A 46375-nucleotide genomic window follows, 5' to 3' on the forward strand; every position below is an offset into this window, starting at 1 on the left:
AATTTGGCTCAATTAGGGGCGCTTTGCATTTCAAATCTTTGTGCAACAAAGCCTTGAGAAATTAGAGATGAGAATAGTTATTATTAGAGCAGATGCTTGACGCTTTGGTCTTTTCCCTAGAGTAGGTCAGAAATTAAGACAACACATCCTGAAATGGCCCGTGCCTAACAGCCTGAGAATAATGTTATTTAGTGTTAAAGGGTGATAAGTGAATTATTTTAACTAACCTCTAGCACAGTCAACCCCAGGGATTCAGCAATTTTGAGCAACAACAATCTGTTCAAAAGTATTTCAATCTGCCTTCCCTACACCTCCAGATTTTTTACAGCAGAAATACAAAGCCTTAACCGTATTCCCTCTACAATCAATTGGAAGGAAATGTCCCTGACATCTCCATACAAAGCAGACATACTAAAAAACTGACCAATAGACCTAGCAAAAAGCAGTTACAGTTGTCTTTATGCCAGTCGATCACATTCATTGATGGAATAATTATGCAATGTCCTAAATGCGGCTCAACAGAAGTTAAACCACGTAATCATGAACAAAACCTGAAAAAAATCGGTGGCATTTTAATGACCTCTGCCGGAGCGACAGCGGGTACTGTCGGTGGTGCCGCTTCAGGCGCTTCAATCGGTGCTGCCATTGGAACCGTTGCAGGCCCACTGGGAGTGATTGTAGGTGGAACTGTAGGAACTTTTGTTGGTGCCATTAGTGTCGGGATTACTGGCGGTGTGATTGGTAACTTTTTAGGAAAAAAAGCAGGTATAACTGTCGACCGTAACCTGTTTCTTGATTATCAGTGTTTAAAGTGCAAACACCGTTTTAATGTCAAAGCCTCAGAAATTTCAGCGTCTCCAGAAGATCAAGTAAGCAATAAGAAAGCTAATGACCAGGACAATAAAGCCTGATTGCTTTATTGTCTCCCATTATCTGTGTTTAAGCTTGACTTAGCTTCAAAGCTACTTCTGCTAAACGTTTACCTTGTGCTTCACACAGAATTTTTTCATCCTGACTAAGTGGCTGGTCATGACGTGCACCACTGACATGACTGGCACCATACGGCGTACCACCAGTTTTGGTGTTTGATAATGCCGGTGCTGCATTACTCAAGCCCATAATCATCATGCCATGATGGAACAATGGCGGCAGCATCGTCAGCAAGGTACTTTCCTGTCCACCATGCATCGAACCTGAAGCCGTAAAGACACAAGCCGGTTTGCCATGCAGAGCACCATTCAGCCACAGACTGGTGGTTTGATCCCAGAAGTATTTCATTTCCGAAGCCATATTACCGAAACGGGTCGGTGAACCTAGAGCCAATGCCGAACAGTTGGCCAGCTCATCTAAGGTACAGTAAATATCACCTTCCGCCGGTATGCTCGGTTCCGCTTCAGTCACCACGGTAGAAATATTCGGCACGGTTCTGATTTTGACTGCCATTCCTGCAGCTTCAACCCCATTGGCAATCAGGTGCGCCATTTCTTTCGTTGAACCATATTTGCTGTAATATAAAACAAGAACATAAGGTTGCATAATGAGGGTGTTCAATATTAAAAAAGAAAACTATACGGTATTTTTCAGTTTTTTTGGCTAAGCTGAAGCAGAAAATTCATGATGAATAAGAAAATAGAGACAACAAGCGCATGATGGTTAAATATTTAAAGAAATTACCTTTTTACGAGAAACACTGGTTTCAGTTTATCTTGTTTGTTCTCAGGCGCTTTGAAGCAGATCGTTGTCGCGAGCAGGCCGGCTCACTGACCTATACCACTCTGTTTGCCGTGGTACCGATGCTGACCGTTTTCTTGGTGATTATCTCATCGATTAAGGCATTAGAACCGGCACGCCAGCAACTGCAGTCTATGATCTATGCCAATTTTTTACCGAAAACCAGTATTGCTTTTGACAAGGCACTGAGTGCATTTACTGACAAATCCAGTAATTTAACCATTATCGGGATTCTATTTTTATTCATCACTACCGTATTGATGCTGTCCAGTATTGAAACCGTGTTTAACCGGATCTGGAGGGTCACTGAAACCCGTGGTGGTATTATTGGCTTTATGCGCTACTGGACGATTATTTCACTCGGCCCGATTTTACTGGGTAGTGCCTTTGCTATTTCTTCAACTGTCGCTTCCATGAGTGTCCTCAGCAATAACTTTGCTGGCTATGAACTCAATGGCGCCTTTATTCTCTGGTTAATTTCTTTTTCGCTGACTATTCTCGGTTTTTTTATTCTAAACTGGACCATTCCAAATCGTACCGTACCGATTAAATCAGCCCTGATTGGCGGGGTTTTTAGTGCCGTGGTATTTGAGTTACTGAAAAATCTGTTTGGTTTTATCATGACCAATTTCACCAGTTATGAAATTGTCTATGGTGCCTTTGCTGCAGTACCGATTTTCCTGCTGTGGATTTATCTGTCCTGGAATATTGTCTTGCTTGGTGTGGAAATCAGTTATGCTATGACGGCGTTTGAATCCGCTCAAGATCAAAAACGGCATCCGATTATTATGCTGCTGGATCTACTAGAACTGTTCTACCGGAAGCAGAAAACTGGAGAAAGCGTCAGCGAGTCACAGGCACTAGAAGTACTGGGACGAGATGAAATTGGCCGTCTACCGAGCTATATCCTGATGTTTGAAAAACAGAATTTGATCAAGCGTACCGATGACAATGAATATGTCCTGGTACGTGACCTGGATCAGGTCAATTTCTGGGATTTTTATCTGAAGCTACCATATGCCCTGCCACATGCCAAAGACACTGAAAATGTGCACTGTGATGATCTGTGGATGCAGCGTCTGGCACCGAAGATTATCGATGCAGACCAGTATCTGGCAGAGAATTTGAGTATTCCTTTGTCGGATCTATTTAAAGATCAAAAAGGACTGAAACCTACAGCTTAATTCTATAATCCATCCTGAGGGTAATCAGGATGGGTTTATATTTTCAGTTTCATAATAAATAAATTTCTCTACTTAAATTTAGACATTCATAGCAATTTTCTGGGCAATCCAGTGGTGCAAACTCACTGTCATCACGCCCAGCATGACCAGCGCAGTACCCAAAATAAAATTCAGCTCAATATGTTCATTCAAAAACACAACACCAAAGATCATACCGAAAATCGGAGTTAGAAATGAGAATACTCCTATCCCATTAGCGAGATAATTTCGCAGTAACCAAAACCACATTATCAGGCTAAATACACACATAAGGAATACATGAAAGAGCATGCTTCCAATGGCTATAGCGCTCCAATGAATCTCAGCTTGCCCAGTAAGTATTGCCACTGGCATTAACCAGATAAAAAAGGAGCTTTTCGCTCCTTTCTCTACCCATCTGGAATTATTTTACAAAGGTCGTCCAGACATATTCCTGAGTTTTGCCTTGTAAGGTCATTTTCAGCTGCTCACCAGATTGAAGTGCAGCCACACCTGCAGGCGTACCTGTCATCACTACGTCACCTTCTTCTAGCGTAAACACTTGACTGATGTCCGCCAGCAAGGTACCAATATCAAAAATCAGTAAAGCCGTGTCACCCTTCTGACGTAGTTTATCATTGATATGCAAGGTGTAATGCACATCTTTCCAGTCATTCACCACATCAGCCACTGGTACCCAGTCAGCTAACAGGCAAGCACCATCAAAAGCTTTAGCACGTTCCCATGGCTGACCTTTTTTCTTTAAGTCATCCTGAAGGTCACGCAAAGTCAGATCCAGACCTAAAGTCACTGCACCTACTGCTTGCAAAGCTTTGGCGGGATCAGTTTCATTTTTCAGGGTACGGTCGATACGCAGACTGAGTTCGCACTCATAATGACAACTGCCCAGGTCACGGTTCCAGTCAATTCCTGCCTCTAAAGTTCCCAATGCACTTGGCGGCTTAATAAACAGCACTGGACGATCAGGAATGGCATTGCCGAGTTCTTTGGCATGATCGGCATAACTACGACCGACACAGACAATCTTGGAAGGACGGGTACTCATGATGGGAATTTCCTTATCTGGATAGATTTATTTCTTAAAGGTATTTTCAAAAATACTTTGTTCAGCAGCATCGGCAAAGACACGTTTGGGCACAATAATCACGGTGCGGTTCTTCAGTTCCAGCATATAAGTCAGCTTGCCTTTAGCAAAGTTCTGAACTTCACTGTAGTGCACCACTTTACTATGACCATTATGGTAAATTTCGGCATGATCCTGATACAGGTCGATACCCTGCTCGCTTTTACCAAACTGGTATTTCACAAACTGACGCTTGAACATCATCGGCAGGAACCAGTAACGCATGATGCCCTGCATAATCAGGAAAAAGGCACCCAGTGCCACGTAATAACGCCCGACACCACTGAAGCCCATAGAAAAGCCCCAGATGATGATTCCGATACTCACCAGCGGGGTCAGAAAACGGCTAATCTGTTTCTTGCCAAAGGTTGCAAGCGCAAAACCATCCTGCGATTCTTCCAAGGTCAGAAAATAGCGGGTCGATAAAGTTGGTGCTGACTCAGCCATAGCATCACATCAAAACATAAAGATCATTGTGTCATACTATATCAAATTCGCTGTTAACCCCATTCATAAAATGCATTCAAAAATGAATTACATATCTCTGCTTTCGCTTGCGGGAAAAATCATTTTTAATCTAGCACTATCAAAAGAATAAAATGCACAACAGGATGTTGTATGAATCCCCTAAAATCAGTTCTGCTACTGGCCATTTTTACTGCCACGATTCCCGCAAGCTGGGCAAAGATTATTACCTGGACACCATCCTTACCCAGCAGTGTTGATGTCTTTACCAGCCCACAGCAATTGGCAGATCTGGCGGGTGATCGCTTACTGATTTATGCCCATCCTAAACAATCGGTACAGTTACCCACCTTGAAAAAAGCCTCGACACAAAAAGCCCAGTTTTATAGCAGTGCGGTGGTCTTGCCTGTTCCAGAAGCACAGGTAAAAAAGCTGTTGCTAAATTATCAGGGCTATGTGGGCCTGTTCCCTGCGCTAAAAAATGCCAAAGTGCTCGAAGCTCAGGGGAATATTCAGCAGGTTCGTTATCAGGTGCATATTCCCACCCCTATTCCGGTGCTGAATTTTAAGGAAAATGTAGTGATGCAGCATCAGGTCGGTGATCATCATATTGATACCCTGATTATTGATGCACCAATTCCTTATGGGGCTGGTCGGCTGGAATGGTTTGCACTTGGACCGAATAAAACCCTGGTCACCGTCACCCAATGGGGTGACCTGGATCAGCCCAAAGGTTTTCTGTTTAGCAAAATCCTGAATGCCTTACCTGAAGCTAAATTGGGTATTCCTGCCGGTACCAATGCCTTCCTCATGGAAGCGTTACAGCAACGTTTTAAACCACAAAACAGCGCCGTATTGCCTACAGGTCAAATTCCGCAAGTACAATTGAATACCAGTCAGATTCAGAAAATTAGCCAGCTCAGCCAGCAATCTGGTCAACCGGTCAGTTTTATTCTGCCTGCTTATCAAGTGAAATTTGGACAGTCACTAGAAAATATGCGTTTTAGCAGCAGTTTTCATTACTACCCGCAACCAGCACAAAAACTACAACCTTGGCTGGCCGCTGATGCCAGTCAGCAACTGTTCCCACGACAGATCCGTAAAGTTGAATTAAAGCCGGTGAATAGCCAGCAACTAGATGCAAACTATAAGGTATCTGTTGGACTCGGTGTGATTCAAATTCCCTTTGATTTCAAGCTGCGCTATCAACAGCCAAATCCCTTACAGAGCCAGTTTGATGCGGTCGGTGGAGATTTAAAATTTGTCAAAGCCGGGATGAAGCTGCTGCCACAAGGACAAGGCACTTTATTCCAGATGATCAGCAGCATGAAGATTCATGATCAGGCCCCGTTTTTATTACGTGCCATGCGCAGCCTACCCTATCACGATGTTTTACCAGCCGTTGGTGCAAATACGGTGTATGCACTAAAAGTTCAGAAGAAGCTGAAATAAAAAAAAATAGCAGTTATTGTTTTTTTATATCTCTATCCAAAAATTCCAGGCGTAAAAAAACCGCATCAATGTGCGGTTTTTTCAGAATTCTTTATCAAGATTGGTGCGCTCAGAGAGATTCGAACTCCCGACCCCTTAGTTCGTAGCCAAGTGCTCTATCCAGCTGAGCTATGAGCGCGACGTCTTGATGGGGTGCATTATACGTGTTTTTTACCAGTTGTTAAGTGCTTTTTAATAAAATCACAACCAAACGTACAGGAAATAAACGATATCGCCAATTTTCAGCTTTCTTGAGGAAAAATTCCGTAAATTTAGAGTTAAAAACAATTAATCATTTCAAACCAAAGTGTCGAAATTCTAAAGTATAAGTCTCTCAATCTTCAAATGTGCCCGTTTGCACTTCACCGACTTTCTGATAATGGCTAAACAATACACCATTTGCAGCCACCGCATGATCGACTAGCTGAAAAGATTTCGGCACTGATCTTTCATTAAACAGACGTTTGCCTTTACCCAAGACAACAGGAAAAGTCAGCAGATAAAGTTCATCGACCAGATCATGCTGGAAAAGGGTCTGTACCAGCGTGGCACTACCATGCACTCGGATATCCCCACCCTCTGCTGCTTTTAGATTAATGACATCATTGATGCTATTTAAAAAGACCGTATTTTGCCAATCGGAATGATTCAGACTGGTAGACAGAACATATTTATTGACCTCATTGATGCCCGCCCAATCATCCGCATGTTGCGGCCAGTAAGGTTCAAAAATCTGGAAGGTATTTTTACCCAGCAGAATATCGGTAGACCGCATCCATTTTTCCATGATGGCGTCAAAGGCAGCGTCAGTTCCAGCAGAGAAATACGGCACGCCCCAGCCGCCATATTCAAAGCCACCGGAAGTATCTTCTTCCTGACCGCCGGGCGCCTGCATCACGCCATCTATTGTGATCATTTCCTGGACAATTATTTTTCTCATTGCACATGCCTTTATTCTTATTTACTCACCTGAGCATTATTTTTAGCATGGCTTTTATTGGGATGGGGATTTTGTAAATTTTAGGCACAAAAAAACCGCATCAATGTGCGGTTCATTGTTCAAGTTGGTGCGCTCAGAGAGATTCGAACTCCCGACCCCTTAGTTCGTAGCCAAGTGCTCTATCCAGCTGAGCTATGAGCGCGTAACTTGTGTCGTCTTAATAGACTTACGTTTTTTCCGGTTTACTTATTGGTGCGCTCAGAGAGATTCGAACTCCCGACCCCTTAGTTCGTAGCCAAGTGCTCTATCCAGCTGAGCTATGAGCGCGACATAAGTAAAGTGGCGGTGAGAGAGGGATTCGAACCCTCGATACAGTTGCCCGTATGCGTCCTTAGCAGGGACGTGGTTTCAGCCACTCACCCATCTCACCGTAACGTGCCGCCATAATACAAATTTCGGCATAGCACTGCAAGCACAGCTTTAAAAAAAAGTGCAGTTTTTTGCTCGTTTAAATACTTTTTAAGCAATTTCTCTATTTTCACCGACTTATCTACAGAAAAGTTCGCCTATTCTTGACCTAGTCGAAAATTATCCGAAAAACGGAAACTTAAACAGATTATTGCAATCATTTACGTGCAGTCTGTGCGTACATGACTTATGCTTATTATATCTCCTAGGACATTTGAAAAAACATGATGAAAAATTGGGTCGATCCTGAAGCAAAAGCTGAAGCTGAACGTTACGAAAACCCTATCCCAAGTCGCACGCTGATTTTAGAAACTATTGAAAAGAATAATGCCCAGTCGCATGCCGACCTGGTGGAATATTTTGAAATTAAAGATCAAAAAAGTATTGATGCCCTGAACCACCGCCTGATTGCCATGGTGCGTGATGGCCAGCTGATGAAAGATGGCTTTAAATTCCAGATCGCAGCTGAACAGCCAGAATACGAAGCGACGGTCTATATCAATTCCAAGGGTTTGGGGACGGCCAGTATTGCCGGACAGGATGACCTGTTACTGCCAGAGCGTGAACTGCGCCAGGTGTTTAATGGTGACCGCGTTAAAGTACGCCAGACTTCAGTTGACCGTAAAGGCAAAGCTTGGGGCTTTATTACCGAAGTCGTACAGCACCGCGTCAAACAGATTATTGGCAAGTTGTGTGAATATGAAGGTGAATACTTTGTGCAGCCAGCCAGCCCGAATTCACATCAGCCGATTACACTAGAAAAAGAACTGATTGACCATGCACAGGTGAAGGTTGGCGATTTTATCCGTGTTGCGATTGATATCTATCCGACCAAGGATGAATTTTCTGCCGGCCATATTGTGCAGTCCATGGCAGATAAAGCCGATACCGAAATCATCATTCCACAAACCATTCTGGAATATGGCCTGCCATATGAATTCCCGGAAGAAGTATTACAAGAAGCAGAAAGCTTTAAAGAACCGGATGAAAAAGACCGTGAAGGCCGCATTGATCTGCGTGACCTGGCTTTGGTCACCATTGATGGTGAAGATGCCCGCGACTTTGACGATGCCGTATATGCAGAAAAACGCCCAGGTGGTGGTTACCGTGTAGTAGTCGCAATCGCCGATGTCAGCCACTATGTCCGTGTAGGTCGTCCGCTAGATGATGAAGCACAGGAACGTGGTACTTCGGTGTATTTCCCGCACTTTGTTTTACCAATGCTGCCTGAAGCGCTATCCAATGGTCTGTGTTCATTGAATCCACATGTCGACCGTCTGTGTATGGTCTGTGACCTGAAACTGTCGCGTGCTGGCCGCGTGACCGGCTTCGAGTTCTACCCTTCTGTCATGCACTCCAAAGCACGCCTGACTTATGATCAGGTGGCCAAGTACTTTGAAGGCGACAGTGATGCGATTATAGAAGATCGTGCAGTCCGTAAATCCCTGAATACCCTGTTCCAGCTATATCAGGTACTGAAGGGTCTACGCGCTGATCGTCATGCTATGGAATTCGAAACTGTTGAAACTTATATGACTTTCGACGAGTTAGGCGGTATTAAGGAGATTCTGCCACGTACCCGTAATGATGCACACAAGTTGATTGAAGAATGTATGTTACTGGCCAACGTGGCTGCGGCAGAATATGCTCTGGAAAATGACATTCCAATGCTGTACCGCGTGCATCAGCCACCTGAATTCTCACGTATCCAGAAAGTCCGTGACTTCGTAAAACAGTTGGGTCTGACCTTCCCGGAACAGCCGACTCAGAAAGATTATCAGGAAGTCATTGAAGCAACCAAAGACCGGATCGATGCGCCAAGCATTCACGCGGTACTATTACGCTCCATGATGCAGGCTTACTATGGTGCGAAGAATGACGGTCACTATGGTCTGGCTTATGATGCTTATACGCACTTTACTTCGCCAATCCGTCGTTATCCGGATCTGTTGTTGCACCGTGCGATCAAGGCTCACTTAAGCAAAAAACCATATCCGATTTCTGGTGCTTCACTGGATGATGCCGGTGATCACTTCTCGGCAACTGAACGTCGTGCTGATGAAGCTTCTCGTTCAGTGACTGGTTGGCTCAAAGCACACTATATGCAACAGCATATTGGAGATGAATTTGTCGGCCTTATTAGTGCCACAGCCGAGTTTGGTCTATTCGTGACATTAAAAGATCTGTATGTCGATGGTATGGTACATGTCAGCCAGCTCGGTGATGACTTCTTTGTCTTTGACCAAACCACACAATCGCTGGTCGGTCAGAGCCGTGGCCAGATCTTTGGTTTAGGTGATGAAGTGAAGGTCAAAGTGGCTGGCGTGAATCTGGAAGAACGCAAGATCGACTTTGAACTGATCCAGCAGCTTACCCACGCCGGTCGTCCGGTCCGTGCCCGTGCTCCACGTGTGGCAGAGAAAAAACCTGCGCCACGTCCAGAAGCCACTGAAGAAGTCTTTGGCAAGCATGAACGCGAATCCAAAGGCAATGGCGGTGCAGATGGAGAACAACCCAGACGACGCAAAAAAGACAAAGGAAAACCCAATTCCTACAGCAAAAAGTCTGCTAAAAAATCTTCAGGAAAGTCTGAAGCAAAGAATGCAGATAAAATAAAGAAAAAGGCAAAAGCTAAAAAGAAAAAATCTAATGCCAAGCCTAAGAGTGAATAATTTTTGTTGTTAAGATAAAGAGAGCTTCGGCTCTCTTTATCTTTTTGGAAATCATATGGCATCAGAAAAACAAGTTTTAGGCTCTTGGGGAGAAAATTTAGTCAAAGATCACTGTCCTTGTCCAAAGTGTAAAAAAACTAAAACGTTTAAATTACTTCCACAAAATTTTAAATGTGCTGATCTTATCTGTGACTTTTGTGGATTTTTAGCACAAGTTAAATCAACAAGAGTAAAAAATGTAAATATTTTACCTAAAACAATTTTAGGAGCAGCATGGCTTCCACAGAAAGAACGTATGAATGCTTTTATCTATTTTCCTGTTTATTTAGTTCTTAAATCAGAAGAAGAATATGCTGTTTATTATTTACCAACAGACTTTCAATCTCCTGAACTTTTTGTACCTCGTAAACCGTTATCTGACCAAGCGAAACGAGCAGGTTGGCAAGGGTTTCTATACGATTTATCCAAAGTTCCTCAAGGGGCTTTCATTCGAATCGTTTAACTAAAATGCTGATCGGCTTGATTTCTCTATCAAGAAGCCTTACTTCTATAAACATCACAGGAAATAATCGGCAGACCGACATGACATTAGAAAAGGCAACTTTGCCTGTTCCACAATTTGACAAAATCACCCTAGCAGAACTGAAAGAAAAAATTGAAAGCTGTATTGCTGAAGGGCAGAAATTTCTCAACGAACTGACCGAAACCCCACAATCTGCTGAAGAACAGCTCGCCATTCTGGAACATGTCGATACGCTGGAAAATAACATGAGTGAGTCATGGGGCATCCTGTCACATCTCAATGCCGTCATGAATAATGCCGAGACCCGTGAAGTCTATCAGAGCCTATTACCCGGTCTCAGCGACTATTACACCCAACTCGGTCAACATACGGCGCTGTACCAGACCTATCAGCATGTTCATGATGCTCAGGTCTTTGCCGAACTGCCTGCAGCACAACAAAGTGCGATCAAACTGGCACTACGTGACTTTAAACTGTCCGGTGTAGCACTAGAAGGTGAAGCGAAAAAACGTTTTGCGGAAATCTCTGCCCGCCTGTCACAACTATCATCAGATTTCTCGAATCATGTGCTGGATGCGACTCAAGCTTATTTCAGACCACTGAACGAAGATGAACTAGAAGGCCTGTCTGCCAGCAATATCGAATTACTGAAACAATATGGCCAACAGCGTGAGCTGGATCAGCCAGTCGCCACCTTGGAGTTTCCTTCTTATTTGGCAATCATGACGCATTCTGCTAACCGCAGCCTGCGTGAAGAAATCTACAAGGCCTATACCACCCGCGCTTCGGATCAGTCAGACAAGTCGGAGTTTGACAATACCCCGATCATGGAAGAAATCCTGAGCCTGCGTGAGGAAATGGCTACCCTGCTCGGCTTTAACAACTATGCCGAATATTCACTGGCCAGCAAAATGGCGCCAAGCGTAGAAGCGGTGGATGAATTCCTGCGTGATCTGGCTGAACATGCGCGTGAGCCAGCGCAAAAAGAAATTTCCGAACTGAAAGCCATTGCCGCTGAAGATAGCATTACTGAACTACAGCCTTGGGACAGCAGTTACTATTCTGAAAAGCTGAAAATGCGCCAGTTCAACCTGTCTCAGGAAGCGCTAAAACCGTATTTCCCGACACCAAAAGTGATTCAGGGTCTGTTTAGTATCGTCAATCGCCTGTATGGCATTCAGGTGGTGGAACGCGAAGCACCGTTATGGCATCCGGATGCACATTATTTTGAACTGGAAGACCAGGGCGAAGTCATTGGTGGCTTCTACTTTGACCTATATGCGCGTCAAGGTAAACGTGGCGGTGCCTGGATGAGTGGTTTCCGTTCACGTATGCGTGGCAAAGATGGCCTACAAAAACCGATTTGCTATATGGTCGGTAACTTTACGCCGCCTGTGGGTGACAAACCTGCTCTACTGAGCCATGATGAAGTCACTACACTATTTCACGAATTTGGTCATGGCCTGCATCATATGCTCACTGAAGTGGACAATATCGCGGTTGCCGGTACCCACGGCGTGGCTTGGGATGCCGTTGAACTGCCAAGCCAGTTTATGGAATTTTGGGCATGGGATCAGGAAAGTCTGAATCTGCTAAGTGAACATATTGAAACCAAAGAAGTCCTTCCAGCAGACTTGCTAAAAGCTTTACTGGATGCCCGTTTCTTCCAGTCTGGCATGCAAACCCTACGTCAGCTCGAGTTTGCCCTGTTTGACCTGACCATTCACCGTGCCAACCCCGCACTGAATGCCGAGCAGATTCAGGCCACGCTGAATGATATCCGCGACAAATATGCGGTTTTGCCAACGACACCATATAACCGCTTCCAGCACAGCTTTAGCCATATCTTTGCAGGTGGTTATGCAGCCGGTTATTACTCGTATAAGTGGGCAGAAGTTTTGGCTAGCGATGCCTTTGACCGTTTTGAAACCGAGGGCATTTTCAATACTGAAACTGGCAAAGCCTTCCGTAAAAACATTTTAGCCGTTGGTGGTAAAGACAAGGCACTGGATGCATTTGTAAACTTCCGTGGTCGTGAACCGAAAATTGATGCCCTGCTGCGTCATCAAGGTTGGACGAATACGGTAAAAAATGCTTAAACTAGCCGTTTAAGTAGATTGATAGGTGAGTATGATGACCATTAAACGTCGTTTCATTGCAGGTGCAAAATGTCCAAAATGTCAGGCAATGGATCGGGTCGTGATGCTCACCTCTGGCGAGAATGAATGGATCGAGTGCATCGACTGCGGTTATGAGGAAAACCGTCCGACCCACGTTGATGCGCCTGAAATTCCTGCTGTACCTGATGAAGTAGGTGTGATTAAATTCAAGCCTAGAGAATCAAATAAAAAATAGCCAAGGTTAAAGATATGAGTATAGAACCAAGGGAAAGTTCTAAACTTTTAATGGGGATTATTGGGGGATTAATTGCGGTGGTGGCACTGGTCGTTGCCTACCAGTGGTGGAATAGCGCTGCGCCACAGGAAACCACTGAACATGACATGGTTCATGTTACACCTCCTCCATCTAAAACTGCAGAACCCAGCAATCCTGCTCCAGTGGCAGAGCCAACACCTGAAGCAGTTCAAGCCATAGAGGAAAATGCTTTGGTCAAGGAAGAAATTCTAAAAGCTCCAGTACCTGAAAATCCGGCTCTGGCCAAAGAAGAAGTTTCTCGACTTGAAGACATTCAGGCTCAGTTGTATGAACAGAAATCCACCTTGGCAGCCCAGCACAAAGATGCCGATGAGCTGATCAAGCTCAAGGAAGAACAGATCAAGCTGCTCGAGGCACAACTCGCAGAAAAGCCATAATTTCACTGAAAATATCGCTAGAATAGGATCAACCTTCTAGCGATATTTTTTATGTCTGCCGCGCCCCCATCCAACCTGCTGAAAGCCATTCTGTTTCTCACCTGTTCCGCACTGCTATTTTCCCTGATGGGCGTCTGTATTCGTTATGCTTCGCATACTGTGGACAACGCCACGGTGGTATTTTTCCGTAATGCGGTTGGCATGTTACTGTTCCTACCTTTGCTGCTTAGCAAAGGCATCGGTTTCTTTAAAACTGAAAAGCTATGGATGCATACCTGGCGTTCGGTGGTTGGTCTAATGGCGATGTATGGCTTTTTCTATGCCATCGCGCATTTAAAACTCTCCAATGCCATGGTCTTTACCTACTCCTCCCCGATCTTTATTCCTTTTATCGCCTGGTTATTTCTCAAAGAAAAAATCACCAAACTGATGCTGCTGGCTGCAGGGATTGGCTTTATCGGGGTACTCTGCGTCACTAAACCGGATGCGGGTCTGTTTAATATCATGTCGGTGATTGGCCTCAGTGCCAGCTTTCTGGCCGCGATGGCTTTTGTCACCGTGCGTGCCCTGACCAATACTGAACCACCAGAACGGATCGTATTTTATTTCTGCTTTATTGGTACGTTGGTTTCCGTGATTCCAATGTTCTGGCACTGGCGTCCTTATAACATGAACGAGCTGATGTATCTGGTTGCCGCTGGTGTTCTGGCCAATATCAGCCAGATCTTTATGTCGAATGCCTACAAACTAGCACCAGCAGGACAGATTGGACCGGTAAATTATGTTGCGATTATTTTTGCCGGGTTCTGGGGTTATTTGTTCTGGAAAGAAATTCCAGATATGTTTAGTCTGATTGGATTGGCGCTGATTTTCTCTGCGATTCTGATTTGCAGTCCATTATTACAAAACCGTTTAAAGTCAAAGAAATCCAACGTCTAATTTCAAGTAATAAAAAAAGCACCCGAAGGTGCTTTTTTATTTGCAACTTTACTGATACCAGCCAAATAGCTTGAACACATATGGTACATAGGCAATGATCAACATCGCTGGTAGCAAGACGATCATTGGCAGAATCCAGCGTTCATAACGGTAGTAGAAAGATTGATTTCGCGCTTCTGCATCCGCTTCCGCCACTTCGGCATCCCCAATCGATTGCCTTGCCAGCAGATGGTTCAGCGCGACTGGTGGTGTTACATAACCCAGTTCGAAGCCGATCAGGGTAATCATCCAGAAGTGTACCGGATGAATGCCATACTGATACGCGACGGGTGCCACGGTTGCCGAGATCAGGATTACGGCGCCGAATGGATCCATAATCATTCCCACAAAGACCATCAAGCCCACAATCATGGTAATCACCAGAATTGTACTGTTGATATCTGTCGGGAAGGCTTCCATGATTTCCATACGCTCCAGCAAGCCGCCAACACTCACAGAAAGCGCCATCAGGATCACCAGCGCACCGATATGGCCAACCGTTTCACTGGTTGAAATATGCATGGATTTCCAGAAACCAACGTGACGTAGGGATGAACCCAATGCTGGTTCAGACTGTGCAGTCGCACCACCAATGCCATTCAGGTTCACGTTCAGACTTTCATCCCAATGACCCACTGGCGGGATTGGTGCAGGCTGATGACGCAGTTTGTCATAGAGCACAATCATCAGCAGGATCACAGGCATCATCACCGGTGCCGTGAACTCGTTCAGATTGGTTGCCAGCGCGTATTTATAGAACATCCAGATCAGAACAAAGATCACCACGTATGGAATTACTGCCAGGAACGCACGACCAGACTGTGGTGCTGCCACGCCTGCTGGTGCAATACGGAACTTGCTTTCAGCAAAGAACAGCGAAATTACCAGGAACAGGGTTGAACTGAGCAGAAATACATACACACCATAGTGATACAGCATGTCAGTAGTCACTTCCTTGTTCAGCGAAGCCACAACCACGATCAGCAGACATGGACGCAGCACCACACCGAGCGAACCCGACATTGCCGTTGCAGCCAGGGCAAACTGACGGCGACCACCCGCATTCCAGACTTCCTTATATATAATCGCACCAGCAGCAATCACAAAGATCCCGGATGCACCGGTATAAGCAGTTGGCAAAGCAGCCGCTAACAGGATCAGCCAGGTCAGGGTTTCAGGTGCCAGATTCCATGGACGCAGGATATTTAGGAACATATCCACGACACGGGTCTGTTTCAGCAGCATACCGGCCCAAATAAACAGCGCCAGATTCAGGAAGATGCTGGAGAATTCCACCAGCTGACCGAGGTAAATCCCTTGCCCCATTGGATAATCCATGAAGAAGGTAAAGTTCACCCCGGTCGTAATGGCCATATAGGCATACAGCGGTACGCTCAGGAAGGCCATACCAATGTTGCCGCCCTCACGGGTTGGCTTCGGCAATTTGATCACCTGGAACAGGCTGATCAGGGTCAAACCGCCAAATAGGATCATCCATAGCCAGTAGATATATTTCATATCCCCCATGGCCACACCAGAGTTCAGTACAGACTGATACTGGCTATAGGATGAGAAGGCCAGGAAAGCATTACCAATCAGCATTGCCAGTGTATAGACCCGGAAATCGATCTTGGTCGCTGGACTGCGCAGGCCGATATGGTGAGTTTTCAGGGTTGCACTAATCGCGGCAAACACCACCATGATCACCAGTAGCAGCGCACGATTCTCCACCCCAAACTTGAACAGGCCAAAGAAACTGGTTTCAAAGGTACGGTAAGCACGGATACTTGGATGGTCTTCAATATGTTTGACTGCACGATCATAAAAGGCATGCGATTCTTCACAAACCTGCTGTGCCTGCATAATCGCCGCACGGACATCGGCTTCAGAACGCACCCCGAAAATATCGGCAAATTCATCAGCTGCATCCGCTTTCATCTGCTGCTGGACACGCGCGTCCACATCGACATTGCGCTCACATTGTGGCGCTTTCGGTTCAGCACGCAAGAATGAATATTGCATCCCTGTTGCAGGATCACCATAAATGCGTTCACCCATGCGCAGCAACTGCCCATGGATCATTTCACCAGTACCAATAATCAGGGTGAGCAACAGCAGGACCAGCACGACAAATGTCGAGATCCACTCTGTCCAGATATAGCGCAACAGACCTAATCCTGATCTATCTTGAGCATCGTTTTGCATGTGTATTCCTATTGTTATTCTCTGGGAATGTCCACCCTATCCGGCTTCCCTTTCCCTTTAATCCTGCACCTTCCAGGTTACAGAATGATCTGATTGTTATTTATCCGACTCTGCCTCAGTTGCTGCCTAATTAAAATGACAATTTGCATTTTCTTTTTGGTTAATTCTGCCAACCGTTTATCGATCCAGCCAGTAATTGGCCAGGATATAGATATTGGCGATGACGATCCCCCAGATCACCCCGAGTAAATGGGCTTCGACCAGTACCGGACTACCAATCAGCTCTGCCGTGCTGGCACTGCCCATGGTATTTTCCCAGACCAGCTTGGCGAAAATCAGAAACAGTACCAGTGTTGCAAAACCACGTTCCTTTTTATAAAGCAAGTGTACGCAAGCGACCGCAGCATAGGCGCCATGTAATACCCCAGACAGCCCTGCATAGGCCTCAACATCTGTCAGGAAGAAATAAAAGCTTAAAGAAATGAGCAGTGGCAGGCAGAGCAAGATCCCGATAAAGTTCCAGACCGAAACGCGCGGAAAAATAAAAGGCAGGCAGATAAAAGCCAGCATATTCAAAAAATAATGAATCCAGCCAACATGCACCCAGTGCCCGGTCCACAAGCGCCAGAATTCCTCCAGCAGACTGTCCTGCCAGTAAATAAACTGATCCTGAAACACCTGCAGACAGGCACAAAAAGAGACAAAGAATGCCAGAAAGACAATCTTGTCTCGGAAGTGATAATCACTGACCTGCATCGCTGAATCCTCGGATCAATAGGATTTCAGGCCCATACAATATGTACAGGCCTGATCCAATCACGAATCATCAGAGTTAAACAGATCGTCCAGATCGGATGCAGTATCGTTGTCATCCCAGAAACGCTGCATCCCATCATCTGCACTGCGGATACCGGTGTTTTCAGTCCAGTAACGGTCCGCAATACCACCGACCATGATCGAAGCCATACTGTCGATCAGCTTGAACTGTGGATTCACCGGTTTTTCATCAGTACGTGCTTCTGCAAAGGTTTTCAGTGCATCACGGATCTTGGCATCATCACCGGTAGCCTGAGCGGCAACCGCATACAGGGCATGAGATAAACGTACACCCTTCTGTTCACCAATCTGGGTCGACTGTTTCAGGGTCTGATATGGATCTGGCTTGCCATCTCCTGCACCTGGCAACAAGGTCCAGATCACGGCACGAGTCGCTATTGGCGCACCCCAGAATTTTTCATTGTTCAGGCAGGTCATGCCGCGTTCGACCACTGCCGCGATATCTTTTGGTACCTGTACCGCACCGCCGGAGTTAATATCGTTAGTCATCGCCTGCAAGCCACTGAGCATCCCTAACAGATACACGGTCTGCTCAATATCGCCCTTCATCGTTGGACAAGTCTCACCCAGTGCGACGTTATATTTCTTTTCAAAACGCTTCTGGAACATCTGGTAGCCAGTGTACTGGCGTTGTGCTGCTAGCGCTGCCCAGCGTTTCTGCTCTACCCGGGCATCCTGAGCTTCACTGACCTGATTAGCTTTCGAAGCGCGCATATAACGTAGTTCAGCATCTAGCGCTTTCTGCTCGGCACAGATTCCCGCTGCTGAGTACATCAGTACTGCCACACGGGTTGGATCTGCGCCCATGTCCTTGGTTGACATGATCGCTGGCGTTAAGGCATTCCCCGAATTACATACCATTTCTGCATCGTCCATCGCCAGAATTGGTGGCACAATATGTTTCTCAGTAAAGCCCAGCGCGACATTGGCACCGGTTTTGATCACTTGAGAACAACCTGTTAAAGCCGTTGTTGTTATTGCTATGGCCGCCATACCCTGGCATATTTTTTGGACTTTCGACATTTTCCGGTCCTCTATAATTGTGATTATGTCCTTGATGCTGCTAAACATAACAGATGAACTATCCGAATTAAAGAGTATTTACTCTAAATTAGACCAATCACTTTGCCATTGATTGTGTATGCTGCAATTGACTGGGATGCAATAAATCTTAAATTTTGGGCAAAAAAAAGTAGCATTGCGACGGTTCAGCACATGCTACTTATTAACTGGGAAAGTGTGAAATCTATATTTTTATTCAACCACGCTTAATGGGTGCGAGCAGAAATTTGTTCCTTAACAATTGTACCGAGTCTTCCAATGACCAAAGCTAAAATGACCGCAATGACAGGAAACATCCACGTTGGAAATTCCATATCGATCTCCTCTGTTGACTTCGGTGATCTAAATTTAACTGGATAAAATAAAAACAGCATAAAAAATTGTCAGACAATTCAAATATTTTCGAAAAAATTATATGAATTGTCTGACAATATCAGATTGTAAAAATATAAGTTTTTGAAAAATATATCATTATGATTTTGATCAAAATACAGATTGTCCGGCAATCAGAGCATTTTTGTTAAGACTTTCAGGGACTTCCATTGCTGATACGGAAGCTGATCACACCAGATGAGTAGCGGTCGAACCTTGGCATGCTGGAAGTACACCACCACATAAGCCTGATGATCAATCACATGGCTGATCAGCGCGCGCTGGGTGTGCTGGTCATGATGCGTCAATGTCCATTCCCGCCCATCCAGACATTCAAACTGTGCGATATGCGGGCGCTTGCGGTAAAACAATTGATAGATGATCAGTCCTGCCACCAGACAGATGCCCCATAACCACAGGGGTAACAATTGATACAGCACGAACATCAGTACAGCAAAAATCAAAAGCTGAAACGCAAGTGCAAGCAGGCTGCGTTTCAGCCGGTAACAGCAATTATCCATGTACGTAGTGTTTAAGCTTGTTAATAAACTCACGTAATTCAGGGCGTGGTGGTTCTGAAACTTCCATAAACCAGTCCAGCAGGTCAGGGTCTTCCTGTGCAACCAGATCAGCGAACATCTGTTTCTCGGCTGGATCTGCCGTCAGGTAATGGTTTTTGACATAGGGATCAAAATATACATCCAACTCTTTTAAACCACGACGTGCGCGGTAAATCACTTTACGCTCTTCCAGGCTGATGTCTTCAGTCATCATATTCCCCAACATGTTAAAAACCTAACTAGTTTACCTAAGCCCTAGCCAATTTTCGAGGGAATTGGCAGGAACGACCAGCATTCTCTGCATTTTGTACATTTCGCACATTGTTCAGTCCTATCTGCCCCCGTATGTTGAAGCGAACAATAAAGCGAATAAGGAAAATTCAAACATGCAATCTGCTGCGATCCGTCCTCTGCCACACTTATTGCCTCGTACTTTATTTAATGAGGAACATGAGGCCTTCCGCGAAACGGTACGCAAGTTTTATGAGAAGGAAGTGATTCCGCATATCGAACGTTTTGAACAACAACAGCATGTTGATCGTGAGTTATGGAACAAGGCAGGAAACCTAGGGCTGCTCTGCCCAACCTTACCGGAGCAATATGGCGGTTCTGGGGTGGATCGTCGCTACAGCATGATTCTAATCGAGGAACAGGCCTATGCCGGGGACTCCGCAACGGGCTTTTCCCTGCATTCCGACATCGTCGCGAATTATATTTTAAATTTTGGCAATGAAGAGCAAAAACTGAAATGGTTGCCGAAAATGGTCAGTGGTGAAATCATCACAGCCATCGCCATGACCGAACCCGGTACTGGCTCAGATCTGCAGGCTATTCGTACCAGTACTGTACCCGATGGTGACGACTATGTCATCAATGGCTCAAAAATCTTTATCACCAATGGTTATCTTTGCGACATGGCCATCGTGGTGTGTAAAACTGGCGACAGTGATAAAGGATCTGCTAATCTTTCACTGATTATGGTCGAAGCAGATCGACCAGGATTCAGCAAAGGTAAGCCACTGAATAAAATTGGCATGAAAGGCCAGGATACCTGCGAACTGTTCTTTGATAATGTCCGTGTGCCGAAGGAAAACTTGCTTGGCATACCCGGCATGGGCTTTATAATGCTGATGAAAGAGCTTGCTTGGGAACGTCTGATTGTCGCGATGATCTGCCAGGCCGGTGCTGAAGCAGCCTTGGCCCATACAGTGAAATACACCAAGGAACGCCAGGCCTTTGGCAAACCGATTGCAGCCTTTCAGAATACCCGCTTTAAACTGGCGGAACTGCGTACAGAAATTGCCGTCTGCCGTGCCTATCTGGATCAATGTATGCAACAGCAATTACAGCAGCAACTCAGTGTCGAAGCCGCTGCAGCCGCCAAATACAAGATTTCAGAGATGTACAGCAAAGTCGTGGATGAATGCCTGCAACTGCATGGTGGTTATGGTTATATGCTGGAATACCCGATTGCCCGGGCTTATCTTGACCACCGAGCCAACCAGATTTATGCGGGCACCAATGAGATCATGAAAGAACTGATTTCACGTTCACTTTAATTCATAGTCAAAGAGAAATGAAAAAGGAGCATCGACATGCTCCTTTTTTAATGCATTTAAGATCAAGAGACTAAACGTGGTTTGACTTTCTTGCTTTGCGGCTTGTCCTGTCCAGCCTTTTTCTTAAACTGCAGGATGTCATCATCAAAGCCCGCCTGCTTCAGATCTTTACGGTCCGCCAGATAATTATTGCTGACACGCCACACCCCACGTTTACCCTGTTTCGGCATTACATCAGCGGCACGGGCAATATAACCCGAAGTCAGGCTACCCATTACGGTGTCTTGCAACATTTCGGAAGCATTACCTTCAGGCACGACCTCGTCATAGCCTTTCTTGTCCATGTAGTTGAGTAAGCGGCAGATATATTCCGCTGCAATATCGACTTTCAGTGTCCAAGATGCGTTGATATAGCCAATGAGCAGCGCCATATTTGGAATATCGCTGACCATCACGCCACGATACAGCATGTGATTCGAGGTATTAATTGGCTTACCGTCAATAGAAGCTTGAATACCACCCAAAATCTGAATATTCAGTCCTGTTGCCGACACGATGACATCAGCATCCAGATGTTTACCCGATTTTAGCTGGATACCTTTTTCGGTAAATTTCTCGATCAGATCAGTTTCAACCGAAGCCTTGCCTTCACGTAGAATTTTGAACAGATCGCCATCAGGCACCACGCACAAACGCTGATCCCATGGTTCATAATTCGGGGTAAAGTGTTTCATATCTACTTTACCTTTTAACTGCAGTTTCACCGCATTCAGCAAGATGGTTTTCAGCAATTTTGGATACTTCTGAGCCAAAGCATAGATACCACGCTGCATGCTAATATTCCGTGCACGAGTCAGCTTATAAGCCACTTCTTCAGGCAGGAATTTACGCATCTTCGCGTAAATCACATCAATCGATGGTACAGACGCAATATAAGTTGGCGAGCGCTGCAACATGGCGACATGCCCTGCTCCACCTTTCACCATCGCAGGTACCAGGGTAATTGCCGTTGCACCACTGCCGATAATCACCACTTTCTTGCCGCTATAGTCAAAGTTTTCCGGCCAATGCTGTGGATGAATAAAAGTGCCTTTAAACGCTTGTTGATTCGGGAATTCCGGCTGGAAGCCCTGGTCATAGTTATAGTAACCGGTACAACCAAGGACAAAATTTGCGACCCAGGTTTCTTTTTGACCTTGGTCATTTTCAATCTCGACAGACCATTTATGGGTACTCGAGTCGTAATTCGCGCTTAACACACGATGCTGGAAATGAATTTTTGATTTTAGTTTAAATTCATCTACAACTTCCGACAGATAATTTTTAATCGCTGGGCCGGTCGCCAATACACTTTCTTGTTTCCACGGCTTGAAGTTAAAGCCAAAAGTCGACATGTCTGAATCTGAACGGATGCCAGGATATTTAAATAGATCCCAGGTTCCCCCAATGCTGTCGCGACGCTCGATAATTTCAAAGGAACGTTGTGGGCAGTGTTTAGAAAGATGTGCCGCAAGACCAATTCCCGAAATACCGGCACCCACAATTAAGATATCAACTTGCTTTTCCATGTTCTTCTTTTGACCTATTTAGTGTGCTTTGTTTTATTAAATCACAAAACTGACAATGCTCCATGTCAATTTTATTTAAATCCCTTACTTTTTTTATCTTTTTAGGACAAATTTTTAAACTGTCCGACAATTGGTAAACTGCAGGCAATAAAAAGGCCGGTTTATTCAACCGACCTTTTCGAACAACGTTCGCTGTCTACACGAAATTATTTAACTTCGCGATCTACTAGCTCAACGTAAGCCATCGGTGCAGCATCACCTGCACGGAAGCCCGCTTTAAGAACACGTAGATAACCGCCGTTACGTTCTTTGTAACGAGGGCCAAGAACGGTAAATAATTTACCAACAGTTGCAGCTGAACGAGTACGAGCAAACGCCAAACGACGGTTTGCAACTGTATCGACTTTAGCTAAAGTGATTAAAGGCTCAGCAACACGACGTAATTCTTTTGCTTTAGGCACAGTTGTTTTGATCAACTCGTGCTCGAACAAAGAGTTAGCCATGTTTTGGAACATCGCTTTACGATGACTGCTTGTACGGCCTAATTTCACACCACTATTACGATGACGCATGGTGATAGTCCTACTTAATTAACGGCTACGATAGGCGAAACGATCGTCCATACGGAGACTAGCTGGTGGCCAGTTCTCTAAACGCATGCCGAGTTGTAAGCCTTTGGAAGCCAGAACATCTTTGATCTCAGTAAGCGATTTTTTACCCAAGTTAGGAGTTTTAAGCAACTCAACTTCAGTACGCTGTACAAGATCACCAATGTAGTAAATGTTTTCTGCTTTCAAACAGTTAGCAGAACGAACAGTTAGCTCTAGATCATCTACTGGACGAAGCAAAATTGGATCAACTTCTTCACGAGGTTCTTGAGCCACAGGAGCTTGATCTTTCTGAAGGTCAACGAAGATCGCAATTTGTTGCTGCAGAATAGTTGCAGCTTTGCGGATCGCTTCTTCAGGATCAACTGTACCGTTGGTTTCAAGATCAATGATCAGTTTGTCAAGGTCAGTACGTTGTTCAACACGAGCGTTTTCCACTGTGTAAGACACACGTTTGATTGGGCTGTAAGAAGCATCTAACTGTAAACGACCCACTGGGCGAGTTTCGCCTTCTGGGAAACGAGAGTCAGAAGTTTCATAGCCACGGCCTTGAGCCACTTTCAGGCGCATCTTCAGATTGCCTGTAGCACTTAGAGTGCCGATCAAGTGTTCAGGGTTAACCACTTCAACATTGTGAGGTAAACGAAGGTCAGCCGCAGTTACGTCGCCTGGACCTTGTTTCTCTAATGTCAAATAAGCTTCATTTTGATCGAACAGCTTAATAGACAATCCTTTTAGGTTCAGCAAGAGCTCGACGATGTCCTGCTGCAAGCCTTCCAAAGTACTGTACTCGTGCTCAACACCTTCAATCTCTACTTCAACCACAGCTGCGCCAGGTAAAGAAGAAAGAAGGATGCGACGTAAAGCATTGCCCAGAGTATGACCAAAGCCACGCTCTAAGGGTTCTAGAATAACTTTTGCCGAGGTCCCGCTTGCCGCTTCGACCTTGATCGCTTGCGGAGTTAGAAACTCATTTGCAGTACGCGTCATTATTGCTACCTCAAGGATTATTTAGAATACAATTCTACAATCAAGCTTTCGTTGATTTCAGCAGGTAAATCAGAACGATCCGGTGCAGCTTTGAACGTACCTTCAAGTTTAGAATGGTCTACTTCCATCCAAGAAGGGATGCCACGTTGAGCAGCTAATTCAATTGCGTTTTTGATACGTAATTGTTGTTTAGCGCCTTCGTGAACTGCAATCACGTCACCAGCTTTAACTTGGATAGACGCGATGTTAACGCGACGGCCATTTAAAGTGATTGAACGGTGAGATACTAACTGACGAGCTTCCGCACGTGTAGAACCAAAACCCATGCGATAAACAACGTTATCAAGACGGCTTTCTAGCAGTTTCAACAGGTTCTCACCAGTTGCGCCTTTAACACGAGCAGCTTCTTTGTAGTAGTTACTAAATTGACGCTCTAAAACACCGTACATACGACGTACTTTTTGTTTTTCACGTAATTGTAGTGAGTACTCAGATTGTTTTGCACGGCTTTGACCATGTTGGCCAGGAGCTTTAGCATGTTTTTTAGTCTTAACGTCAAATGGTTTAACGCCAGATTTTAATTGCAGGTCTGTCCCTTCGCGGCGAGAGAGTTTGCATTTTGGACCAATATAACGAGCCATGAATGTTTCTCCTTACACGCGACGTTTTTTAGGTGGACGGCAACCGTTGTGAGGGATTGGAGTCACATCGGTAATGCTGTTAATTTTATAACCCACTGCACCTAATGCACGAACCGCAGACTCACGACCTGGACCAGGACCTTTCACAAGGACGTCTAGGTTTTTCAAACCGTAATCCAAAGCAGCTTTACCAGCAACTTCAGCAGCTACCTGAGCAGCAAACGGAGTTGATTTACGTGATCCACGGAAGCCTTGTCCACCTGAAGTGGCCCAAGCCAGTGCATTACCTTGACGATCGGTAATTGTCACAATGGTGTTATTAAAAGAAGCGTGAATGTGTGCAACACCTTCAGAGACGGTACGAGTGACCTTCTTGCGTGTGCGAGTATCTTTAGCCATCTTTTAGCTTCCAGAAATCTTATTTCTTAATTGGTTTGCGCGGACCTTTACGGGTACGTGCGTTAGTTTTGGTGCGTTGACCACGGACAGGCAAGCTGCGACGATGACGAAGGCCGCGGTAGCAGCCTAAATCCATTAAACGTTTAATGTTCATGGAAATTTCGCGACGTAAGTCACCTTCGGTCGGAACCTTGGCAACTTCTGCACGAATCGCATCAAGCTGAGCGTCATCTAATTCACGGATCTTAGTAGTCGGTGCGATACCTGCAGCAGCTAAGATGTTCTTAGCAGTGTGGCGACCAATACCAAAGATGTACGTTAGAGAGATAACAGCATGCTTGTTATCCGGAATGTTTACACCGGCAATACGAGCCATTCAATTTTCTCCAAAAAGGCAGTAGAGATAATCAACCGCCCCACAAAAATCTTGAGGGGCGGATAATAACCCAATTCGCCTACTGAAATCAACAGGTCTTGATCAGATTAACCTTGACGCTGCTTATGACGAGGTTCTGCGCTACAAATTACGCGGATAACCCCATTACGACGGATAACTTTACAGCTACCACAAATTTTCTTTACAGAAGCTTGTACTTTCATGATGAAACCTCTAAGTGCGCTTATCCCTTAGGATGAGCAGTCGTTTTTCTCATTAACGTTTGATTGTCATACTGGTGCGAAGTGAGATGTGCTTGTAGCTGAGCCATAAAGTCCATCACCACCACAACCACGATCAGCAACGATGTACCACCCAACTGGAATGGAATTCCAAACGAGCTTTGCAGAATCATCGGCATTAAACAGATCACAGTGATGTAAATCGCGCCAATGAAGGTCAAACGATTGAGAATATGATCTAAGTAACGAGCAGTTTGCTCACCTGGACGAATACCAGGAACGTAAGCTCCGCTGCGCTTCAAGTTCTCTGAGACTTCTTTTGGACTGAAAACCAGTGCGGTATAGAAGTAACAGAAAAAGATAATTAACGCACCAAAGAGCACCAAATACAACGGCTGACCAGGCGACAGCACCAATGCTAAATCTTGAAGACTACGCTTGATAATTCCTGCATTAGGATCTGCACTGCCCACCCACTGACCTAAGCTCGCAGGGAACAAAAGCAGTGAACTTGCAAAGATCGCAGGAATCACACCAGCCATGTTAATTTTCAGTGGCAAATGTGTCTGCTGTGCAGTAAATACGCGACGACCCTGTTGCTTCTGAGCGTAGTTTACCGGAATACGACGCTGCGCTTTCTCGATAAATACAATCGCTGCAAGCACGGCGATAGATAACAGTGCAAAAATAGCCATACCAATCAGGCTAGACTGGCCATTATCTACAGATGTCAGGGACTGCATCACTAAAGTTGGCAGACCTGCAACAATACCAGCGAAGATGATCATGGAAATACCATTCCCCACCCCACGCTCGGTAATCTGTTCACCTAACCACATCAGGAACATGGTCCCCGCAACCAATGAGGTTACTGCAGGAACATAAAAAGCCAGACCAGAAGTCAGGGTAATACCCTGGCTGATCAGGCCAGCACACATACCAATCGCTTGCACCAGTGCAAGGAGCAATGTGCCCTGTCGTGTGTATTGATTTATTTTACGTTTGCCTTGCTCGCCTTCTTTTTTCAAAGCTTCGAGCGATGGAACGACTGTTGACATCAGCTGCACGATAATCGAAGCAGAGATGTATGGCATGATCCCAAGAGCAAGAATAGACATTCGTTCTAATGCACCGCCCGAGAACATGTTAAACAAACCAAGGATAGTACCTTGGTTTGCATTAAACAGATTCTCTAGCGCAGCATTGTTAATGCCCGGTACTGGAATATGTGCTCCCAGTCGAAACACCAACAACGCACCGATGAGAAACATCATACGACGAATAATTTCACGGTATTTCACATGAAACGGTTGGCCTTTCATCATGTTGACATGACCTGAAGAACTAGGAGACATAGACACTGGAGATTACTCCTCGACTTTACCGCCAGCAGCTTCAAGAGCAGCTTTAGCGCCTTTAGTCACAGCAACACCTTGGATAGTGAATGCGCGAGTAACTTCACCAGAAAGTACGATACGAGCACGTAACATATCTTTACGTACAACGTTCGCAGCTTTTAAAGTTTCTAGAGACACGATGTCGCCTTCAACTTTGTTAAGCTCAGATAAACGTACTTCAGCAGTTTTCAAAGCCTGTTGGCTAGTGAAACCGAATTTAGGTAAACGACGGTAGATCGCAGTTTGACCACCTTCGAAACCTGGACGAGTACCACCGCTCTTACGTGAGTTTTGACCTTTGATACCACGACCACCAGTCTTACCAACGCCAGAACCGATACCACGACCCACGCGAAGGTTTTCACGTTTAGCACCTTCTGCAGGTGCAATTGTATTTAAACGCAGAGTCATGGCTTATTCCTCTACACTAACCATATAGTAGACTTGGTTGATCATACCACGGTTAGATGGAGTGTCTAACACTTCAACAGTATGACCAATACGACGCAGACCTAAACCCTTCAGGCTCAGCTTGTGATTTTTCAAGCGGTGCGATGCAGATTTAGTCTGGGTAACTTTAATCGTTTTCATGATTGATTACCCTTGAATTTGTTCTACTGAAAGACCACGTTTCGCAGCAACTTTCTCAGGAGAAGTCATATCACGCAGACCTTTGAAAGTCGCGTTTACTACGTTCGCAGCGTTAGTAGAACCATAACATTTAGTTAATACGTTACGTACACCAACAGCTTCTAGAACTGCACGCATAGCGCCACCAGCAATTACACCAGTACCTTCAGAAGCAGGTTGCATGTAAACGCGGCTTGCACCGTGACGAGCGTTAATAGGGTGTTGTACAGTACCGTTAACGAGTTCAACAGTAATCATGTTGCGACGAGCAGCTTCAAGTGCTTTAGAAATAGCAGCTGGAACTTCACGTGCTTTACCACGACCAAAACCTACACGACCATTACCGTCACCTACCACAGTCAATGCTGTGAAAGAGAAGATACGACCACCCTTAACAACTTTGGCAACACGATCAACGGCTACCAGCTTTTCAACAAGACCTTCGTTTTGTTCAACTTTAGCCATGATTAGAACTCCAAGCCGTTTTCACGAGCAGCATCAGCCAAGGCTTTGATACGACCATGATATTTGAAACCAGAACGGTCAAACGCAACTTTAGTTACACCAGCTGCTTTAGCGCGTTCTGCGATTAAAGCACCTACTTTCTTAGCTGCTTCAACATTACCAGTTGTACCAGCACGTAAAGTAGCGTCTAGAGTAGAAGCTTGCGCTAATACTTTGCCACCATCTGCTGAGATAACTTGAGCATAGATGTGACGCGGAGTGCGGTTTACACACAAACGAGTCGCACCCAGTGCACGAATGTGCAAGCGTGTGCTTTTCGCACGACGCAAACGGGATTGTTTCTTTTCGTTCATAAGAACCTCGCGCCTTATTTCTTCTTAGCTTCTTTACGAAGTACAACTTCGTCAGAATAACGAACACCTTTACCTTTATATGGCTCTGGTGGACGGTAACCACGGATCTCAGCAGCAACCTGACCTAAAAGTGCTTTATCAGCAGATTTAAGTACGATTTCAGTTGCAGATGGAGTTTCAGCAGTTACACCTTCAGGAAGGTTGTAGTCGATTGGGTGAGAGAAACCAAGGTTAAGATTAACAACGTTACCTTTAACCGCAGCTTTATAACCGACACCAATCAGTTGTAACTTGCGTTCGAAACCTTCGCTAACACCTTTTACAAGGTTGTTAAGCACAGCGCGAGCAGTACCAGCCTGCATCCAAGCGTCTTTAGATTCAGCTTTAGGAGCAATAACTAGAGTACCGTCTTCCTGTTTTAGCTCGACCAGCGCATGCAGGTTGAAAGACAATGAACCTTTAGTGCCTTTCACTTCGACCTGCCGGCCGTTCTGAGTAACTGTTACACCGTTAGGTACAGTTACTGGGGCTTTAGCCACACGAGACATGAGGAATCACCTATTAAGAAACAAAAGCAATAACTTCACCACCGATACCTGCAGCACGTGCAGCGCGATCAGTCATGATGCCTTTGCTTGTAGAAACAATTGCAATACCTAAACCTTGCTTAACGCTTGGAAGTGCATCTTTACCGCGATACTGACGTAGACCTGGACGGCTTACGCGTTTCACAGTTTCGATAACTGGTTTGCCTTCGAAATATTTTAAAGTCAAAGTAAGCGTTGCTTTATTGCCTTCAGCTTCAGCAACTGCTACGTCAGCGATATAACCTTCTTGTTTAAGAACGTTAGCGATCGCAACTTTTAACTTAGAGTTAGGCATAGAAACAGTTTGTTTCTTTGCCATTTGCGCGTTACGAACACGTGTTAGCATGTCGGCAACGGTATCTTGCATACTCATTTATAGTGCTCCTTACCAGCTTGCCTTAACAACGCCAGGTACATCACCTTGCATTACTGTTTCGCGTAATTTGTTACGGCTTAAACCGAACTTACGGAAGTAACCATGAGGACGACCAGTCAAACCACAACGGTTACGTAGACGTACTGGAGATGCATTACGTGGTAATGCTTGTAATTTCATCATCGCTTCGAAACGTTCTTCGTCTGATGCATTTACGTTTGCAATGATTGCTTTTAATTCAGCACGTTTTGCAGCGTATTTAGCAACAGTAGCTTCGCGTTTCAATTCGCGATTAATCATACCTTTCTTAGCCATATCGACCTCTTATTTGAACGGGAAGCCGAATGCACGCATAAGCGCACGGCCTTCGTCATCGGTGCGAGCAGTCGTAGTGATGGTAATATCCATACCACGAATACGATCAATCTTATCGAAATCGATTTCAGGGAAAACGATTTGTTCTTTAAGACCCATTGAGTAGTTACCACGACCATCGAATGATTTCGCAGAGAAACCACGGAAGTCACGGATACGAGGAATCGCAATCGAGATCAGACGGTCTAAGAATTCGTACATGCGTTCGCCACGCAGAGTAACTTTACAACCGATCGGCCAACCATCACGGATTTTGAAACCAGCGATAGATTTACGAGCGAGTGTAAGTACTGGTTTTTGACCAGCGATCGCTTGCATGTCAGCTAGAGCACCATCAAGGAGTTTTTTGTCAGCAGCAGCTGCACCAACACCCATGTTTAGTGTAATTTTTGTGATGCGTGGAATTTCCATCACATTCTTGATGCCAAGTTCTTCTTTTAACTTAGCACGAAGTTCGTCGTTGTAACGTGTTTTAAGTCTGGCCATTGCCTATTTCAACCTATTACTTCGCTACCGCCACTGGTTCACCATTAGATTTGTAAACGCGAGTTTTCACACCGTCTACTACTTGGTAACCAACACGGTCAGCCTTTTGGGTTGTAGCATTTAAAATTGCCACGTTTGAAATGTGAAGAGAAGCTTCTTGAGTTACAACGCCGCCTTCAGCGCCAGTAACACGGTTAGGCTTCTGGTGTTTCTTAACTAGGTTAAGACCTTCTACCTTCACACGGTCATGAGAAACTGACAATACAGTACCCTGTTTGCCTTTTTCTTTACCTGCGATCACGATTACTTGATCGCCTTTTTTAATCTTAGCCATGATTGCCTCTTATAGAACTTCAGGAGCCAATGAAATAATTTTCATGAACTGTTCAGTACGAAGTTCACGAGTCACTGGTCCGAAAATACGAGTTGCAATCGGCGCTTTGTTGTTGTTCAAAATAACAGCAGCGTTATCGTCGAAACGAATCACTGAACCGTCTGGACGACGGATGCCGAATTTAGTACGTACAACAACTGCATTCATCACGTCACCTTTTTTAACACGTGCGCGTGGAATTGCTTCTTTTACAGTAACTTTAATAATGTCGCCAACAGAAGCATAACGACGATGTGAACCACCAAGTACTTTAATACATTGTACGCGGCGAGCACCACTGTTGTCTGCTACGTCGAGCATAGTTTCGGTCTGAATCATTGCCCTACTCCAAAACCGAGCATCACCGGTCACAATTTCGAAAGGCTCAAAGAGTACTCGAAATTGACCGATGATGCAACAAGAACGTTAATTACTCAGCAGCTGCTTCAACAACTTCAACTAGAGTCCAAGACTTAGTTTTAGAAATTGGGCGGCTTTCTTTGATTGTTACAACGTCGCCTAATTTAGCTGTGTTGTTCTCATCATGAGCATGTAATTTTGTTGAACGGCGGATTGATTTGCCATACAACGGGTGTTGAACGCGGCGTTCGATAAGTACAACAATAGACTTGTCCATTTTGTCGCTTACAACTTTGCCGGTTAACGTGCGGACTGTTTTTTCACTCATTGTCCGTTCCCCTGTTTTTCGGTAAGTAGGGTCTTGATACGAGCAATAGTCTTACGAGTCAATTGCACTTCGTGCGATTTACCCAATTGACCAGTTGCTTTCGCCATACGAAGACGGAATTGGTTAAGCTGTTGCTCATCAAGCAAAGCTGTCAACTCTTCTACCGACTTTTCACGTAGATCTTTAGTTTTCATTACATTACCGTCCGAGTCACGATAGTGGTTTTAAACGGAAGTTTAGCGGCAGCAAGCGTGAACGCTTCGCGAGCCAGTTCTTCGTTAACACCATCAATTTCGTACAAGACTTTACCTGGTTTGATTTGGCAAACCCAGTATTCCACAGAACCTTTACCTTTACCCATACGAACTTCAAGAGGTTTAGAAGTAATAGGTTTGTCTGGGAAGACACGGATAAAGATCTTACCACCACGTTTGATACGACGGCTGATTGTACGACGCGCTGCTTCAATTTGACGCGCAGTCATTTGACCACGTTCAATTGATTTAAGTGCGATTGTACCGAAAGATACTGTACTACCGCGGTGCGCCAGACCAGTGTTACGGCCTTTTTGCACCTTACGGAATTTCATACGTTTTGGTTGCAACATGGATTATTCTCCTTTTTCAGCAGAACGATCATTGCGACGACCACGACGCTCTTGACCTTCACCACGACCGCGACCACGTTTAGCTGGACGTTCTTCAGCTGGAGCTGGGTTCATGACTTGTTTCATGCCGCCCAAGATCTCGCCACGGAAGATCCAAACTTTAACACCAATCGTACCGTAAGTAGTTTCAGCACGCATAGTTGCATAGTCGATGTCGGCACGAAGAGTATGAAGAGGTACACGACCTTCACGATACCATTCAGTACGAGCGATCTCAGCACCACCTAAACGGCCTGAAACTTCAACTTTGATACCTTTAGCGCCAGCACGCATAGTGTTTTGAACCGCACGTTTCATAGCACGACGGAACATTACACGTTTTTCTAATTGAGAAGCGATAGCTTCAGCAACTAGACGCGCGTCTAAGTCTGGACGATCAATTTCGTTGATGCTTACTTGCGCTGGAACACCCATGATAGATGTTAATTCGCGCTGTAATTTCTCAATGTCTTCGCCTTTTTTACCGATCACGATACCAGGGCGCGCAGTGCTGATAGTCACTTTCGCAGCGCCTGTAGGGCGTTCGATAAGAATATTGCTTACCATTGCATTCTTAAGTTTTTTAGTCAAAAACTCGCGAACTTGCAAATCTTTCAGCAAGTATTCAGCGTATTGTTTCGGATTCGCATACCAGTTAGCGTTATGACGTTTCACAACACCTAGGCGGATACCGATTGGATGAACCTTCTGACCCATATCAAACCCCTACCTTAACGGTAATGTGACAAGTACGCTTAGTAATACGATCGGCACGGCCTTTAGCACGTGGCATAATACGTTTCAGGCTCATGCCTTCATCAACGTAGATCGTAGAAACTTTAAGGTCGTCTACATCTAAACTGTTATTGTGTTCAGCGTTCGCAATCGCAGATTCCAACGCTTTCTTAACTAGAACTGCAGCTTTTTTGTTGCTGAAGTTAAGGATGTTAAGAGCGTGCGCAACAGATTTGCCGCGGATCAGGTCTGCAACCAAACGTGCCTTTTGTGCCGAGATAGCGGCACCGCGTAATTTAGCAGTTACTTCCATCATAGCACCTATTAACGTTTAGATTTCTTGTCAACACCGTGACCACGGTAGGTACGAGTCGGTGCAAATTCACCAAGCTTGTGACCAACCATATGTTCAGTAACGATTACTGGAACATGGTTACGACCATTGTGTACAGAAATTGTTAAACCAACAAAATCCGGTAGGATCATCGAACGACGCGACCAAGTTTTGATCGGCTTACGAGAGTTACTCGCTACAGCCGCTTCAACCTTAGCGAACAAGTGCGCATCGACGAATGGGCCTTTTTTCAGAGAACGAGGCATTGTCAGATTCCTTTACTTGTTACTTAACGCGACGGTCGCGAATAATCATCTTAGTCGTACGCTTGTTGGTACGTGTCTTGTACCCTTTAGCTTTTTGACCCCATGGGCTTACAGGTTGAATACCTTTGTTACGCCCTTCACCACCACCGTGCGGGTGATCGATTGGGTTCATCGCCATACCACGAACGGTAGGACGAACGCCACGCCAGCGAGATGCACCAGCTTTACCCAATGAACGAAGGTTGCTTTCTGAGTTAGATACTTCACCTAACACAGCGCGACATTCAACGTGTACTTTACGCATTTCACCTGAACGAAGACGAATGATTGCGTATGAACCGTCACGACCCAACAATTGAGCAGAAGCACCAGCAGAACGTACTAATTGTGCGCCTTTACCGATTTTAAGCTCGATGTTGTGAAGAGTAGAACCGATAGGCATGTTACGAAGTGGTAAGCAGTTACCTGGACGGATTGGAGCATCGTTACCAGATTGAACTGAATCACCAGCACGTAAACCTTTAGGCGCGATGATGTAGCGACGTTCACCGTCAGCATACTTCAACAGCGCGATGTGCGCAGTACGGTTTGGATCGTATTCGATACGCTCAACTACAGCTGGGATGCCGTCTTTGTTACGTTTGAAGTCTACGATACGGTAGTGTTGTTTGTGACCGCCACCAACGTGACGAGTTGTAATGTGACCGTTGTTATTACGGCCGCCAGTACGTTTTTTAGCTTCAACTAGTGGAGCATAAGGAGCGCCTTTGTGAAGGTGATCATGAACCACTTTCTCTACAAAGCGACGTCCTGGAGACGTTGGCTTACATTTTTGAATAGGCATAGTTTTCGTCCTTATTCCGCTGCGCTTTCAGCGGCATCGCCCAAGTCAGCCATTTCTACATCTTGGCCAGCTTTCAGGGTGACGTATGCTTTTTTAACATCAGAACGACGTCCTAATGTCTTACCAAAGCGTTTAGTTTTACCTTTAGTGATCGTAGTGTTAACTTTAACAACTTGAACACCAAACAATTGTTCAACTGCTTTTTTGATTTCAAGTTTAGTTGCATCAGTAGCAACTTTAAAAACTTGAACACCAGCAGTTTCACCTAAAACTTGTGCTTTTTCTGAGAAAACAGGTCCTTTGAGGACTTGATATAAACGTTCGTTGTTCATCCGAGTTCTACCTCAATTTTCTTAGCAGCAGCTACAGACATAACAACTTTATCGAACGCGATCAAGCTAACTGGATCGATAGCTGTAGCATCAACCACATCAACGTGTGGAAGGTTACGTGCAGCTAGATACAAGTTCTCATCAACAGCATCAGTAACGATTAATGCACGAGTTGCATTCAAGTCGTTAAGTTTTGCAAGCAATTCTTTAGTTTTAGGAGCTGCAACTGCAAACTCTTCAACTAGTACAAGGCGATCTTGACGAACAAGTTCAGCCAGGATGCATTGCATAGCACCGCGGTACATTTTACGGTTTACTTTTTGAGACCAGTCTTGTGGACGAGCAGCAAAAGTTTTACCACCGCCAACCCAGATTGGGCTACGAATAGAACCAGCACGAGCGCGGCCAGTACCTTTTTGACGGAAAGGTTTTTTACCACCGCCAGAAACGTCTGCGCGTGATTTTTGAGCACGAGAACCTTGACGACCACCAGCTAAGTAAGCTGTTACAACTTGGTGTACAAGTGCTTCATTAAATTCACGACCGAACGCAACTTCTGATAATTCAACAGCAGAGCCGGAAACAGTATTTAAATTCACGTTATTTCCCCTCAGGCCTTGATCGTAGGACGAACAGTTACGTCGCCACCAGTAGCGCCAGGAATCGCACCTTTAACTACTAGAACTGAACGTTCTGTGTCGATAGATACAATTTCAAGACCCTGAACAGTTACGCGTTCTGCACCAAGGTGACCAGGCATTTTTTTGCCTTTGAACACGCGACCAGGAGTCTGGTTTTGACCTGTAGAACCTAGAACACGGTGAGAAACAGAGTTACCGTGAGTAGCGTCTTGAGTACGGAAGTTCCAACGTTTAACACCACCTTGGAAACCTTTACCTTTAGACTGACCAGTTACGTCAACGATTTGACCAACTGTGAACAGATCTACACCGATAGTAGCGCCAACTTCACGACCTTCAAGCTCAGCTTCTGAAACGCGGAATTCTTGAACCAGACGACCAGCAGCAACACCAGCTTTCGCAAAGTGACCTTTCTGAGCGTTAGTTACGCGTGATTCGCGACGTTCACCAGTAGTGATTTGAATCGCTTGATAACCATCAGTTTCAAGCGTTTTGATTTGAGTGATGCGGTTAGGATCAACCTCAATCACTGTAACAGGCACAGAAACACCAGCATCTGTGAAGATGCGTGTCATACCGCACTTGCGACCGACTAAACCAATAGCCATGTGCATAAACCTCTAAAAAAGCGGCCTAATTAACTCAGAGTGTTAATTAACCCGAAAGCCTTAACCCAATGCGATCTGAACATCAACACCAGCTGCAAGATCTAACTTCATCAATGCATCAACAGTTTTGTCTGTTGGTTGAACGATGTCGATCAGACGTTTGTAAGTGCGGATCTCGTATTGGTCACGCGCATCTTTGTTAACGTGTGGTGATGTTAAAACGTTAAAACGTTCAATGCGTGTAGGCATTGGAATTGGACCGCAAACTTGTGCGCCAGTACGTTTTGCTGTTTCTACGATTTCTTGAGCTGATTGATCAATAAGACGGTGATCAAAAGACTTAAGACGGATACGAATTCTCTGGTTAGACATACCAGTAAACTCCAAGCCAAATATATAAAGAATCACTCTTGACGCATCTCACCCCACTATTCCAAGGTAAGTGTCAAGAGCAGTGAATTATCACTAAGGTCATGATCGATGCCACGACTGTAACGATAGTTAACTACTTTCTTCGCAGTTAACCCCCTTCCTATTGAAGGGTGGCCTATTATAGCCATTGTTTAATGCATAAGCAAATCCCTTTTATAGCTTTAGGCTTATTTTCATTTTATCCACCAAATCAATAGCTTGTTTTTCATGCACTAGGCGGTTTTTTCTACCACATATTCAATGGCACGATTTAATAATTGATTTCCTTCAATAAAATTGCTTTTTGGGCTTTTTCGTAACTCATGCGCAGACTGTACATATTTCCCCTTAAAGTGAGCCAATTCATCATCATCCTCCAAAAAGAGCTGCAAGGTTTCCGGAGTAATTTCCGGATGGAACTGGAAACCCAAAACATTCTTGCCCAATTGATACATTTGATTCCGACAGGCTTCATTTTCCGCCAGATGAATCGCGCCTTTTGGAATTTCAAAAGTCTCGCTATGCCACTGCAGAATCCTGAATTGTTCAGGCAAGCTAAAGCATTCTTCCGGCACATTCTTGACTTTGCTGACTGACATCCAGCCCAGTTCCTGTTCTGAATTACGACTGACTGCTGCCCCCAAAGCATTGGCAATCAGTTGTCCCCCCAGACACAAGCCAATCGCAGGTTTACCTTGTGCCAGATAGCGCCTTAACCAGCGTTTTTCGATTTTCAGCCAAGGATAATTTGCCTCATCATTCACGCTCATGGTACCCCCCATAATGATAAGCAAATCAACCTCTTCTACATCAGGCAATGCCTCAATATCCAGCGGACGATCCACCGGTAAAGCAAAAAATTCAGTCGCTGTAATGCGCGCCTGATGCTGCTTTAAAAAATCAACACAACTACCGTATCCTTCACCAGCAATATGCTGAAAATAATGTACTCGTAAATGCGACTTCATGCGCTACAACCTATTCTTGTATCTATATGTATGTGCTTGGTTTTGCAAAAATGAAGCCAACTTTTATTTTGTATAAGCTTTTTAAACAATTCATAACCTTAGTAGCGTGAAATCGCATATTCTCTTAAGCTAAAACTGTTTTTGACTCCAGAGATGAGCAATAGCGTGAAAAAAAATCCACAAACCGCCTTGATTCATGCACCACGAAAGGCCCCTCAATACGTTTCTACGGTTCAACCTCCCCTCTATCGTGCATCCACGATTATTTTCCAGAATACGGATGCCCTATTTAATCGCCACTGGACTGATGACTATGACTATAGTTATGGCACGCATGGCACACCGACAACCTTTACCTTGGGCGACAACGTTGCCCAGATTGAAGGTGGCCTGTATCACCTGCTGGCACCAAGCGGTTTATCCGCGATTAATCTCGTGAATTCTTGCTTTTTAAGCCATGGTGATGAGGTCTGGGTGCCGGACAATATTTATGGCCCGAATATGGAGCATCTGCGCAATCTGGAAACCCATTACGGTATTCAGGTGGAAGTCTATAACCCGCTACATGTCGACAGCTTTAGCCCATCAAAAAAAGCCAAGCTGCTGTGGCTGGAAGCTGCTGGTTCAGTCACCCTGGAATTCCCAGATCTGAATGGTTTGGTAAAAAAAGCTAAAGAACACAACATCCTGACTGCCCTGGACAATACTTGGGGTGCGGGACTGGCCTTTAATGCCTTTGACTTCGGTGATGAACACCTGAGTGTCGACATTTCCGTACATGCTCTGACCAAGTATCCAAGTGGTGGCGGTGACATCCTGATGGGTTCAGTGGTAACCCGTGACAAGGATCTGCATCACAAACTGTTCCGTGCACATGCGATCCAAGGTATTTCTGTATCCGGTGATGATGTCGCACAAGTGCAACGCAGCCTTCCATCCATGCAGCTGCGTTATGAACATCAGTCCAGCAGCGCAATCAAAGTACTAGCCTGGCTGAAACAGCAGCAGGAATTTGTCCAGGTATTGCATCCAGCTGATCCACACAGCGCCGGTCATGAATACTGGAAAGAAATTTGCAAGCAAGGTCATAGTGCCGGGCTGGTCAGCGTGATTTTTGACAGCAAATACCAGCTGCAGGATATCCGTAACTTCTGTGATGCTTTACAGTTATTTAAGTTAGGTTTTAGTTGGGGTGGCCCTGTCAGCCTAGTCATGCTATATAACTTAAAAGAAATGCGTGTGCTGGAACATTCACATTTAAAAGAGGGTTTCTTGGTGCGGTTCTGTATCGGTCTGGAACATCCGGAAGATCTGATTCAGGATATTCAACATGCATTACAACAGATGAAAAAAGTGAAAAACGAATAAATAACAACAGGAAAATATATGGGTACACCAATTGTCATTGCAAAAAAAACCAGTGATACCACGCAAGAAATTGTGCTGCATTCACAGCTCGCTAACCGTCATGGACTGATTGCCGGCGCCACCGGAACGGGAAAAACCGTGACCTTGAAAGTGTTGGCAGAAAACTTTTCCCGGATTGGTGTACCCGTATTCCTTGCTGATGCCAAGGGCGATGTCTCCAGCTTGGCCAAGCCGGGCGAAAATAATCCTAAATTTAATGAACGGGTTAAAAGCCTGAATATCGATTCGGTTCCTTTTGAAGCATCTCCTGTCGTATTCTGGGATCTGTTTGGCGAACAAGGCCATCCGATCCGCACCACCATTTCCGAAATTGGGCCGCTTCTGCTTGCCCGTATCTTGAACCTGAATGACACCCAGGAAGGCGTACTTTCCGCCGTGTTCCGGATTGCTGATGATCAGGGCTTGTTGCTGATCGACTTTAAAGACCTGAAAGCCATGCTGAGTTATGTCAGCGAACATGCGGCAGACTTTAAAGCGGAATATGGCAATCTCTCTCCTGCCAGTCTCGGTGCCATTCAACGCAACCTGCTCGCGCTTGCTGATCAGGGTGGCGATAAATTCTTTGGCGAACCAGCCTTGGACTTAATGGATTTCCTGCAAACGGATAGCCAAGGCCGCGGTAACATTAACCTGCTCGCTGCCGACAAGCTGATGAATACACCAAAACTCTATGCCACTTTCCTGCTGTGGATGCTGTCGGAACTGTTTGAGCAATTGCCAGAAGTCGGTGATGTGGACAAACCGAAACTGGTGTTCTTCTTTGATGAAGCCCACCTACTCTTTGATAATGCCAGCCCTGCCCTGCAGGACAAAATTGAACAGGTGGTGCGTCTGATCCGCTCCAAAGGTGTCGGGGTTTACTTTGTTACCCAGAATCCGCTGGATCTACCGGAAAGTGTCTTAGGACAACTCGGCAACCGTATTCAGCATGCCTTACGCGCCTTTACCCCAAAAGACCAGAAAGCGGTCAAAACGGCAGCAGATACTTTCCGAGCTAATCCGGAGTTTAAAGTGCAGGAAGCCATCACTGAACTTGCTGTGGGTGAAGCCCTGATTAGCTGTCTGGATGAGAAAGGTACTCCACAAATTGTGGAACGTGGTTGGATCATGCCACCGCATTCCTCTTTTAGCCCGATTACACCTGAAGAACGTAAAGCTTTAATGCAGCAAAGCATCGTGGCGGGCATTTATGAGCAGCAGGTCGACCGGGATAGTGCGTACGAAATGCTGCAGAATAAGGTTGCTGAACGTCAGCAACAGGCACAAGCCGCTGAGCTTGCCAAGCAACAAGCCAAAGAACAGGAAGCCCTAGTTAAACAGCAAGCCAAGGAACAGGAACGTCTGGCGCGTGAACAGCAAAAAGAAGCCGAACGTGCAGCCAAGCAGCGTGAAAAGCTAACTCAGGACATTGTCGGGACTTTTGCCAAAAGTGCAGCGCGCAGTCTGGGTAGCAACACTGGGCAGAAAATTGTCCGTGGCTTATTAGGTTCCCTCTTCGGCCGTAAATAACCTCTCCTTTCTCCGATCAAAAGCATCATTTTTATGGGATATTTTTATATCCCATAATTTTTTCATGGTTTTAATTTAAAGATGTATTGTAAATACATCTTTAAAGATGTATTGTAAATACATCTTATAAATAACAGCCATGAGAGATCAGCTATGACTCCACAGCAAATTGAACTTGTAAAAGCCACTGTTCCTGTTCTTCGTGAAAACGGCGTTGCGTTAACTGGTTATTTCTATAACCGCATGCTGGGCAATAACCCGGACCTGAAAGAAACTTTTAATATGGGTCATCAGCGTAGTGGTGCGCAGGCACAAGCCCTAGCCGGTGCGGTACTAGCATACGCAGAAAATATTGAAGATCCTTCTGTGCTGTTACCTGTGGTTGAGCTGATCGCACACAAACACGTGAGCCTGAACATCAAGGCACCGGATTACAGCATTGTTGGGGAAAACTTGCTGCATTCCATCAGTGAAGTGCTCAACATTTCAATGGATGATCCACTGATTGAGGCGTGGGCTGCAGCCTATGGTCAACTGGCGGATCTGTTCATCGCGACTGAAAAAGCGATTTACGACCAGCATGAACAAACTAAAGGTAGCTGGTTAGGCTGGCGCAACTTCAAGATTGCCAAGAAAGTGGTGGAAAGTGACGAAATCACTTCCTTCTACCTGGCTCCAGTCGACGGTGGTCCTTTACCAAAATATGAAGCGGGCCAATACATTTCAGTACGTGTATTCATACCTGAACTCAACCTGAGACAGCCACGTCAATATACGCTTTCAACTTGCCCACAAGCAGATTACCTGCGTATTTCAGTAAAACGTGAAGACCAGAAAGGTGACATGGTACCAGGCTGGGTATCTAATACTTTGCACAGCCTGCCAGAAGGTTCGGAAATTGAAGTATCTGCACCAACAGGTAACTTCTACCTGATCGATCCAAACAAACGTAATGTGTTTATCAGTGGTGGTGTAGGTCTGACTCCTATGGTCGCCATGCTGAACCAGCTGGTGACTCTGGATATGCCACAACCTGTAACTTTCATTCATGCCTGCCGTAGCAAACAGGTACATGCGATGAAACAGCACATTCATGAGCTAAAAGCAAAATATCCACGCCTGCATACAGTAACTGCCTACGAATTCCCACATGCCAGTGACAAGCTGGGTGAGGATTATGATTTTGCTGGCCGTCTGGATCTGAGCATAATTGACCGTGCACTACTTCCAGAAAATGCCGACTATTACCTGTGTGGTCCAATGCCATTTATGGCGGCACAGCATAAAGCCCTGGTTGCTCGAGGCATCCCTGCCGAGAATATTCACAGTGAAGCCTTCGGTACTGGTGGTGTTCGCCACTAAGCAGTCAGCTTAAACTGAAAGCATACAAGGGCTAGTCTGGCTGTGTTAGACTAGCCCTGACTTTTATGAAAACTCCTGTTTTATAATGCAGTTAAATAAATTTACCGATTACGCTTTACGGATTCTTATGTACATCGCCCAGCCGAAAGAAGTGCCGTACAACATTGCGGAACTGGCAAATGAGCTGCAGGTGTCGGAGAATCATGCCATGAAAATTGTACATTTTATGGCGAAGCAGGACTGGCTGATTACCACTCGCGGCCGTGGCGGCGGCATTCGTCTGAATCCGCTCACCCTGAAAATTCCCCTAGGTCAAATCGTACGAGTCCTGCAACAGGACAGCCAAGTGGTGGAATGTAATACCCCACCCTGCGTGCTGCGGAGTAACTGTGGTCTGAAAGGTATTCTTGATAATGCTGTGGAACAGTTTTATGCCAGTTTAGATCAATATAGCTTGAGTGATGTCGTGACTCCATTGCAGGGGCACTACAGCACCCAATCACCGATCAGTCTGATCAATCTTTAATTTTCCTTTCATTTCTCCCTATATGACTTTTGCGGAAAGTTCGCTTGCCCGGATGACTTCCTTTATAATGGCTGCTTGTAAATTTAAGTTTGAAGTTGAGCCATGCACCACAGCAGAGGAAAGTCGAAAAACAGTAAGGCAGCCAATGCCCCAAAGCAAAAGATTAGCTATGCCAAAAAAGTTGATCCGGCCATTACTGAATATTCGCGGCACGCCCTCAACTGGCTGCGCAAAGCTGAATTTTTAATGAGTGCACCAAAGCTGAGTCTTTGTGTGGAAGATACCGGTTATGAAGTGGCATTTGCCGGCCGCTCTAACGCAGGTAAATCCAGTGCCATCAATGCCCTGACCAACCAGAAACAGCTGGCGCGTGCGTCGAAAAAGCCTGGCCGTACCCAGATGATCAACTTCTTTAGTTTGGGCAATCCGGATCAGCGTCTAGTCGATTTGCCGGGTTATGGTTATGCTGCGGTACCGGAAGCGATGAAAATCGTCTGGCAGAAAGAGCTAGAAAATTACCTGGTTCACCGTAAGAGTCTGCAAGGCTTGGTGTTGCTGATGGATATCCGCCATCCACTGCAACACTTTGACGTGATGATGCTGGAATGGGCCTATTCGCGTCACCTGTTCGTGCATGTGTTGCTAACCAAGTCGGATAAACTGAACCGTGGTCCTGCTTCCAAAGCCTTACAGGAAGTTAAAGCCCAGCTGAAGAAAATGAAGCTGGATTTCTCGATTCAGCTATTCTCCTCTCTAAATAAAGAGGGACTGGAAGAACTGGCAAGCGTCATGGCCGGTCGTCTGAACTATACGCTGGATCAGTCCAATGACTTTGATCTGGATGCTATTCCGGAAGCGTCATTGCATGATCTGAACCAGACGGATGCACCTATTGAATCTGTTGAGCTAGAAGATGAAGAAGCAGACGCAGAGCAAGCCGATGAAGTTACTCCTAGCGAATTAAATGCCCTGGACGAGCCAATCGAAGCTGATAAATCAGAGATTGTAGAACAGGATCCACAAAAATAACCCGAATGTGTTCCATCGGATAAAAGAATGTCCCATATTGCCTACAGCCGTACGGGATATTTTTTTCATACTGACTTTCTACAAGCAGTGATGGATACACCGCCATGTCTTTACTTTCCCCGCTTCAAAACAAAAAAAATTGGCTCTTCAATCGCCTATTTCATCCAGCCACGCAAAGTCAGATTTGAATGGCAAGACACGCCGATAGACTGGATTCCAGATCAGCCTTTTGCCAGCTACTTTGTGAATGAAATTAATAATATTCTGCCAGCTGGTGAATTCTGGTTCTGCCGACTATATAACAAAGTGCTGCCACAGATTACGGATGAAAAACTACGAGCTGATGTGCAAGCCTTTATCCGCCAGGAAGCTATGCATGCGCAGGCACATAACTCCGCAAACAAGAAATATCTGACTGAGCGTCAGATTGATATCCAGCGCAATCTGGAGATCATGAATTTCCTGTTTAACAAGCTGCTGGCAGACCAACCACTTGGACTAAAAATTCCAAATATCGCAGCCCATCAATGGGACCTGTTCCGACTCGGCATTATTGCCACAGTCGAACACATGACCTGTGTCCTTGGAAAATATGCGCTCTACAATACTGAATGGGAGCGGCTCGGTGCCGACCCGAATATGCTAGATCTAGTCAAATGGCATGGCGCAGAAGAAATCGAGCATCACAGTGTCGCCTTTGACCTTTACCGGCATCTCGGTGGCAGTTATTTGGCCCGCTATTATCTTAGTATCGTCGTGATTATTGGGGTGATTGGACTATGGGTCGATGGTGCCGCGCATCTGTTGTCACAAGATCCACGTTTTAAACAATACAAACCTGCGGTGTATAAACCATGGATCTGGAAAGAATGGTGGCGCATTTCCCAGCAGGACAATCGCCTGTTGCCAAATCCTCTGTGGCTGGTGTCTCAACAGTTGGGTTATATGATGCCGTGGTATGACCCAGTGCATGAGGCCAATACCGAGGATGCGCTACATTATCTGCAACATTCCGCTGCAGCAAAACGCGCTGGCCTCAAAGTCGCCTAAGCCCTTTCCTTTATTACAATTTCGAACAGCAGGGATATTTCCCTGCTTTTTATTTGTCCTAAGATAGAACGATAACAATCATCATCAGGATAGAGCTATGCAAGCCCGGATTTCAGTGATTACCCTGGGAGTCAGCAACCTGCAAACATCGCTGCATTTCTACCGGGATGGCTTGGGCTTTCCCAGCGAAGGAATTATCGGTCAGGAATTTGAATACGGCGCCGTGGCTTTTATCGACCTGTAGTCAGGGCTCAGACTGGCACTCTGGCCACAAAACAGTATTGCGCATGATACTGGACTGGAACTTACACCGATGTGCCCAACACAAATGACCATCGGTCATAATGTCTATAGTCCACTGGAAGTCGATCAGGTGATAGCACAAGCTGAACGTGCTGGCGCCAAAATAATCAAGCCTGCACAAACGACTTTTTATGGCGGCTATGCAGGCTATTTTCAGGACCCCGATGGGCACTTATGGGAAGTGGTGTTTAACCCAAGTCTAGAAATGGATTAATCCAGCTGTGGTTCGCGGGTATGCCGATCCACCACTACACTAATCATCATATCCCCTTGCACATTCACCACCGTGCGCACGGTATCTAGCAGACGGTCAATCGGCAGCAGAATAGCAATCGCTTCAGCAGGTAACCCCACCGATTGCAGTACCATGATCATGGTCACCATGCCTGCACTTGGAATTCCCGGTGCGCCTAAGGAAGCAATCATCGCAGTAGCACAAACTACCAACTGCTGACCTAAAGTCAGATCCAGCCCCATCAGATTAGCAATAAACAAGGCTGCAGCTGCTTCATACAATGCTGTACCATCCATGTTCAGCTGAGTACCGAGTGGAATCACAAAACCTGCAGTATGTGGACGTACACCGAGATTTTCCTGTGCACATTTCATCGACAGCGGCATGGTGGCGGAACTGGAACTGGTGGCAAAAGCCGTAATCAGCGCAGCACGAGTCCCTCTAAAGAATGTGATCGGATCCATCTTGCCGAAAATCCACAGCAATAATGGCAGCACCACGGCACCATGGAAAATCGTGGTACCGGTGACCACAGCGGCAAACTCAGCCAGGCGACTCAATACGGTAATGTCTTCCGTCGCGATCAGCTTGGCCAGCAAGGCAAAAATCCCGAACGGTGCCAGTTTCATCACCCAGCCAATCATCAGCATCATGATGTCAAAGAACTGAATACTCAGCTTGCGTACGGTACGGAACTTGTCCCCGCCTGCGACCAGTGCCACCCCCAAAAAGAGTGCAAATACCACCACCGCTAGCACATTGCCATCAGCAAAAGCCTTAAACGGATTAATCAGGGTATTCTGGATAAAGTTGGTAAAGAACGATGACGGCGTTAAGGTATCCGGTGTTTGATGCTGAGCCATCGCTTCCTGGAACATCAGTACATCCACGCCCTTGCCGACATTAAACAGATGGGCACAGGTCAGTCCCAGAATCAGTGCCAGTGTAGTTGTCGTGACACAACAAGCTAGCGTGATTTTCCAGGTCCGGCTCAGCTGACCACCCGCTTGTAAATTAGAGACCCCAACTACAATCGAGCTAAAAATCAGCGGAATTAGCAGCATTTTCAGCAAGCCGATAAAGATACTGCTGATAATACCAAGACCATACAGGCTGGTGCCTCCAAAGCCAGTTTGTGGAAAAAGTGTCAGTAAAAAACCAAATAGAACACCCAATACAGCGGCAATTAAAATCTGTGTATTTAAGCTCATCTTGATCGACGTTTTAATATTGAACTTAAGCGGCACTATGCCATGCAAGTGCTGGATAATCGAGTAAAATTTTATAAATGCTTCGCAGTAAAACCGCTTTGATTATGCATTTAAGACATATCGCAATGCGCTGATTTTTGGCATGCAATGTGCTTTATAAGTGCAATAAGTTTGCGTTTAGAAAAGGAAAGAAGTGTTCATGAAAAAAATGATGATTGCTGTTGCACTGATTTGCAGCATTGGGCAGGTTTTTGCACATTCTTCGGGCAATAAAGATCAGCAAGGTTGTCACAAGCATTCAACGAGTGATGTGCCACATTGCCACTAAGCGTGTGAGATGCTCTTGACATCCTCTCCGACC

At 45.4% G+C, this 46375-nt stretch carries 56 protein-coding genes, 4 tRNA genes and 2 pseudogenes; 17 read left to right on the top strand and 45 right to left on the bottom strand.

What is annotated here, in order from left to right; translation table 11 throughout:
* Positions 1-494 precede the first annotated feature (494 nt).
* Positions 495-911 (top strand): hypothetical protein, encoded by a 417-nt coding sequence (locus GW12_RS10900; protein WP_034587410.1) that lies wholly within the window; start codon positions 495-497, stop codon positions 909-911.
* A gap of 28 nt (positions 912-939) precedes the next feature.
* Here the strand turns inward: GW12_RS10900 and wrbA are convergent, their stop codons facing one another.
* Positions 940-1536 carry an NAD(P)H:quinone oxidoreductase gene (wrbA, locus tag GW12_RS10905; RefSeq protein ID WP_034587412.1) on the bottom strand — a complete coding sequence of 199 codons (597 nt, stop codon included), beginning with the start codon at positions 1534-1536 and terminating at the stop codon, positions 940-942.
* A 110-nt stretch (positions 1537-1646) separates the two neighbouring features.
* Here wrbA and GW12_RS10910 point away from each other — a divergent pair, with 110 nt between their 5' ends.
* Positions 1647-2915 (top strand): YihY family inner membrane protein, encoded by a 1269-nt coding sequence (locus tag GW12_RS10910; protein WP_034587414.1) that lies wholly within the window; start codon positions 1647-1649, stop codon positions 2913-2915.
* 78 nt (positions 2916-2993) lie between these two features.
* Here the strand turns inward: GW12_RS10910 and GW12_RS15480 are convergent, their stop codons facing one another.
* Genes GW12_RS15480 through GW12_RS10920 form a run of 3 tightly spaced genes read right to left on the bottom strand, consistent with a single transcriptional unit; the run spans position 2994 to position 4524 of the window.
* Complete coding sequence (locus GW12_RS15480; protein ID WP_081403495.1) at positions 2994-3308, bottom strand: DMT family transporter; 315 nt, start codon at positions 3306-3308, stop codon at positions 2994-2996.
* 49 nt (positions 3309-3357) lie between these two features.
* Positions 3358-3999 carry a fumarylacetoacetate hydrolase family protein gene (locus GW12_RS10915; RefSeq protein WP_034587415.1) on the bottom strand — a complete coding sequence of 214 codons (642 nt, stop codon included), beginning with the start codon at positions 3997-3999 and terminating at the stop codon, positions 3358-3360.
* A gap of 27 nt (positions 4000-4026) precedes the next feature.
* Positions 4027-4524 (bottom strand): YcxB family protein, encoded by a 498-nt coding sequence (locus tag GW12_RS10920; RefSeq protein ID WP_034587417.1) that lies wholly within the window; start codon positions 4522-4524, stop codon positions 4027-4029.
* A gap of 171 nt (positions 4525-4695) precedes the next feature.
* Here GW12_RS10920 and GW12_RS10925 point away from each other — a divergent pair, with 171 nt between their 5' ends.
* Positions 4696-5994 carry a hypothetical protein gene (locus tag GW12_RS10925; RefSeq protein ID WP_034587418.1) on the top strand — a complete coding sequence of 433 codons (1299 nt, stop codon included), beginning with the start codon at positions 4696-4698 and terminating at the stop codon, positions 5992-5994.
* Between the two features lie 101 nt (positions 5995-6095).
* Here the strand turns inward: GW12_RS10925 and GW12_RS10930 are convergent.
* The 5 genes from GW12_RS10930 to GW12_RS10950 all read right to left on the bottom strand — a co-directional run bounded on the left by GW12_RS10930 (position 6096) and on the right by GW12_RS10950 (position 7403).
* Positions 6096-6172, bottom strand: a tRNA-Arg gene (locus tag GW12_RS10930).
* Positions 6173-6367: 195 nt separating this feature from the next.
* Complete coding sequence (locus GW12_RS10935; RefSeq protein WP_034587420.1) at positions 6368-6973, bottom strand: dihydrofolate reductase family protein; 606 nt, start codon at positions 6971-6973, stop codon at positions 6368-6370.
* A 125-nt stretch (positions 6974-7098) separates the two neighbouring features.
* Positions 7099-7175, bottom strand: a tRNA-Arg gene (locus GW12_RS10940).
* A 48-nt stretch (positions 7176-7223) separates the two neighbouring features.
* Positions 7224-7300 (bottom strand) — tRNA-Arg (locus GW12_RS10945).
* A gap of 13 nt (positions 7301-7313) precedes the next feature.
* Positions 7314-7403, bottom strand: a tRNA-Ser gene (locus tag GW12_RS10950).
* Positions 7404-7665: 262 nt separating this feature from the next.
* Between GW12_RS10950 and rnr the strand changes: the two genes are divergently transcribed.
* From rnr to GW12_RS10980, 6 genes are all read left to right on the top strand, one after another.
* Complete coding sequence (gene rnr, locus GW12_RS10955) at positions 7666-10113, top strand: ribonuclease R (protein WP_034587422.1); 2448 nt, start codon at positions 7666-7668, stop codon at positions 10111-10113.
* Positions 10114-10168: 55 nt separating this feature from the next.
* On the top strand, positions 10169-10615 hold the full coding sequence (locus tag GW12_RS10960; RefSeq protein ID WP_034587424.1) for a DpnI domain-containing protein: 447 nt from the start codon (positions 10169-10171) through the stop codon (positions 10613-10615).
* An 80-nt stretch (positions 10616-10695) separates the two neighbouring features.
* Positions 10696-12735 carry a M3 family metallopeptidase gene (locus GW12_RS10965; RefSeq protein WP_034587425.1) on the top strand — a complete coding sequence of 680 codons (2040 nt, stop codon included), beginning with the start codon at positions 10696-10698 and terminating at the stop codon, positions 12733-12735.
* A 40-nt stretch (positions 12736-12775) separates the two neighbouring features.
* Positions 12776-12991 carry a YheV family putative zinc ribbon protein gene (locus GW12_RS10970; protein ID WP_171077705.1) on the top strand — a complete coding sequence of 72 codons (216 nt, stop codon included), beginning with the start codon at positions 12776-12778 and terminating at the stop codon, positions 12989-12991.
* Positions 12992-13005: 14 nt separating this feature from the next.
* Positions 13006-13449 carry a hypothetical protein gene (locus GW12_RS10975; protein ID WP_034587428.1) on the top strand — a complete coding sequence of 148 codons (444 nt, stop codon included), beginning with the start codon at positions 13006-13008 and terminating at the stop codon, positions 13447-13449.
* A 51-nt stretch (positions 13450-13500) separates the two neighbouring features.
* Entirely contained in the window at positions 13501-14388 is an 888-nt protein-coding gene (locus GW12_RS10980) for a DMT family transporter (protein WP_034587430.1), read from the top strand.
* Between the two features lie 48 nt (positions 14389-14436).
* Here GW12_RS10980 and GW12_RS10985 read toward each other — a convergent pair whose 3' ends face one another.
* The 5 genes from GW12_RS10985 to GW12_RS11005 all read right to left on the bottom strand — a co-directional run bounded on the left by GW12_RS10985 (position 14437) and on the right by GW12_RS11005 (position 19674).
* On the bottom strand, positions 14437-16632 hold the full coding sequence (locus GW12_RS10985) for a TRAP transporter large permease subunit (protein WP_034587432.1): 2196 nt from the start codon (positions 16630-16632) through the stop codon (positions 14437-14439).
* Between the two features lie 177 nt (positions 16633-16809).
* Positions 16810-17388: a rhombosortase gene (gene rrtA / locus GW12_RS10990; protein ID WP_034587434.1), complete on the bottom strand. Its 579-nt coding sequence runs from the start codon at positions 17386-17388 to the stop codon at positions 16810-16812.
* A gap of 60 nt (positions 17389-17448) precedes the next feature.
* Positions 17449-18492: a hypothetical protein gene (locus tag GW12_RS10995; RefSeq protein WP_034587436.1), complete on the bottom strand. Its 1044-nt coding sequence runs from the start codon at positions 18490-18492 to the stop codon at positions 17449-17451.
* A gap of 545 nt (positions 18493-19037) precedes the next feature.
* On the bottom strand, positions 19038-19424 hold the full coding sequence (locus GW12_RS11000; RefSeq protein WP_034587438.1) for a hypothetical protein: 387 nt from the start codon (positions 19422-19424) through the stop codon (positions 19038-19040).
* The gene (locus tag GW12_RS11005; RefSeq protein ID WP_034587440.1) at positions 19417-19674 is read right to left on the bottom strand and encodes a succinate dehydrogenase assembly factor 2; all 258 of its coding nucleotides are present in this window, start codon (positions 19672-19674) and stop codon (positions 19417-19419) included. Before GW12_RS11005 ends, GW12_RS11000 begins: the two co-directional genes overlap by 8 nt.
* A 175-nt stretch (positions 19675-19849) precedes the next feature.
* On the opposite strand from GW12_RS11005, the gene GW12_RS11010 reads away from it, so the two are divergent.
* Complete coding sequence (locus GW12_RS11010) at positions 19850-21022, top strand: acyl-CoA dehydrogenase family protein (protein WP_034587443.1); 1173 nt, start codon at positions 19850-19852, stop codon at positions 21020-21022.
* 62 nt (positions 21023-21084) lie between these two features.
* On the opposite strand, the gene GW12_RS11015 is transcribed toward GW12_RS11010, so the two are convergent.
* The 30 genes from GW12_RS11015 to GW12_RS11155 form a co-directional block, all read right to left on the bottom strand.
* On the bottom strand, positions 21085-22590 hold the full coding sequence (locus tag GW12_RS11015) for an NAD(P)/FAD-dependent oxidoreductase (RefSeq protein WP_034587444.1): 1506 nt from the start codon (positions 22588-22590) through the stop codon (positions 21085-21087).
* Positions 22591-22796: 206 nt separating this feature from the next.
* Entirely contained in the window at positions 22797-23162 is a 366-nt protein-coding gene (rplQ, locus tag GW12_RS11020; protein ID WP_034587447.1) for a 50S ribosomal protein L17, read from the bottom strand.
* 18 nt (positions 23163-23180) lie between these two features.
* Positions 23181-24188 (bottom strand): DNA-directed RNA polymerase subunit alpha, encoded by a 1008-nt coding sequence (locus GW12_RS11025; RefSeq protein ID WP_034587449.1) that lies wholly within the window; start codon positions 24186-24188, stop codon positions 23181-23183.
* Between the two features lie 17 nt (positions 24189-24205).
* Positions 24206-24829 carry a 30S ribosomal protein S4 gene (gene rpsD / locus GW12_RS11030; protein WP_034587451.1) on the bottom strand — a complete coding sequence of 208 codons (624 nt, stop codon included), beginning with the start codon at positions 24827-24829 and terminating at the stop codon, positions 24206-24208.
* Positions 24830-24841: 12 nt separating this feature from the next.
* On the bottom strand, positions 24842-25228 hold the full coding sequence (gene rpsK, locus GW12_RS11035) for a 30S ribosomal protein S11 (protein ID WP_001040166.1): 387 nt from the start codon (positions 25226-25228) through the stop codon (positions 24842-24844).
* Between the two features lie 19 nt (positions 25229-25247).
* Complete coding sequence (gene rpsM / locus GW12_RS11040) at positions 25248-25604, bottom strand: 30S ribosomal protein S13 (protein ID WP_034587453.1); 357 nt, start codon at positions 25602-25604, stop codon at positions 25248-25250.
* Between the two features lie 107 nt (positions 25605-25711).
* Positions 25712-25828, bottom strand: coding sequence for a 50S ribosomal protein L36 (gene rpmJ, locus GW12_RS15485; protein ID WP_000867907.1), 117 nt, complete (start codon positions 25826-25828; stop codon positions 25712-25714).
* 20 nt (positions 25829-25848) lie between these two features.
* On the bottom strand, positions 25849-27168 hold the full coding sequence (gene secY, locus GW12_RS11045) for a preprotein translocase subunit SecY (protein ID WP_171077707.1): 1320 nt from the start codon (positions 27166-27168) through the stop codon (positions 25849-25851).
* 45 nt (positions 27169-27213) lie between these two features.
* A complete protein-coding gene (rplO, locus tag GW12_RS11050) occupies positions 27214-27654 on the bottom strand; it encodes a 50S ribosomal protein L15 (protein WP_034587456.1) in 441 nt (146 codons plus the stop codon).
* A gap of 3 nt (positions 27655-27657) precedes the next feature.
* On the bottom strand, positions 27658-27834 hold the full coding sequence (gene rpmD, locus GW12_RS11055) for a 50S ribosomal protein L30 (RefSeq protein WP_004809788.1): 177 nt from the start codon (positions 27832-27834) through the stop codon (positions 27658-27660).
* Between the two features lie 6 nt (positions 27835-27840).
* Positions 27841-28338: a 30S ribosomal protein S5 gene (gene rpsE / locus GW12_RS11060; RefSeq protein ID WP_034587458.1), complete on the bottom strand. Its 498-nt coding sequence runs from the start codon at positions 28336-28338 to the stop codon at positions 27841-27843.
* A gap of 2 nt (positions 28339-28340) precedes the next feature.
* Positions 28341-28691, bottom strand: coding sequence for a 50S ribosomal protein L18 (gene rplR / locus GW12_RS11065; RefSeq protein ID WP_005180260.1), 351 nt, complete (start codon positions 28689-28691; stop codon positions 28341-28343).
* 14 nt (positions 28692-28705) lie between these two features.
* Positions 28706-29239, bottom strand: coding sequence for a 50S ribosomal protein L6 (gene rplF / locus GW12_RS11070; RefSeq protein WP_034587461.1), 534 nt, complete (start codon positions 29237-29239; stop codon positions 28706-28708).
* Positions 29240-29252: 13 nt separating this feature from the next.
* Positions 29253-29651, bottom strand: coding sequence for a 30S ribosomal protein S8 (rpsH, locus tag GW12_RS11075; protein ID WP_034587463.1), 399 nt, complete (start codon positions 29649-29651; stop codon positions 29253-29255).
* 12 nt (positions 29652-29663) lie between these two features.
* The gene (gene rpsN / locus GW12_RS11080; protein WP_034587466.1) at positions 29664-29969 is read right to left on the bottom strand and encodes a 30S ribosomal protein S14; all 306 of its coding nucleotides are present in this window, start codon (positions 29967-29969) and stop codon (positions 29664-29666) included.
* Between the two features lie 9 nt (positions 29970-29978).
* On the bottom strand, positions 29979-30515 hold the full coding sequence (gene rplE, locus GW12_RS11085; protein WP_034587468.1) for a 50S ribosomal protein L5: 537 nt from the start codon (positions 30513-30515) through the stop codon (positions 29979-29981).
* Between the two features lie 16 nt (positions 30516-30531).
* Positions 30532-30849 carry a 50S ribosomal protein L24 gene (gene rplX / locus GW12_RS11090; protein ID WP_034587469.1) on the bottom strand — a complete coding sequence of 106 codons (318 nt, stop codon included), beginning with the start codon at positions 30847-30849 and terminating at the stop codon, positions 30532-30534.
* Positions 30850-30858: 9 nt separating this feature from the next.
* Positions 30859-31227 (bottom strand): 50S ribosomal protein L14, encoded by a 369-nt coding sequence (gene rplN / locus GW12_RS11095; RefSeq protein ID WP_001982634.1) that lies wholly within the window; start codon positions 31225-31227, stop codon positions 30859-30861.
* A 91-nt stretch (positions 31228-31318) separates the two neighbouring features.
* A complete protein-coding gene (gene rpsQ / locus GW12_RS11100) occupies positions 31319-31576 on the bottom strand; it encodes a 30S ribosomal protein S17 (protein ID WP_016168596.1) in 258 nt (85 codons plus the stop codon).
* A complete protein-coding gene (rpmC, locus tag GW12_RS11105; protein WP_004786915.1) occupies positions 31573-31770 on the bottom strand; it encodes a 50S ribosomal protein L29 in 198 nt (65 codons plus the stop codon). Before rpmC ends, rpsQ begins: the two co-directional genes overlap by 4 nt.
* Complete coding sequence (gene rplP / locus GW12_RS11110; RefSeq protein ID WP_034587474.1) at positions 31770-32183, bottom strand: 50S ribosomal protein L16; 414 nt, start codon at positions 32181-32183, stop codon at positions 31770-31772. Before rplP ends, rpmC begins: the two co-directional genes overlap by 1 nt.
* Positions 32184-32186: 3 nt before the next feature.
* A complete protein-coding gene (rpsC, locus tag GW12_RS11115; protein WP_034587475.1) occupies positions 32187-32939 on the bottom strand; it encodes a 30S ribosomal protein S3 in 753 nt (250 codons plus the stop codon).
* Position 32940: 1 nt separating this feature from the next.
* Complete coding sequence (gene rplV, locus GW12_RS11120) at positions 32941-33270, bottom strand: 50S ribosomal protein L22 (protein ID WP_001982638.1); 330 nt, start codon at positions 33268-33270, stop codon at positions 32941-32943.
* A gap of 11 nt (positions 33271-33281) precedes the next feature.
* On the bottom strand, positions 33282-33557 hold the full coding sequence (rpsS, locus tag GW12_RS11125) for a 30S ribosomal protein S19 (protein ID WP_001138119.1): 276 nt from the start codon (positions 33555-33557) through the stop codon (positions 33282-33284).
* Positions 33558-33576: 19 nt separating this feature from the next.
* A complete protein-coding gene (gene rplB / locus GW12_RS11130) occupies positions 33577-34401 on the bottom strand; it encodes a 50S ribosomal protein L2 (protein WP_034587479.1) in 825 nt (274 codons plus the stop codon).
* An 11-nt stretch (positions 34402-34412) separates the two neighbouring features.
* Complete coding sequence (rplW, locus tag GW12_RS11135) at positions 34413-34733, bottom strand: 50S ribosomal protein L23 (protein ID WP_034587480.1); 321 nt, start codon at positions 34731-34733, stop codon at positions 34413-34415.
* Positions 34730-35332 carry a 50S ribosomal protein L4 gene (gene rplD / locus GW12_RS11140; RefSeq protein WP_034587486.1) on the bottom strand — a complete coding sequence of 201 codons (603 nt, stop codon included), beginning with the start codon at positions 35330-35332 and terminating at the stop codon, positions 34730-34732. Before rplD ends, rplW begins: the two co-directional genes overlap by 4 nt.
* A gap of 11 nt (positions 35333-35343) precedes the next feature.
* On the bottom strand, positions 35344-35982 hold the full coding sequence (gene rplC, locus GW12_RS11145; RefSeq protein WP_034587488.1) for a 50S ribosomal protein L3: 639 nt from the start codon (positions 35980-35982) through the stop codon (positions 35344-35346).
* A gap of 60 nt (positions 35983-36042) precedes the next feature.
* Positions 36043-36354, bottom strand: coding sequence for a 30S ribosomal protein S10 (gene rpsJ / locus GW12_RS11150; protein WP_000070912.1), 312 nt, complete (start codon positions 36352-36354; stop codon positions 36043-36045).
* A 272-nt stretch (positions 36355-36626) separates the two neighbouring features.
* Positions 36627-37361: a type 1 glutamine amidotransferase gene (locus GW12_RS11155; protein ID WP_034587490.1), complete on the bottom strand. Its 735-nt coding sequence runs from the start codon at positions 37359-37361 to the stop codon at positions 36627-36629.
* Positions 37362-37526: 165 nt separating this feature from the next.
* Here GW12_RS11155 and GW12_RS11160 point away from each other — a divergent pair, with 165 nt between their 5' ends.
* The 7 genes and pseudogenes from GW12_RS11160 (at position 37527) to GW12_RS11190 (ending at position 44782) form a co-directional block, all read left to right on the top strand.
* Complete coding sequence (locus GW12_RS11160; protein ID WP_034587499.1) at positions 37527-38729, top strand: PLP-dependent transferase; 1203 nt, start codon at positions 37527-37529, stop codon at positions 38727-38729.
* An 18-nt stretch (positions 38730-38747) separates the two neighbouring features.
* Positions 38748-40298 (top strand): helicase HerA-like domain-containing protein, encoded by a 1551-nt coding sequence (locus GW12_RS11165; protein ID WP_034587491.1) that lies wholly within the window; start codon positions 38748-38750, stop codon positions 40296-40298.
* Between the two features lie 153 nt (positions 40299-40451).
* Positions 40452-41660 carry an NO-inducible flavohemoprotein gene (gene hmpA, locus GW12_RS11170; RefSeq protein WP_034587492.1) on the top strand — a complete coding sequence of 403 codons (1209 nt, stop codon included), beginning with the start codon at positions 40452-40454 and terminating at the stop codon, positions 41658-41660.
* 85 nt (positions 41661-41745) lie between these two features.
* Positions 41746-42186 (top strand): Rrf2 family transcriptional regulator, encoded by a 441-nt coding sequence (locus GW12_RS11175; RefSeq protein WP_034587494.1) that lies wholly within the window; start codon positions 41746-41748, stop codon positions 42184-42186.
* 102 nt (positions 42187-42288) lie between these two features.
* Positions 42289-43065: pseudogene (gene yihA / locus GW12_RS11180) on the top strand (ribosome biogenesis GTP-binding protein YihA/YsxC); the annotation flags it as partial.
* 240 nt (positions 43066-43305) lie between these two features.
* Complete coding sequence (locus GW12_RS11185; protein WP_034587501.1) at positions 43306-44265, top strand: metal-dependent hydrolase; 960 nt, start codon at positions 43306-43308, stop codon at positions 44263-44265.
* 97 nt (positions 44266-44362) lie between these two features.
* Positions 44363-44782: pseudogene (locus tag GW12_RS11190) on the top strand (VOC family protein).
* Here GW12_RS11190 and GW12_RS11195 read toward each other — a convergent pair.
* A complete protein-coding gene (locus tag GW12_RS11195; protein ID WP_034587497.1) occupies positions 44779-46014 on the bottom strand; it encodes a dicarboxylate/amino acid:cation symporter in 1236 nt (411 codons plus the stop codon). The pseudogene GW12_RS11190 and the gene GW12_RS11195 overlap by 4 nt on opposite strands.
* Positions 46015-46375: the final 361 nt, after the last annotated feature.

This window comes from Acinetobacter sp. HR7, from assembly GCF_000773685.1.
Taxonomy (GTDB): domain Bacteria; phylum Pseudomonadota; class Gammaproteobacteria; order Pseudomonadales; family Moraxellaceae; genus Acinetobacter; species Acinetobacter thermotolerans.

Bases quoted from the DNA above. Each gene is read 5' to 3' on its own strand.
- GW12_RS10900 (WP_034587410.1), top strand. From the start codon at position 495: ATGCAATGTCCTAAATGCGGCTCAACAGAAGTTAAACCACGTAATCAT.
- wrbA (WP_034587412.1), bottom strand. From the start codon at position 1,536: ATGCAACCTTATGTTCTTGTTTTATATTACAGCAAATATGGTTCAACG.
- GW12_RS10910 (WP_034587414.1), top strand. From the start codon at position 1,647: ATGATGGTTAAATATTTAAAGAAATTACCTTTTTACGAGAAACACTGG.
- GW12_RS15480 (WP_081403495.1), bottom strand. From the start codon at position 3,308: ATGCCAGTGGCAATACTTACTGGGCAAGCTGAGATTCATTGGAGCGCT.
- GW12_RS10915 (WP_034587415.1), bottom strand. From the start codon at position 3,999: ATGAGTACCCGTCCTTCCAAGATTGTCTGTGTCGGTCGTAGTTATGCC.
- GW12_RS10920 (WP_034587417.1), bottom strand. From the start codon at position 4,524: ATGGCTGAGTCAGCACCAACTTTATCGACCCGCTATTTTCTGACCTTG.
- GW12_RS10925 (WP_034587418.1), top strand. From the start codon at position 4,696: ATGAATCCCCTAAAATCAGTTCTGCTACTGGCCATTTTTACTGCCACG.
- GW12_RS10935 (WP_034587420.1), bottom strand. From the start codon at position 6,973: ATGAGAAAAATAATTGTCCAGGAAATGATCACAATAGATGGCGTGATG.
- rnr (WP_034587422.1), top strand. From the start codon at position 7,666: ATGATGAAAAATTGGGTCGATCCTGAAGCAAAAGCTGAAGCTGAACGT.
- GW12_RS10960 (WP_034587424.1), top strand. From the start codon at position 10,169: ATGGCATCAGAAAAACAAGTTTTAGGCTCTTGGGGAGAAAATTTAGTC.
- GW12_RS10965 (WP_034587425.1), top strand. From the start codon at position 10,696: ATGACATTAGAAAAGGCAACTTTGCCTGTTCCACAATTTGACAAAATC.
- GW12_RS10975 (WP_034587428.1), top strand. From the start codon at position 13,006: ATGAGTATAGAACCAAGGGAAAGTTCTAAACTTTTAATGGGGATTATT.
- GW12_RS10980 (WP_034587430.1), top strand. From the start codon at position 13,501: ATGTCTGCCGCGCCCCCATCCAACCTGCTGAAAGCCATTCTGTTTCTC.
- GW12_RS10985 (WP_034587432.1), bottom strand. From the start codon at position 16,632: ATGCAAAACGATGCTCAAGATAGATCAGGATTAGGTCTGTTGCGCTAT.
- rrtA (WP_034587434.1), bottom strand. From the start codon at position 17,388: ATGCAGGTCAGTGATTATCACTTCCGAGACAAGATTGTCTTTCTGGCA.
- GW12_RS10995 (WP_034587436.1), bottom strand. From the start codon at position 18,492: ATGTCGAAAGTCCAAAAAATATGCCAGGGTATGGCGGCCATAGCAATA.
- GW12_RS11000 (WP_034587438.1), bottom strand. From the start codon at position 19,424: ATGGATAATTGCTGTTACCGGCTGAAACGCAGCCTGCTTGCACTTGCG.
- GW12_RS11005 (WP_034587440.1), bottom strand. From the start codon at position 19,674: ATGACTGAAGACATCAGCCTGGAAGAGCGTAAAGTGATTTACCGCGCA.
- GW12_RS11010 (WP_034587443.1), top strand. From the start codon at position 19,850: ATGCAATCTGCTGCGATCCGTCCTCTGCCACACTTATTGCCTCGTACT.
- GW12_RS11015 (WP_034587444.1), bottom strand. From the start codon at position 22,590: ATGGAAAAGCAAGTTGATATCTTAATTGTGGGTGCCGGTATTTCGGGA.
- rplQ (WP_034587447.1), bottom strand. From the start codon at position 23,162: ATGCGTCATCGTAATAGTGGTGTGAAATTAGGCCGTACAAGCAGTCAT.
- GW12_RS11025 (WP_034587449.1), bottom strand. From the start codon at position 24,188: ATGACGCGTACTGCAAATGAGTTTCTAACTCCGCAAGCGATCAAGGTC.
- rpsD (WP_034587451.1), bottom strand. From the start codon at position 24,829: ATGGCTCGTTATATTGGTCCAAAATGCAAACTCTCTCGCCGCGAAGGG.
- rpsK (WP_001040166.1), bottom strand. From the start codon at position 25,228: ATGGCTAAAGATACTCGCACACGCAAGAAGGTCACTCGTACCGTCTCT.
- rpsM (WP_034587453.1), bottom strand. From the start codon at position 25,604: ATGGCTCGTATTGCCGGTGTAAACATTCCGGATAACAAGCATGCTGTT.
- rpmJ (WP_000867907.1), bottom strand. From the start codon at position 25,828: ATGAAAGTACAAGCTTCTGTAAAGAAAATTTGTGGTAGCTGTAAAGTT.
- secY (WP_171077707.1), bottom strand. From the start codon at position 27,168: ATGAAAGGCCAACCGTTTCATGTGAAATACCGTGAAATTATTCGTCGT.
- rplO (WP_034587456.1), bottom strand. From the start codon at position 27,654: ATGACTCTGCGTTTAAATACAATTGCACCTGCAGAAGGTGCTAAACGT.
- rpmD (WP_004809788.1), bottom strand. From the start codon at position 27,834: ATGAAAACGATTAAAGTTACCCAGACTAAATCTGCATCGCACCGCTTG.
- rpsE (WP_034587458.1), bottom strand. From the start codon at position 28,338: ATGGCTAAAGTTGAACAAAACGAAGGTCTTGTTGAAAAGCTGGTAGCC.
- rplR (WP_005180260.1), bottom strand. From the start codon at position 28,691: ATGAACGAAAAGAAACAATCCCGTTTGCGTCGTGCGAAAAGCACACGC.
- rplF (WP_034587461.1), bottom strand. From the start codon at position 29,239: ATGTCTCGTGTGGCTAAAGCCCCAGTAACTGTACCTAACGGTGTAACA.
- rpsH (WP_034587463.1), bottom strand. From the start codon at position 29,651: ATGAGTATGCAAGATACCGTTGCCGACATGCTAACACGTGTTCGTAAC.
- rpsN (WP_034587466.1), bottom strand. From the start codon at position 29,969: ATGGCTAAGAAAGGTATGATTAATCGCGAATTGAAACGCGAAGCTACT.
- rplE (WP_034587468.1), bottom strand. From the start codon at position 30,515: ATGGCCAGACTTAAAACACGTTACAACGACGAACTTCGTGCTAAGTTA.
- rplX (WP_034587469.1), bottom strand. From the start codon at position 30,849: ATGGCTAAGATTAAAAAAGGCGATCAAGTAATCGTGATCGCAGGTAAA.
- rplN (WP_001982634.1), bottom strand. From the start codon at position 31,227: ATGATTCAGACCGAAACTATGCTCGACGTAGCAGACAACAGTGGTGCT.
- rpsQ (WP_016168596.1), bottom strand. From the start codon at position 31,576: ATGAGTGAAAAAACAGTCCGCACGTTAACCGGCAAAGTTGTAAGCGAC.
- rpmC (WP_004786915.1), bottom strand. From the start codon at position 31,770: ATGAAAACTAAAGATCTACGTGAAAAGTCGGTAGAAGAGTTGACAGCT.
- rplP (WP_034587474.1), bottom strand. From the start codon at position 32,183: ATGTTGCAACCAAAACGTATGAAATTCCGTAAGGTGCAAAAAGGCCGT.
- rpsC (WP_034587475.1), bottom strand. From the start codon at position 32,939: ATGGGTCAGAAGGTTCATCCAATCGGTATCCGCCTAGGTGTTGTGAAA.
- rplV (WP_001982638.1), bottom strand. From the start codon at position 33,270: ATGGAAGTAACTGCTAAATTACGCGGTGCCGCTATCTCGGCACAAAAG.
- rpsS (WP_001138119.1), bottom strand. From the start codon at position 33,557: ATGCCTCGTTCTCTGAAAAAAGGCCCATTCGTCGATGCGCACTTGTTC.
- rplB (WP_034587479.1), bottom strand. From the start codon at position 34,401: ATGCCTATTCAAAAATGTAAGCCAACGTCTCCAGGACGTCGCTTTGTA.
- rplW (WP_034587480.1), bottom strand. From the start codon at position 34,733: ATGAACAACGAACGTTTATATCAAGTCCTCAAAGGACCTGTTTTCTCA.
- rplC (WP_034587488.1), bottom strand. From the start codon at position 35,982: ATGGCTATTGGTTTAGTCGGTCGCAAGTGCGGTATGACACGCATCTTC.
- rpsJ (WP_000070912.1), bottom strand. From the start codon at position 36,354: ATGTCTAACCAGAGAATTCGTATCCGTCTTAAGTCTTTTGATCACCGT.
- GW12_RS11155 (WP_034587490.1), bottom strand. From the start codon at position 37,361: ATGAAGTCGCATTTACGAGTACATTATTTTCAGCATATTGCTGGTGAA.
- GW12_RS11165 (WP_034587491.1), top strand. From the start codon at position 38,748: ATGGGTACACCAATTGTCATTGCAAAAAAAACCAGTGATACCACGCAA.
- hmpA (WP_034587492.1), top strand. From the start codon at position 40,452: ATGACTCCACAGCAAATTGAACTTGTAAAAGCCACTGTTCCTGTTCTT.
- GW12_RS11175 (WP_034587494.1), top strand. From the start codon at position 41,746: ATGCAGTTAAATAAATTTACCGATTACGCTTTACGGATTCTTATGTAC.
- GW12_RS11185 (WP_034587501.1), top strand. From the start codon at position 43,306: ATGGATACACCGCCATGTCTTTACTTTCCCCGCTTCAAAACAAAAAAA.
- GW12_RS11195 (WP_034587497.1), bottom strand. From the start codon at position 46,014: ATGAGCTTAAATACACAGATTTTAATTGCCGCTGTATTGGGTGTTCTA.